The sequence below is a fragment of the Candidatus Pseudoscillospira sp. SGI.172 genome (genome assembly GCF_050313575.1).
Classification (GTDB): domain Bacteria; phylum Bacillota; class Clostridia; order Oscillospirales; family Oscillospiraceae; genus Vermiculatibacterium.
Genome location: NZ_JBNPLQ010000014.1, coordinates 1 through 57,671 on the forward strand (window position 1 = coordinate 1; position 57,671 = coordinate 57,671).

Sequence of the window (57,671 nt, forward strand, 5' to 3'; positions counted from 1 at the left end):
TCAGAGTTTCACCGTCCGCAGTGGCGGTGATGTGGGTGACAGGTTCCAGATAGCTGTCAATGATCTGGGTGGCGATGGGGTCCTCCAGATCCTTCTGGATCTGGCGGCGCAGGTTCCGGGCCCCGTAGGTCTGAGAGAAGGACTTCTTCACCAGGTAGTCCAGAAGCCCTTCGTTGTAGGTAAACACAATCCCCTTATCTCTGAGATTGTCGGTAAGCTCCTGAAGCATGATCCTGGCAATGTGCTTGAAGTTGTCCTCGGTGAGCTTGTTGAAGTAGACGATCTCGTCCACGCGGTTGATGAACTCGGGGCGGAGGAAGCCCTCCAGCGCCTTCATGGCCTTGGCCTTGCCCTGCTCGTCTCCGGTGCGGCCGAAGCCCACGGCTCCTGTGGAGCCGGTGGTGGAGCCTGCGTTGGAGGTCATGACGATGACCGTGTTCTCGAAGTTCACGTTCCGGCCCTGGGCGTCGGTGATGTGGCCGTCGTCCAGAATTTGCAGAAGGATGTTCAGCACGTCGGGGTGGGCCTTCTCGATCTCGTCAAAGAGAATGACGCGGTAGGGCTTCCGGCGTACCTTCTCGGTGAGCTGTCCGGCCTCGTCATAGCCTACATAGCCCGGGGGGGAGCCGATGATCCGGGAGACCGAGAACTTCTCCATGAACTCCGACATGTCCAGACGAATCAGGGACTCGGGGGAGTTGAACATGTCCTGGGCCAGACGTTTGACAAGCTCTGTCTTGCCCACGCCGGTGGAGCCAACAAAGATGAAGGACACGGGCTTGCGCTTGGAGGCGATGCCCACTCTTCCCCGGCGGACGGCGGCAGCCACTTCCCTCACCGCCTGATCCTGGCCCACGATGTGCTCCTTGAGCCGGTCCTCCAGATGGGCCAGACGCTCGTATTCCTGCTCCTGGATCTGGCTGGCCGGGATCTTGGTCCAAAGCTCGATGACCCGGGCCAGATGCTCCATGGTGAGGGGCGGGGCGGACTGGGCTTCCAGCTTTTGCAGCTCGTCCTGGAGCTGAAGCTCCCGGCTCTTGATCTGGGCCAGACGCTCGTAGCCCTGATCCTCCTGCCCGGCGGAGAGGAGGCGGGTGCGCTCGGTCCCCAGCCGCTCCAGTTCGGCGTTCAAATTGCTCTGCTCCCGCTCGTTGTCCTTCAGACCAGGGGCCTGGGCGGGATCAATGGACAGGGCGGCGTGCTGTCCGGCCAGGGAGGAGAGCTTCCGGCGGATCTCGGCCTGCCGGGCCTCGTTGGCCTTGAGATCGGTCTGCCGTTTGTAGTCCCGGTTGTTGTTTTCATTGACCAGGCTCTCCCGCTGGGCCGCCAGGTCCTCCAGCTGCTTCTTCACCTGGCTTTCCCGGGCCAGGGACTTGTTGTGGAGGTTGACGTCGGAGCAGGCCTCGTCGATGAGGTCGATGGCCTTGTCGGGGAGGTAGCGGTCGCTGATATACCGCTCCGACATGGTGACCGCCGCCCGACACATGGCGGGGGAGATGGAGACGAAGTGGTACTTCTCATAGTAGGGCGCGATGCCGGTGAGGATCTTCACGCTGTCCTCAATGGACGGCTCATCCACCATCACCGGCTGGAAGCGGCGCTCCAGGGCGGAGTCCTTCTCAATGTGCTTGCGGTATTCGGTGAGCGTGGTGGCGCCGATGACCTGGATCTCGCCCCGGGAAAGAGCGGGCTTGAGGATGTTGGCGGCATTCATGCTGCCCTCGGCGTCGCCGGCGCCCACAATGTTGTGGACCTCGTCGATCATGAGGATGATATTGCCCAGCTTCTTGACCTCGTCAATGAGGCCCTTCATCCGGCTTTCAAACTGGCCGCGGAACTGGGTCCCGGCCACCAGGGCGGTGAGATCCAGCAGATAGACCTCCTTGTCCTGGAGCTTATAGGGCACCTCTCCGCTCTGGATGCGCAGGGCCAGCCCCTCGGCAATGGCGGTCTTGCCCACGCCGGGTTCACCAATGAGGCAGGGATTGTTTTTCTGCCGGCGGTTCAGGATCTGAATGGTCCGGGCGATCTCCTCATCCCGGCCCACGATCTTGTCCAGCTTGCCTTCGGCAGCCTTTTGGGTCAGGGAGATGCAGTAGCTCTCCAAAAATTTCCGCTTGCCCTCTTTGGCCTTGCCGCCCTTCTCTTCCCGGGTGCCGCGGCCGGAGGATTCGCCGCCCCGCTCGGAGGCCGGATCCTGACCGGGGGCGGCGGAGCCGCCGAAGAGCTTGTTGAGGAAGGGGAAGGTGGCGGTTTTGCCCTCGTCTTCCTCCCCGTCATCATCGTTGTTCTGCTCCTGTCCGGAGAGGCCTTCGATGCCCTCGGCACCGCCGAAGGCGGACATCATCTCATTGGTGAGGTTGGCCACGTCGTCGTCGGAGAGGCCCATCTTTTGGATCATATCGTCCACAGGCTTGATGCCCAGTTCTCTGGCACAGTTGAGGCAGAGACCCTCGGTCTTGGTCTCGCTGTTCTCAATGCGCTGGATGAACACCACCGCCACGTTTTTATGACATCTGGAACAAAGGGTAGGCTGCATTTTGGTCAACTCCTTTTCGGCCCGGGCCGTCTGCCCGGCCGTCATCGGGGCATGCGGTACCCCTCTGAGGCATTTATTCTAATTCGAAATTATGAACTGCGTATGAAAAATATAAAATTATTTTTTGGAATCTGAGGGATTCTCAGACTTTATCGCTGTGCGGAAGACCGCGGCATAGCGGAAGAGAGCGGCGAAGGACAGGAGCAGGGCAAAGGTGATCAGCCCAACCGCCCAGGGGTAGGGAATGGGGAAAAGGACCATCGCCGCCAGCACCACAAAAAAGACGCCGGTAGAGGCCTTGCCCAGCCGGTTGGAAGGGATGACGTCCCGGGTGCGCCGGAGCAGGAACAGCCCGCCCAGGCCCATCAACAGTTCTTTGCAGAAGAAAGCGGCCACTGCCCAGAGGGGCAGCATGCCGTCGACGGCGACGCACAGGATGACGGTAAAAGTCATCAGCTTGTCCGCCAGCGGATCAAGGACCCGCCCCAGCCGGGTCACCATGTGGAACCGACGGGCAATGTAGCCGTCGGCGATGTCGGTGACGAAGGCCACGGCATAGAGGAAGCCGGCCCACTGGTGGGCGGAGGGGAGGGGCAGGAAAAAGACCCGGGCAAATACCGGCACCAGAAGGAGACGGATCAGAGAGAGAAAATTGGGAAGATTCACAGGATCACCATTCTTTCGTCAGGCGCCTACACCAGCATCAGCAGTTCCATGGGGCTGTGCTCGGTGAGGAAGCGGAGCAGCTGGGTCTGGGATACCGTTTCGGAGGGAAGAAGACCGGTGAGATCGCACAGGACCCAGGCGGCCAGGTAGACCACCAAAAGGCCCTTGAGCAAGCCCAGCAATCCGCCGGCCATACGGTTGAGACCGCTGAGACCGGGGAGGCGGGCCACCAGATCCAGCGCATGGCTGAGCAGCGTCCAGACCAGCAGAACCACCAGAAAGCCGATCACAAACAACAGTCCGTGGGCGATCTGCTCCGCCACGGCCGAAGCCGCAGAAGCGGCCGCTTCCGCAGCGGTATGGGTGATCCCGGCCTCCAGTGTGTCTTCCAGCTTTTCGGCGGCCCATTCGTAGAGCCCCCCTTTGTCCCGGAGGGCGGCCAGCACCTCGTTGATTCCGGTCTTGGAACCGGCGTCGCCCCCGGCGGCCAGCGCACGTTTCTCCAGGTCGGACTGGATGGACTGGGCCAGGCGTGGCTCCAGCGCGTCCGCCAGCTTGGGGGCCAGGGCGTCGGCGGCCAGGTTGGCGCCCACCAGGGCCACCAGGACAGCCGCCAGGGAGCACAGCGTCAGGATAAAGCCCTGGCGGGCACCCAGAACAAGAAAAATCACCAGAACGGCCACAATCAGAAGGTCAATGAGGATGGGGATGGACATGGTTTCCTCCTTATCAGTCGGGAAGGTAGAGCCGGGCCGTCTCACTGTCGATCAGGAGCACAGAGCCGTCCGGTTTTTGAAGGACCCTCCGGGCTCCCTGTGGCTCGGAAAGAGTATGGTACACCTCCAGATCCTGGGTGTAGATCGTGAGGGAGTCGGCGGTGAGCACGGAAAAATAGTGGCCGGCAGCGGAGAGAGAGAAAAGCTGACGGTCCAGGGTCAGGGCCCTGTGCTCCTGGCCGGCAGCGTCCACCAAAACGAACTCGGCTGTGGATCCGGCCCGGTATTTGCCCAGCAGCAGGGCGGAGAAATCGTCTCCGTCCAGAGAATAGCCCTTGAGGTAGCGGCCGCCATAGCTGTATTCCCCGGCCAGAGAGCCGTCGGAATTCACCAGATAGAGGGCGGATTCGCCCAGCACCCGGAGAGGCTCGGTGTTCCAGTTCAGCTTCAGCGCCGTGACGCTCCCCAGGGGACACACGGCGTCCGGCTCGCTGCTGTCGCCGGAACGGTCGGTGGAGTAGAAGGCGATCTGGCTGTCATAGACACCTCCGGTCAGACCGGTGGTGGCCAGGGCCAGCGTGCGGCCGTTTGGGGAGAGGACTGCGTCGGTGACAAAGCGGGAGGACAGGTTGACACCCAGCACCGGCTGATAGTCGGTGTCGTAAACGGTCACCGAACCCTTGAGGCCGCTGGCCTGGGTGACCACGGTGAGAAGGCCCTGGGCGTTCAGACTGGCGGAGAGGATGGTCTTGTCCCCGGTCAGTGAGAAGGCCAGGCTCCGGCCGGCACAGACAAAGAGGCTGGTCCCCCCGGCGTCATAGACCAGCCCCGCGTTCCCGCCGGCCTGGACCACCGGGTGCTCCATGGGGCAGGTCTGCTCAAAGTAGACGGTCCCGCTGGGAGAATAGAGCCGAACTCCGGTGTTGGAGCAAACGAGAAGATCCTCTCCCAGACGGGCGAAGGCGCTGTTCACGCCGCCGTCATAAGAGAAGGATTCCGCCTGTCCGCTTTCATTTTTCGCCAAGGCGCGGTAGGCAAAATACCGCTTGACGGCGTCAAAATTTAGCTTTTGCCAGTTGGCGACCAGAAAGACCGCTCCCAGGACCAGCGCCGCAGTGACCAGAAAGGCAAGCACCCGCAGTACCGGATTTCGTTTCTTCTCCTCGCTCATCCTATGTCAGTGCCCCCTGATTCAGACCGGGCTCATCATACCACAGACGGGTCATGTATAATCCGCCCGGCGGTGCGGTGGGGCCCGCATCGGTGCGGCAGCGGCCCTCCAGAATGTCGGTGACAGCCTCCGGAGGGAACTTGCCCTCGGCGGCGTAGACCACGGTGCCCACCATGGCCCGGACCATATTGTAGAGGAAGCCGTTGGCGCACACCCGGCAGTCGATGATCCGGTCCGTGCGTTCGATCTCAAAGTGATAGACGGTGCGCACCGTGGAGCGCACGTCGGTGCCCACGCTCTTCACCGCAGCGAAGTCGTGGGTGCCCACAAAGCGATCTGCGGCGGCCTGCATGACGGTCTCGTCCAGATGCTTGGGATAGAACCACACCCGATCCACATAGAAGGCGTTGCGGATGTGGGAGTTATAGATGCGGTAGGTGTATTCCTTTTTGACGCAGGCGCTGATGGCGTTGAAGCCCTCGGAGACCTCCACGGCCCCGGTGACCACGATGTCGCCGGGCAGACGGGTGTTCACCGCCAGCGGCAGCCGGTCGCAGGGAATGCGGGAGTCGGTGCGGAAGTTGGCCAGGTAGACCCTGGCGTGGACGCCCGCGTCCGTGCGGCCCGCGCCGGTACACTTTACCGGGTGGCCCACCACCTTTTCCAGGGACTTCTCCAGCACCTCCTCCACGGTGACGGCATTTTTTTGGATCTGCCAGCCGTGGTAGGCGCTGCCCACATACATCAATTTTAGCGCGATATTTCTCATAAATAATAAACCTTATTTTAAGTTTTCCTAAATATACAGGCAGACGGTCAGAATACGCCCAGCAGATTGAGGGCTGCCACGCCTCCGCACAAGGTGAAGCCGATCACCAAAGCGGTGTAGTCCGCCCCGGCGTACTTCAGCTGGCGCATCCGGGTCCGGCCCTCGCCGCCGTGGTAGCAGCGGCACTCCATCGCCACTGCCAGCTCGTCGGCCCGACGGAAGGCGGAGATGAAGAGGGGCACGAGCAGGGGCACCAGAGCCCTGGCCCGCTGGATGAGGTTGCCGGAGTCGAAGCTGGCTCCCCGGGCTTTCTGGGCGGACATGATCTTGTCGGTTTCCTCGATAAGGGTGGGGATGAACCGGAGAGCGATGGACATCATCATGGCCAGCTCGTGGACGGGGACCTTGATCTTCCTGAGCGGCCCCATCAGATTCTCCAGTGCGTCGGTGAGAAGAATGGGGGAGGTGGTGTAGGTCAGCAGGAAGGTGCAGGAGATGAGGAGCATGATGCGCAGCACCATAAAGATGGCCGAGCGCACGCCCTCCCAATAGATGCGGAAAATCCCGAAGGAGAGGAGCGGCTCCCCCGCGCCGGCGGTGTAGAGCAGATTTAGGATGGCGGTGAAGATCACGATGAAAAAGACCGGCTTCATACCCCGAAAGACCGCCTTGAATCCTACTTTGGAGATGAGGATGGCGGCCACCAGCGCGGCGGCCAGCAGAGCGTAGCCCAGGGCGTTTTTCGCCAGGAAGAGGGCCACGATATACAGCACGGTCAGCAGCAGCTTGGCCCGGGGGTCCAGCCGGTGGAGAATGGTGGTACCGGGAAAATACTGACCCAGGGTGATGTCCTTGAGCGCCATTTACACCGCCCCCTTTTCGTCAGAAGAAGTCTGCTCTATTCCATTTTCAGTCCATGGGGCTGAAAATTCCATATCCGCAGACTCCTTCTTCCGCTCCCCGCAAAGTCGCGGGCTGGCTTTGCGGGGGCCCCGGCCCAGGGCCGCCAGGAGGGCCTCCTTCGCTTGAGGGATGGTGTAGACAGTGGGGTCCACATCGGCTCCCATCGCCCGCAGACGCTGGAACACTCGGGTGACCTGAGGGACCCCAAGGCCCATAGCCTCCAACTCCTCCCCGTGGGCAAAGACCTCCCGGGGCGTGCCCTGGAAGGGGATGCGGCCGTCGTTGATCACCACCAGCCGGTCCACCGTCCGGGCCATCTCCTCCATGGAGTGGGAGACGATGAGGATGGTGGCGTTTTTGGCCTTGTGATAGTCCCGGATGTTGCCCAGGATCTGCTCCACACCCACCGGGTCCAGGCCGGCGGTGGGCTCGTCCAGAATGAGGGCGGCGGGCTCCATGGCGATGACGCCCGCGATGGCTACCCGGCGCTTCTGGCCGCCGGAGAGCTCGAAGGGGGACTGGTCCAGCATGGCGTCGGACAGCCCTACAAAGGCGGCGGCCTCCCGTACCCGGTGGTCGATCTCCGTTTCATCCAGTCCCATGTTTTTGGGGCCGAACGCGATGTCCTTGTAGACGGTCTCCTCAAAGAGCTGGTATTCCGGGTACTGGAACACCAGCCCCACCCGGAACCGGGCCGCGCGGGTAGCCTCCTTGCTGGCCCAGATGTCCTGGCCCTCCACCAGCACCCGGCCGGAGGTGGGCTTTAAAAGGCCGTTGAGGTGCTGGATGAGGGTGGACTTGCCGGAGCCGGTATGGCCGATGATCCCCAGGTATTCCCCCCGGTAGGCGGTGAAGTCCACATCGATCAGCGCCCCGTGTTCAAAGGGGGTCCCGGCGGAGTAGATATGAGAGAGTTTTTCCGTTTGAATCATGGATTCCAAATGGTATCAGTCCTAACATGAAGTGGTACACGCCCCGGCTGGGGTCGCGTCCGAAGTGGGATCGGCGCGGGGGAGGAACCGCCTTACGACAGGAGCCGGAAGAGCGCCTGGGCGCACTCTTCGTCGGAGAGGGCGTCCAGAGGGACGTCCAGCCCCTCCTGCCTGAGCTCCCACAGAAGGGAGACGGTCTCGGGGACGGTGAGGCCCACCGCCCGAAGCGCCTCCACCTGCTGAAAGACCTCCCGGGGCGCACCGTCGGCGATGACTTTTCCGTGGGCCATCACCACCAGCCGCCCGGCCTGGGCGGCCTCGTCCATATGGTGGGTGATGAGGACGACGGTGACGCCGCCGGCCTCGTTGAGCTGCTTGATGGTCCCCAGCACCTCGCGGCGGCCGATGGGGTCGAGCATGGCGGTGGGCTCGTCCAGCACCACACACCGGGGCCGCATGGCCAGGATGCCGGCGATGGCTACCCGCTGCTTCTGGCCGCCGGAGAGGAGGTGGGGGGCGTGTTCCCGGTAGTCGTACATGCCCACGGCCTTCAAGGCCTCGTCCACCCGCGCCCGGATCTCGGCGGGGGGCACGCCCAGGTTTTCCGGGCCGAAGGCGCAGTCTTCCTCCACCACGTTGGCCACGATCTGGTTGTCCGGGTTTTGAAAGACCATCCCCACCGTGCGGCGGATGTCCAGGAGCTTGGACTCGTCGGCGGTGTCCATTCCGCTGACGTACACTTTGCCGCCGGAGGGGAGCAGGATGGCGTTCAGGTGCTTGGCCAGGGTAGATTTGCCTGAACCGTTGTGACCCAGGACCGCCACGAAGGAGCCCGCTTGGATCTCCAGATCCACCCCGTCCAAAACCACCTTGGGGGTGCCCTCGGCGGGGTAGGAGAAGTGGAGATTTTCCGTTTTGATGATGGCGTTAGTCATGTTCATTGCCTCTCTTGCGCAGAATAGCCGCCGCGGATCCGGCGGCGAAGAGCAGATGGGGAAGAAGGGCGGAGCACCATAGCCCGGGAACAGTGATGTCCCAGGCGTATTGGTAGTCCCCTAGGAGAAGGGCAGCGCCCGCAGCCATGAGAAACAGGAGGGATCCGATCACTTCCATTGTGTGCGTCCCCTTTCTGTCAAAGGGTCAGTCGGCCATCCACCGCCCGGTGGCGCCGCAGGGAAGGGACAGGCCGTTGGAGGATACCGCCAGCCCCAGCTCCTGGCTCTCGGTATGGCCGCCGTAGCGCCTGGTGACCAGGGTCTCCAAAATATAGGTCAGCACCGACGGGGCCAGGCCTGTGGTGTAGGAGTTGATAAGAAAGAAAAGAGGCTCGTCGGAGAGGAGCCGGGAGACCATCTCCACGAAGGGCCAGAGGTTTTCCTCCAGCTTCCAGATCTCCCCGGAGGGGCCCCGGCCGTAGGAGGGGGGGTCCATGATGATGCCGTCGTACTTTTTTCCCCGGCGGATCTCCCGCTCGGCAAACTTGCCGCAGTCGTCCACGATCCAGCGGATGGGCTTGTCCTCCACGCCGGAGGATCTGGCGTTTTCCTTGGCCCAGGCCACCATCCCCCTGGCGGCGTCCACGTGGCAGACGCTGGCCCCGGCGGCGGCGCAGGCCACGGTGGCTCCGCCGGTATAGGCAAAGAGATTGAGCACGTTTACCGGCCGCCCGGCAGAGCGGATGGCCTCCCGGCAGAAGTCCCAGTTGGCTGCCTGCTCGGGGAAGAGACCGGTGTGTTTGAAGTTCATGGGCTTGATATTGAAGGTAAGGTCTCCGTAGCCGACACACCAGCGCTGGGGGACGTCCTTCTTGGCCCAATGTCCGCCGCCGGAGGCCGAGCGGGCATACCGCGCGTCCGGCCGCTTCCAGCGGGGATCGGTCCGGGGCGTCTGCCAGATGGCTTGGGGATCGGGGCGGACCAGAATATAGTCTCCCCACCGCTCCAGCTTTTCCCCGCCGCCGCAGTCGATGAGCTCATAGTCTTTCCAGCGCTTGGAAATCCACATAGTGCACCTCTTCCAATGGAATCTGTCGAAATACGCCGCACTTCCCACATTTCAAGAGGGAAAAAGGGCGCAAAAACACAGCGAATATAATTCAAACTATTATATCACCGGCCCCCAACACAGTCAACGGAAAGAAGGGCAGATTGCAAAACGGGAAAACAGATGGTATACTAACAATAACCGAAACAGAGAGAAGTGGGTCCCGATGAGGAAGTTCAGCGATCCCGGCGAGAAATTTGAGTGGCTGACCACGGCCCCCATACCCGGCCTGGTGGGGCGTCTGGCAGTCCCCACCATCATCAGCATGCTCATCACCTCGATCTACAACATGGCCGATACCTATTTTGTCGGCGGGCTGGGCACCAGCGCCCAGGGGGCCGTGGGGGTGGTCTTTTCCCTGATGGCCATCATTCAGGCCATCGGCTTCACCTTTGGAAACGGCGCGGGCAACTATGTCTCCCGCCTGCTGGGGCAGCGGCGCGTGGAGGAGGCGGAAGAGGTGGCCGCCACCGGCTTTTTTGCCGGAGTATTTGCCGGACTGACTCTGACGGTACTGGGCCTTGTATTTCTGGATCCTCTGGTGGGAGCGCTGGGGGCCACAGACACCATCCTGCCCTACGCCAGGGACTACGCCCGGCTCATCCTTCTGGGGGCCCCATACATGGTGGGGGCGCTGGTGCTCAATAACCTTTTTCGCTTTCAGGGCAGTGCCGCCTACGCCATGCTGGGGATCACCACGGGCGGAATTCTGAATATGATTCTGGACCCCATTTTCATTTTTGAACTGGGCCTGGGGACGGGCGGAGCCGCCCTGGCGACCATCCTGAGCCAGCTGGTGAGCTTTCTCATCCTGCTGCTGAATTCCGGGCGGAGAGGGAATCTCCCCATCCGGTGGAAACGGTTCACCCTGCACGGTGGTTCCATGGGAACGATCATCCGGGGGGGCCTGCCGTCTTTCTACCGCCAGGGGCTGGCCTCGGCGGCCTCCATTTTGCTTAACTGGACCGCCAAGCCCTTTGGAGACGCCGCCATTGCCGCCATGACCATCGTCAACCGTTTTTCCATGTTCTCCGGCTCTGCGCTCATCGGCTTCGGCCAGGGGTTCCAGCCGGTGTGTGGATTCAACTACGGCGCGGGACGCTACGACCGGGTGCGAAAAGCCTTTTGGTTCTGCGTCAAGGTGGGCGCGGCGGTCCTGGCGGGGATCGCCGCTCTGGGGATCCTTTTCGCGCCTCGGATCGTGCTCCTCTTTCAGAAGAACGACCCCCAGGTGGTGGCGCTGGGGACCCTGGCCCTGCGGTGCCAGCTGGCCACCCTGCCCGCCATGGCCTATGTCATCATGAACAACATGATGCTCCAGACAGTGGGAGAGAATGGGCGGGCGTCGGTGCTGGCCATGGCGCGGCAGGGGCTGTTCTTCATTCCGGCCATCTTGATTTTGCCTCTGGCATTGAAATTCCCCGGTGTGGCGCTGGCCCAGCCGGCGGCTGACGTCTGCTCCTTCCTGCTGGCGATCCCTCTTTCCACGGGCTTTTTGGAAAAGATGCGGGGGAAGGAAGAGGCACAAAAAGCTTGAAAAAACGTACATGACGTGGTATCCTTGAAAAAGTGGCGGAAAAACCGTCTACAATAGAGTTTAAAGGAGGAACAGTCAGTGGACATCTGCGGCCGAAGTACCAAACTGGACAGCGATGTTCCCTTATGGGCTGAAACGAGCCCTCTGTGCCTCCTGAACGAAGAGGCGTGGAGGTAGTTCTGCCGCGCCCATGAAAGGAATGTCGCCGTGCCGGGGAAGCGCTGCTTTTCCGGCACGGTTTTTGTCCGTTCGTACTTCCTCGCTGTTACGACCAAAGACAGGAGGAAAGAACATGGAAGAACTGGAGCGCAAGGATCTGCTTTCCGGCTGGATGAAGCTGCTGGAGAGCAGGAACTACCGGGCCCTGAAGGCCCAACTGGCCGACGCCAACGAGGTGGATGTGGCCGAATTCATGGAGGATCTGAACGCGGAAAAGACCGTGCTGGTCTTTCGGATGCTGCCCAAAGGGGTGGCCTCCGACGTCTTTGCCAACCTGGAGCCGGAGGATCAGCAGCTCATCATCTCCTCCGCCACCGATACCGAGCTGGCCGAGATCGTGGAGGATCTGAACGTGGACGACGCGGTGGACATGCTGGAAGAGCTGCCTGCCAACGTGGTCAAACGGGTGCTCAAGACCGCCAGGCCGGACACCCGCAAGCTGATCAATCAATTTTTGAACTACCCCGAAAATTCGGTGGGCAGCATCATGACCGCCGAATTCATCGACCTGCGAAAAACCATGAAGGTCAGCGAGGCCATCGCCCGTATCCGGGCCACCGGAGAGGAGAGCGAGTCTATCTACACCTGCTATGTCATCGACGCCAGGCGTGTGCTGGAGGGGGTCGTCACCCTCCGGGAGCTGCTTCTGGCCGAGGACGACACAGTGGTGGAGAAGCTGATGGAAACCGATCTCATCGCCGCCCGCACCACCGAGGATCAGGAGGAAGCCGTCCAGCGGATGATGAAGTACGACTTCATCTCTCTGCCGGTGGTGGATCAGGAGGACCGCCTGGTGGGGATCGTCACCGTGGACGACGTGATGGACGTCATGGAGGAGGAGGCCACCGAGGACTTTGAGAAGATGGCCGCCATGGCCCCCTCGGAAAAGCCTTACCTCAAGACCAGCGTGTTTACTCTGGCGAAGAACCGTATCGTGTGGCTGCTGGTTCTGATGGTCTCCAGCATGATCACCGGCGGGATTTTGGGAAAATATGAGGCGGCCTTTGCCGCTGTACCTCTGCTGGTGACCTTTATCCCCATGCTCACCGATACCGGCGGAAACGCCGGCAGCCAGAGCTCCACCATGATCATCCGCGGCATGGCGGTGGGAGAGATCGAGCTGGGGGACTTTTTGAAGGTGCTGTGGAAGGAACTGCGGGTGAGCCTGCTGGTGGGCCTGATCCTGAGCGCGGTGAACTTTGTCCGGCTCGAGATCCAGTACCCGGGCAACACCATGGTTTCCCTCACTGTGGCGGGGGCTATGCTGGTGACGGTGGTGCTGGCCAAATCCATCGGCTCCATGCTGCCCATCCTGGCCAAGCGCTGCCATGTGGACCCCACCATTATGGCCGCGCCCCTCATTACCACCATCGTGGATGCCGTATCTCTTATCGTGTATTTCAATCTGGCGCAGCGGCTGCTTGGTCTTTGACAGAATCTGAACAGGGATCAGAGATTGCGCCGTGGAGAAAGATATGGTATAATTTTTAACGAAGTTTGAAAAAAGGGAGCGAAGGACATGGGCAAACGGCAGGCGTTGGCGGAATATCATCGAGGTTCCATCCTGGCGGCGGCGGAGCGGCTGTTTTCGGAGAAGGGGACAGAGCGCACCACCATGGACGATATTGCCCGGGAGGCCGAGTACAGCAAAGCCACTCTCTATGTCTACTTTCAGAGCAAAGAGGAAATTGTGGGGGCGATTCTGCTCAACGGTCTGGCCATGCTGAAAAAGCGGGTGCATCAGGCGATTCAGGACGGTGGGGACTGGTACGGTGCCTACGATGCCGTCTGCACGTCCATTGCCGGCTTCTATGAGGAGAATCCCACCGCTTACGAGGCGGTGATGGGCGGCGGCCACACCGGCGCGGAGGGGAGCAAGTGCGACCAGGATATCCGTCGGATGGCCAACGAATTCTGCACCGAACTGGCCAACTTTCTGGAGCAGGGCATGACGGCGGGGACCATTTGTACCACCATGAGTCCCATGGAGACCGTGATGCTTTTCTGGGCCAGCGTCTCTGGAATGATCCACATGGCTGACCGCAATGCGGACACCCTTTCGGGCCAGGTGGGGCGGAGCCGGGAGGAGTTTCTGGAGGACGGCTTCCATATGATCCTTCGGGCCATTACCCAGTGCGAATAAGAAAAAAGAGACAGAGAAAGCACACTTTGCGGCCCCGGTTTCATAAGGATGGCTTCAGAAGCGGTAACCACGTTTGTTTTGTGGTTGCCGCTTTTCGTTTCGGGAGGGCTAACGGCCAGATTGCCGCCTCATGACATGCTGCGTTGGAAATAGGGGATAGCGGAATATCCCTTGCCGTTTATATCGGGGTTTGAAACAGATGAAGTTCGATTGCCTGGAAGGGGATGGATGATGCCTTATTTATTGATGTGTACTGTGGTCATTCTTCTCTGCGTACTGATTAGTGGGTTGACACATCGGCTGGGAGTGCCGGTGCTGCTCGCATTTATTGCGTTGGGGATGCTCTTTGGGGAAAACGGCGTTTTTCGGATCCCGTTTGATAATTATACCTTAGTTGAGCAGATTTGCACGGTTGCACTGGTTTTTATTATGTTTTATGGCGGATTTGGAACAAATTGGGATCAGGCGAAGCCGGTGGCGGTCCAGGCTGCTGTTCTGGCTTCGGGCGGTGTTGTTTTGACGGCGGGACTGACGGGCGCGGTGTGTATCTTGTTTTTAAAGATGCCGGCGCTGGATGCGCTGCTTCTCGGCGCGATACTCAGTTCCACCGATGCGGCATCCGTGTTTTCAGTGCTTCGGTCCAAAAAACTGGGACTGCGGGAAAACACAGCGTCTTTGCTGGAGGTGGAGAGCGGCAGCAACGACCCCTTTGCCTATATGCTGACCATCATCCTGCTCTCTGTAATGAGCGGGCAGGCAAGCGGCGGTGAGTTGGCCTGGATGGCGGTGAAGCAACTGCTGCTGGGTATCCTGGGCGGTGTTGGGATTGCACTGCTGGTCCGGGCGTTTTTAAGGCGTTATCGATTCCCTGTGTCAGGCTTTGATATGGCTTTTTTCATTGGAATCGCACTTCTTTCCTATGCGCTTCCGGCAGACCTCGGCGGAAATGGGTATCTGAGCGCTTATATTGTAGGCATTGTGCTGGGCAACAGCCGTATCCGAAAGAAGAAGTCGCTGGTGCATTTTTTTGACGGTTTTACCAGCCTGATGCAGATGCTGATATTCTTCCTCCTGGGACTCTTGGCGACCCCTGCCCGGATCCCTGCGATCTTTCTTCCTGCTGTTGTGATTGCGCTGCTGCTTACCTTTGTGGTGCGCCCGCTGGTGGTGGCTGTCTGCCTGACACCGCTGAAATGCAGCTTTCGGCAGCAGATGCTGGTTTCCTTTGCCGGACTGCGCGGCGCGGCATCGATCGTATTTGCCATAATGGCAACCGTTCACCAAGCGCAAACTTCTGGAGATCTCTTTCATATGATCTTTTGCGTTGTCCTTTTATCCATTGCCTTTCAGGGCTCGCTTTTGGCGCCGGTTGCTCGCAGGCTTGGAATGTGCGACCAGAATATTGATGATGCAAAAAGCTTCAGCGACTATACCGATGAGGTGAAGCTTTACTTCATCAACCTGGAAATTTACGAGGGCCATCCCTGGCAGGGGAAGGCTCTGTGCGAGGTGAGCCTGCCTCCGGATATGCTGGTGGTGATGTTGCTGCGGGATGGAAAAAATGTTTTGCAGGGGGGCAGTACGGTGTTTTCTGCACATGATTCAGTCATTTTAAGTGCGCCGGCTTATCAAGATGAGGTCGGGCTCGCCCTTCATGAACAGCACATCGATGCGAACAGCCCGTGGGTTGGAAAGTCCATTGCCGCGTTTTCTCCAAGCAAGGAAGAGCTGATCGTTATGATTTTGCGCGGGGAAGAGATGGTTATCCCAAAGGGAGATACGCAGATTGAAGCGGATGACATATTGGTGATCAGCGAACAGAAGTAGTCAGCCCGTCCTTCCCTTTCCAGAGTGCCGGATACACAGTTGACAAAGGAGGAGGCAATCTAAAAGAGCCCTGCCGAGACGGCGGCGGGAGGGCTCCCTGCACGGTCCCCAAAAGAATAAAAAAAGAGGACGCCCGCAGGCGTCCTCTTTTTTTATTTGCAGAAGGGGAGAGCTTACTTCAGCTCGACCTTGCCGCCGGCCTCTTCCAGAGTCTTCTTCAGAGCCTCGGCGTCGTCCTTGGAGACGGCCTCCTTGATGGTCTTGGGAGCGCCCTCGACGACGGCCTTGGCCTCGCCCAGGCCCAGGCCGGTAATCTCGCGGACAGCCTTGATGACCTTGATCTTGGCGGCGGCGTCAAAGCCGGCCAGGACCACGTCAAACTCGGTCTTCTCCTCCACGGGAGCGGCAGTGCCGCCAGCGGCAGGAGCAGCCATAGCGGCGGCAGAAACGCCGAATTCCTCTTCCAGAGCCTTCACGAGCTCGTTGAGCTCCAGAACGGTCAGGGCCTTCACTTCTTCGATCATAGCAGTGATCTTCTCGCTAGCCATAATAATATACCTCCTAAATTTGGTTTGAACCTTTGGTGTTTGTGTTATTCAGCAGCGGCTTCGACAGGGGCGGCCTCCTCGGCGGGGGCACCGTCCTTCTCGGCGATGGCCTTGACCACGATGGCCAGGCTGGTGAGCGGGGCAAGCATCATGCCGAGCAGCTGAGACAGCAGAACTTCCTTGGAAGGCAGCTCGGCCAGAGCGGCGATATCCTCCAGGGGGAGGACCTTGCCGTCCATGAAGCCGGCCTTGATGGCGAACCGGTCGCCGTTGAGACTCTTGGAGAACTTGTGGATGACGCGCATAGGAGCAATGGGATCCTCCTTGCTGACCGCCAGAGAAGTGGTGCCGTGCAGCACGCTGTCCAGCTCGCCCAGACCGGCGCCGTCCAGCGCACGGCGGACCAGAGTGTTCTTCACAACGGAATACTCCACTCCGGCTTTGCGCAGTTCGTTACGGAGCTCCGTGTCCTCAGACACTGTGATGCCCTCGTAATTCACCAGAACGCCGCTGGCGGAGTTCTTCAGGGTGTCGACCAGCCCGGCCACGATGGCCTGCTTCTCACTCAGAACCTTTGCGTTAGGCATATTGGGAATTCACCTCCAGAGATTTTTATGGCCCGACGGCAAAACCGCGTGGGCCGCTTTGCCCTTCCGGGCAAACAAAAATGCCGCTTTCGTGTTCAAGTCACGAAAACAGCATAGGAAAGCGTACCTATTGGCTGCATTCTGGGCAGGGGACAAAAGTCGTTAGAGCCGGATGGCTCCCTGCTGTCTTTGAACACAAAAATTATTATATCGTTCCCGCCGGGCTTTGTCAAGCAAAACCCGACGGGAAACGATATCATTGGGAAAAGAATCGAAAGGCCTGAGCCTTCGATTACACGAACTTGGCGGCGTTGAGCTTCACGCCGGGGCCCATGGTGGAGGCGGCGACGCAGCTCTTGACGTAGGTGCCCTTGGCGGCGGAAGGCTTGGCCTTGATGATGGCGCCCATGAGGGCGTTCAGGTTTTCAGCCAGCTTCTCGGGGCCGAAGGAGACCTTGCCGATGGGGCAGTGGATGATGTTGGTCTTGTCCAGACGGTACTCCACCTTACCGGCCTTGACCTCGGTGACGGCCTTGGCCACATCGGGGGTGACGGTTCCGGCCTTGGGGGAGGGCATCAGGCCCTTGGGGCCCAAGACTTTACCCAGACGGCCGACCACGCCCATCATGTCGGGGCTGGCCACGACAACGTCGAAGTCAAACCAGTTTTCCTTCTGGATCTTTTCCACCAGGTCCATCTCGCCCACGTAGTCGGCGCCGGCAGCCTTGGCGGCCTCGGCCTTGTCGCCCTTGGCGAAGACCAGCACCCGCAGGGTGCGGCCGGTGCCGTGGGGGAGGACGATGGCGCCGCGGACCTGCTGGTCGGCGTGGCGGGAGTCGACGCCCAGCTTCACATGGAGCTCGACGGTCTCGTCAAACTTGGCGGGAGCGGCCTTGACCACCAGATCCATGGCTTCGTTGACGTCGTAAGCGGCTGCCTTGTCGATGAGCTTGGCGCCGTTCTGATATTTCTTTCCTCTAAACATATCTGATTCCTCCTTGCCTTACTCGCCCACGACCACGCCCATGGAACGGGCGGTGCCGGCGATCATGCTCATGGCGGCCTCGATGCTGGAAGCGTTGAGGTCAGGCATCTTGGTCTCAGCGATCTTGCGGACATCTTCCTTGCTGATGGTGGCCACCTTGGTCTTGTTGGGCACACCGGAAGCGCTCTCGAGACCGCAGGCCTTCTTGATGAGGACGGCGGCGGGAGGAGTCTTGGTAATGAAGGTGAAGGAGCGGTCGGAGTAGACGGTGATGACCACGGGGATCAGCAGGCCGCCCTCGTTCTTGGTCCGCTCGTTGAACTCCTTGGTAAAAGCGGCAATGTTGACGCCGTGCTGGCCGAGGGCCGGGCCTACGGGGGGAGCCGGAGTCGCCTTGCCGGCGGGGATCTGCAGTTTCACGTAACCGGTAATTTTCTGTGCCATTTGAAACAGCACCTCCTACATAAATGTGGTATGGACGGGACCGCAAGCCGGGTCCCTCCCACGTTGCGGGGATCGGCCGTCCGGAGACGGCCCAGTGTCAGTCGCTGATGGGTTCCACCTGATCCAGATCCAGTTCCACCGGGGTCTCCCGGCCGAACATGGAAACCACGACCCGGACCTTCCCGTGGTCCACGTCGATCTCATCCACCGTACCGATGAAGGATTCCAGCGCGCCGTCGGTGATCTTCACGCTGTCGCCCACGGCATAGTTGACCACGACCTCGTGCTTCTCCACGCCCAGCGCGGCGATCTCCGCGTCGCTGAGGGGGATGGCCTTGTTGCCGGAGCCCACGAAGCCGGTGGAGCCGCGGATATTGCGCACCAGATGCCAGGTGTCGTCGGTGAGCACCATCTTTACCAGCACATAGCCGGGAAAGACCTTGCGCTCCACCGTCTTGGGACCGTTGTCCGTGATCTCGGTAACGGTCTCGAGGGGAATGTTCACTTCTTGAATGAGGTCACGCATGCCCCGGTTTTCTACGGCCTTCTCAATACTGGCCGCCACGGTGTTCTCGTAGCCGGAGTAAGTGTGGACCACATACCATTTTGCGTCTTCCATGCCGCGCCCCTTAGAACTGCCGGAAGAAGCTGATGAGAGCGCCGAAGAGCTGAGTGGCGACCACATCGAACAGCCAGATGCACACACCCACCACCACGCAGAAGGCGAGGACGATGAGGGTGTTGTTCAAGGTCTGCTTCCAGGTGGGCCACTGAACCTTTTTCAGTTCGGACTTCGTCTCTTTCCACCACTGGCCAATCCGTGAGAAAAGGCCGGGCTTAGACTTCTTCGCGGGCTTCTTTTCGGCTTTTTCCTTTTTTGCGGGAGCCGCGGGCGTTTCGGCGGCGGAGCTTACCTCCGCCTTTTCCACGTTCTCGTTTTCAGCCATTCAGTGATACCCTTCTTTCTTGTGAGCCGTTATAGTAGGAGGGGCTCATTACTTGGTCTCGGTGTGGACCGTGTGCTTTCTGCAGAAGGGGCAGTACTTGTTCATCTCCAGACGGTCGGGATCGTTCTTCTTGTTCTTCTTGGTGTTGTAGTTGCGCTGCTTGCACTCGTTGCACCGCAGGGTGATCTTCACCCGGTTGCCAGCCTTTGCCATAACGTCGGCACCTCCTTATTTCTTGGCCGTTCCCGGCAAATAAAAAAGCCGGGTCCGGTCGTGTTGCCGGATCCAGCCAAAAAGGGCCTGAAAACCCTATGACTTGGCGGTGTGGATCCGGCATGACCTGCCTCCCTATGACCTTGGATGAGGAGAAGGGTTTCATGTCTCGTCACACCGTAAAAACGGACATGAAAAAAGAGCCCTTTTCATAGGTGATAGCATTCTATCATGGAAAGAGGGGCAAGTCAAGAGATATTTTACAACTAAAAAGCGGGTTGGAATATTGTGGGCCGTTCCGCGCTTAGACCTTTTTTGAACCCCGCTCCTTTTATAATGGTTGGGTGCGGAAGGGGGGACGGGCGTGACGGTCGTCTATGTGGATAAAGTGTTTTTGCTCAACGGCATCGTGGACTATCTCCTGCTTCTCTCCGCGGCCCGGCTGGCGGGGGAGCCGCTGCACCGGCTGCGGATGGCACTGGCTGCGGCACTGGGCGGCATATATGCCGCAGCGGTCTTTTTTCCGGAGCTTGGGTTTCTGACCTCGCCCCTTTGCAAGCTGGCCGCCGCCGCCGCGATGACGCTGGTCGCCTTTGGCGGTTCCCGGCGGCTGCTGCGGGTGAGCCTGGTGTTTTTGGGGGTGAGCGCCGCCTTTGGCGGCGGGGTGCTGGCCCTTCAGCTCTTTTTCGGCGCGTCCGCGGTGTTGGATCTGAAAACAGTCCTGCTGTCGGCGGCTGGGTGTTACGCCTTCCTGTCACTGCTGTTCCGAGGGGCGGCCAGACACACGGGACGGGAGCTGGCACCGGCCGAACTGACACTGGGTGAGCACCGATGCCGCCTTACGGCCCTGATCGACACCGGGAATACTCTTTCCGATCCCGCCACGGGGCGCCCTGTGATGGTGGCGGAGGGGGAAAAGACGGCGTCTCTCTTTCCGGCGGGCCAGGCGCCGGATCCGGCGGAGCTGTCTGACCCGGTGGGGGCCATGGAACGGCGGCGGGAGGACGGAAGGCGCTGGCGGCTCATCCCTTATCAGGCTGTGGGCGTGCCCTGCGGCCTGCTGCTGGCGGTGCGGGTGGACCGGGCCAGGGTGGCAGGAGAGGATTACGGCCCCATTCTGGTGGCGCTGGCTCCCGGACGGCTGTCGGACGGAGGGGGATACAATGCGCTGATCGGGGCCTGAAGCCGCGGTGAGAACGGACTGTCCCGGAAGGGAACAGTGAAAATGAGGAGGAGAAAACATGGGGGAGACGCTGCGGCGGGCGTGGTGGGCGTTTCGGGGCCTTTTGGCCCGATGGGGGCTGGCCCTGCCGGGAAAGATCATGTACATCGGAGGGAGCGACACGCTGCCGCCCCCCCTCAAGCGGGAGGAGGAGGCGGAACTCATCACCCGGCTGGATGGGGGAGACGAGTCCGCCAAAAGCACCCTCATCGAGCGGAATCTCCGGCTGGTGGTCTACATCGCCAAGCGCTTTGAAAACACCGGGGTGGGGATCGAAGATCTCATCTCCATCGGGACCATCGGACTCATCAAGGCCGTGAGCACCTATAAGCCGGAAAAGAACATCAAGCTGGCCACCTATGCCTCCCGGTGCATTGAAAATGAGATTTTGATGCACCTGCGAAAGACTGTCAACCAGCGGGGAGAGGTTTCCTTTGACGAGCCGCTGAATACCGACTGGGACGGGAACGAGCTGCTCCTTTCCGACATCCTGGGCACCGAGGGAGATACTGTGATGCAGCCGCTGGAGGATGACGTGGACCGGCAGCTCCTCTCCCAGGCCATGGACCGGCTGGAGGAGCGGGAGAAGTCCATCATCACCCTCCGGTTTGGGCTGGACGGAAAGCGGGAGCGGACGCAAAAAGAGGTGGCCGACATGATGGGAATTTCTCAGTCCTATATCTCAAGATTGGAAAAAAGGATCATCCAGAGGCTCAAGCGGGAGATCCTAAAAATGATGTGACCGGCGGCGGGCCGGCAGAGCGATACGCCTCTGCCGGCCCGCTATCTTTCGCCGAAAGGAAACAAATAAAAGATTTCCTTACACAAAGAGGGAAAAGTGTGCTATAATAAAATAAACGAGGTGATTTTATGTATGAAGTTGGGGATTTGGTGGTCTACGGGCGGACAGGGGTCTGCCGGGTGGAGCGGATCGACCGCCAGGGCAAGCAGGATTTTTATGCGCTCAAGCCTCTCTATCAGAACTGCGACATCTATACTCCGGTGAATGGAAAGGTGTTTATTCGCCCTGTGATCTCCAAGGAGGAGGCGCACCGGCTCATTGATCTCATTCCCACGGTGGAGGTGGAAGTCTGTGAGAGCAAGGCCCTTCGGGAACTGGCGGAGCACTATCAAAGCGCCATCGACAGCCACGACTGTCAGGATCTGATCGAGATGACCATGTCGCTGTATGCTAAGAAAAAGGCGGTGGAAGGCCGGAAACGAAAATTCGGCGCGGTGGACGAGCGCTTCATGAAAGAGGGCGAGGAGTTGCTGTTCGGCGAACTGGCAGCCGCACTGGAGATCCCGGTGGAGGAAGTGCAGCAGTATATCGCGGAGCGGCTGCACCAATAAAAGAGCAAAGGATCCAAACAGAGCGCCGGGGGAAAGCCCAGGCGCTCTGTTTTATATCGTATGATACGGGGAACATCAGGCCAGGAGGTCCTGTGTGACCACGATGTCCTCCCGGGGTACGGCGGTCCATGTAAAGCGCCCTGCCAGTTCGGCGGCACTCACCGGGGCGGCGGTCTCCTGCTGGCCGGACAACTTTGCCAGCAGGCCCAGGAGGGCTTCCGGCGTATACCGGCGGCGGAGAACGCCCATATCCAGGTCGGCGTCCCGCTTGGCCAGCCGGCGCCCGTCGGGCGCCAGCAGAAGGGGTACGTGGTAGAATTCCGGAGGCGTCAGTCCCAGTGCCTCATAGAGCCAGAGCTGCCGGGGGGTGGAGGAGAGCAGATCCCGTCCCCGGACGACTTGGGTGATCCCCATGGCCCCGTCGTCCACCACGACAGCCAGCTGATAGGCCCAGGCTCCATCCCAGCGCCGGATGGGGAAATCACCGCAGTCCCGGGCCAAGTCCTGGGTATAGGCGCCCTGACAGCCATCGAAAAAAGAGATGCTCCGGCTGGGGACCCGTACCCGCCAGCCAGGCGGGCGGCGGGCAGCGTGTTCGGCTACCTCCTGATCGGTCAGTGCGGCGCAGGGACAAGCGGAGGAGATCTCGTGGCCGTGGGGGGCCTCGTTCAGCCGCTGGAGCCGGGTGCAGAAGCAGGGATAGACCAGCCCTTTGGCCCGGAGCGTCTCAAAGGCGGCGGCGTACCGGGCCCCCCGGTTGCTCTGCCAGTAGGAGGGCACACCGCCCCCTCGTCCCAAGTAAGACCCAGCCACTCCAGATCCTCCATGAGCTGCCAGGCATGGGCAGGCTGACAGCGCACCGGGTCCAGATCCTCCACCCGGAGCACCAGAGTGCCCCCGACGGCTCGGACGGAAAGCCAGGCCAGAAGGGCGGAGAAAAGATTGCCCAGGTGCATCCGCCCGCTGGGACTGGGGGCAAAACGGCCCCTTGTAAAATCCATATCGCAATGACTGCCCCTTTCGACAAAATTCGGCATCCTTTTCAAAAAGAATTCCATATACTGGGAATGATGCGGGGTGAGAGAATTGGAAAATGGCGTTCCGGAAGAGAAGTGGCCTATGGACCTGGGAGAACTGCTCAACCTGTCAAAAGAATACCTCTTTTCCTGGGAACCGGGAAATGTCTGGATGACCGGCCCCAAAGGAACTGTGCAGGCCGGGGAGCTCGGTCCGTTCCAGGAGGCGCTGGAGCGCATTCTCTCCACTGGGGGCAGGGATCCGGTGCCCATGGAGCTGAAGTGTCCGCTCTGTGGGGGCAGTCATTTCCGCGGCTCGGCCCGCTGTCTGAGTCCCAGGCGCTGGGTGGGAGTTTTACGGGACGTGACGGCGGAGTGCGACGAGCGGGAACGGCTGATCCGGCAGGCGCATCAGGACTGGCTGACGGGGATCTGGAACCGGAGGGGGCTGGCGCTTCAGGTGGAGGAATTTTTGCGGCAGCAGGAAAGGCCCTGTGCGCTTTTGATGATCGATCTGGACAACTTCAAGGGAGTAAACGACCGCTGCGGCCACCCGGCCGGAGACCGGCTCCTCGTGCGGACGGCAGAGCTTCTGGAAGAGCTCTTCCCGCGTCCGGCCCAGGCAGGGCGGGCGGGGGGCGATGAGTTTCTGCTGTTCCTTCCGTGTGCGGACAGGGCGGCGGCCTGCGGGGCGGGAGAGCGTTTCTGCAAAGCATTTCGGGAGCAGGCTGCGGAACTCTCATGCAGTGTGGGTATTGCCCTCTCGCCCGGTGACGGGACCGATTTTGAGACGCTGTTTTGCGCTGCCGATCAGGCGATGTATCGGGCCAAGGCCCAGGGGAAAGATACCTGGAGCCGGTGAGGCGGCCCATTTTGAGCAGTGCACACAAAAAACGGATCTTCCGCCGAGGGCGGGAGATCCGTTTTTCTGCGCCTCAGTCGAAGAGCATGGTGGAGAAGTAATCCTCCGGGGTCTCGGCCCGGCGGATGAGCTTGGTGGAGCCGTCCTCCCGGAGCAGTACCTCTGCGGAGCGGAGTTTTCCATTATAATTGTACCCCATGGAGAAGCCGTGGGCCCCGGTGTCGTGGAGCACCAGCAGATCTCCCCGTTCGATCTCGGGGAGCATCCGGTCCACGGCAAATTTGTCGTTGTTTTCGCACAGGGAGCCCACCACGTCGTACTTGTGGTCGCAGGGGGCGTTTTCCTTGCCCATGACGGTGATGTGGTGGTAGGCCCCGTACATGGCCGGACGCATCAGATTGGCCGCGCAGGCGTCCACGCCCACATATTCCTTGTAGGTGTGCTTGAAGTGGAGTACCCTGGTCACAAGGCAGCCGTTGGGACCCAGCATATACCGCCCCAGCTCGGTGTAGATGGCCACATCTCCCATTCCCGCGGGGACCAGGATCTCCTCAAACTGCCTGCGCACTCCCTCGCCGATGGCGGCGATGTCGTTGGCAGGCTGGTCGGGGCGGTAGGGGATCCCTACGCCGCCGGAGAGGTTGATAAAGCACACGTCGCAGCCGGTCTCACGCTCCAGATCCGCCGCCAGGCGGAAGAGAATGCCGGCCAGGGCCGGGTAGTAGTCATTGGAAATGGTGTTTGAGGCCAGAAAGGCGTGGATGCCGAAACGCTTGGCTCCCAGCGCCTTCAGCTTGCGAAAGCCCTCAAAGAGCTGCTCCCGGGTGAAGCCGTATTTGGAGTCCCCCGGGGTGTCCATCACCTGGAAGCCCTCCTCGCTCTCACCCAGCTGGAACACGCCGCCGGGGTTGAAGCGGCAGGAGATGGTCTCGGGGATACGGCCCAGAGTCTCCTGCAGGAAGTCGATGTGGGTGAAGTCGTCCAGGTTGATGATGGCCCCCAGCTGGTCGGCCAGCACGTATTCCTCCGCCGGAGTCTCGTTGGAGGAGAACATGATCTCCTCGCCGGAGAAGCCGCATTTATCAGAGAGCATCAGCTCGGTGAGGGAGGAGCAGTCTGCTCCGCAGCCCTCCTGACGCAGAATCTTCAAAATGGCGGGAGTGGGGGTGGCCTTGACGGCAAAATATTCCCGGAAGCCGGGGTTCCAGGAAAAGGCGTCCCGGAGCTGCCGGGCGGTCCGGCGGATGCCCGCTTCGTCATAGAGATGGAAGGGGGTAGGATAGGTCTGGGTCATCTCCTGAAGCTGGGGGAGGGTCACAAAGGTTTTTTTCATGGGAACACCTGATTTCTCTTTGGATGATCAAGAAAGGATTTGTCAAATTATAGCCTATTTCAAGGGAGATTGTCAACCTTTTGCACCCGCTCCAGCAGCAGGCGGGGGATGAGCCGCAGAAACAGCACGGAGGAAAGGCAGGCGGCGATTCCATCGCAGAGCGGCTCGGCCCAGAAGGCCGCCGCCGCGGTGAAAAGGGCCGGAAGGACCAGTGTGGCGGCCAGGAAGAGGCTTTTCCGGAACATGGAGCAGAAAAGAGCCAGACGGACTTGGCCCAGTGCGGTGGACTGATCCACAATGACATACTGTACGGCCAGGGGAATGACGGCGGCAGTGTAGATCTTGATATAGGAGACGCTCCGGTCTGTAAGGGAGGCATTTTGGGTGAACAGCCGGACGAAGGCGGGGGAGAAAAGGTGAGTGACGGCCAGCATCACCGCCGCAAAGACCACACACACAGTGAGAATGGACTGCAGGGCCTTTTTGACCCGGAGGGCGTTCCCGGCACCGTAATTGAAGCTCACCACGCTCTGACAGCCCAGGGTGATGCCGCCCATGGGCATGGTAATGAGGAGCATATAGCTCTGCACGATGGCGGTGCAGGTGAGGAGGGTGTCTCCCTCGCCGGGGCCGCCGAAGCGCTGGAGGACCGTATTGAGGATGATGAGCAGAACGCTGTCTGAGGCAATGGTGAGGAAGGGGGCGGAGCCGAAGGCGAGCACCTTCCGGCAGATCTCCCAGTCCAACCGCCCCCAGCGCAGCGGCACCGGCATGGACCGCCGCCGCAGGCAGGCCAGGGCAAAGAAGCAGGAGGCCGCCTGGGAGAGCAGGGTGGCCCAGGCCGCTCCAGCCACCCCCAGATTCAGAGTGAAGATGAACAGGGGGTCCAATCCGATGTTGAGCAGCGCGCCCAGCACCACTGTCCCCATGCCCAGCCCCGACCGGCCCTGGCAGATGAGGAAGCTGTTGAGCCCGGTGGCCATGAGGGCGAAAGCGGTGCCCGCGATATAGATGGTGAGGTAGGTCAGGGCGTAGGGGAAGGTATCCGTGCTGGCGCCGAACCACCAGAGAAGCTGGCGCCGCAGGAGAAAGAAGAGGACACTGAGCCCCAGCGCCAGGATCAGAAGCAGGCGCAGGCAGTTGGAGAGGATGCCGGAGGCCCCCTCCGGATCACCCTCGCCCATCTTCATGGACATGAGCGGAGCGCCCCCTTGGCAGACCAGAAAGGCAAAGGAAGACAGGAGGGTGACGATGGGGCCGCACACGCCCACGCCCGCCAGCGCCAGGTCCCCGATCCCCGCGATATGGCCGATGAACATCCGGTCCACGATGCTGTACAGAACGTTGATAAACTGGGCCAGCATGGTGGGGATGGCAAGCCGCAGGATGAGCGCGGGCACCGGGTCCCGGCCCAGGTCGTTTCTTCGCCGCATGGGGTATCCTCTCCCTTGAAGTCAATGATGCGCACACAGTGCCATATTATACCCGATTTTGGGGAAACGGTAAAGATGGGAAATCCCGCGGCGTTTTTCTCCGCAAAAGGCAGGTTTCATGCGGAATTGAATTAGCACTCTTTTAAATCGAGTGCTAACGTTTACAATTTGGACATAAGTTGCGCTATATTTGTTCACAGCCCTTGATTATACTAAGAATCAGAAAACAGGAAAAGAGGCGGCAGCCCCAAAAGCCGTTCGCCCCAGAAAGAGGATGTGCCCATGAAAGACCGAAATAATTAGCAATATAAAAACGTGAGTGCTAACAATTCCAACCAGAAACAAGTTTGCAAAGGAGAGATTCTTTATGTTTGGTATGCTTCCTTTTGAGCGCAGCGACAACAATCTGTTTGACAGCTTCGACAACTTTGCCCGGGACTTTTTCCGGAAGAGCAACACCGATCTGCCCGCCTTCCGCACCGACATCCGGGACGACGGCGACCACTTCACCCTGGAGGCCGACCTGCCCGGCTTCAACAAGGAGGACATCTCCCTGGATCTGAAGGACAGCATCCTCACCATCAGCGCCATCCATCAGGAGAGCGACGAGCAGAAGGACGACAAGGGCAACTACATCCGCCGGGAGCGCCGGTACGGCTCCTTCCAGCGCAGCTTCGACGTCACCGGCATCGACCAGTCCGGCATTTCCGCCGCCTATCAGAACGGCGTGCTGACCCTGAGCCTGCCCAAGGAGAGGCCCGTGGAGCCGGAGAGCTACAAGATCGCCATCCAGTAAGGGAACGGCGGGAGCCGGTCAGCCCAGGCTGACCGGCTCCTCCTGCTTTCCAGCCCAGTGGGGGCAGGTCTCGTTGGGCTCCCGGTTTTTTACGCCGGGAACGCCGCAGTGTCTGTACCAGAGGGGGAGGAATTTTCCCTCCCGCAGCATCACATAATGCTGGTGGTACTGGAGGCAGGTTCCGCAGAGTTCCTGTTCCACCACATATTTTTTGGACGTATGCATTGAATCACCCTGCGCCAGGATAACACGATCACCCGCGAAGTGTTGATTCTACCATCGATTGATTGTAAAATACCGGATAGATATCATTCGATTTGCGCTTTTTTGCAAATCAAAACAATAAACGCATTGAGAGGATGTGAACATCCATGAACACCCAAAACTTCACTCAGAAAACGCTGGAGGCCGTCCAGGCCGCCCAGAGCCTCGCCACCCGGCATGGCAACCAGCAGATCGAGCAGAGCCATCTCCTGCTGGCACTCCTCACCGCGGAAAACGGGCTGGTGCCCCAGCTGCTGGCCAACATGGGCCTCACCGTGCCCAGCTTCACCGCCGCCGTGCAGGCCGAGGTGGAAAAGCTCCCCAAGGTCTCCGGCCCGGGCCGGGAGATGGGGAAGATCTACGTCTCCCAGGGGGTGGACAGGGCCCTGAACGCCGCCGAGGAGACCGCCCGGCAGATGAAGGACGAGTACGTCTCGGTGGAGCACCTGCTCCTGGCCCTGGTCCAGACCGCCGACCGGGATCTGGCGGAGCTTTACAAAACCTATCAGATCACCCGGGAGGGCATTTTGCAGGCCCTCGCCGCCGTCCGGGGCAACCAGCGGGTGACCTCCGACAATCCGGAGGAGACCTACGACGCCTTGAAAAAGTACGGCACCGATCTGGTGGCCCAGGCCCGGCAGAACAAGCTCGACCCGGTGATCGGGCGGGACGAGGAGATCCGCAACGTGGTGCGCATCCTCTCCCGGAAGAGCAAGAACAACCCCGTGCTCATCGGTGAGCCGGGCGTGGGCAAGACCGCCATCGCCGAGGGGCTGGCCCAGCGCATCGTCAAGGGGGACGTTCCCGGCTCTTTAAAGGACAAGACCATCTTCAACCTGGATATGGGCGCCCTCATCGCCGGCGCCAAGTACCGGGGCGAGTTTGAAGAGCGGCTGAAGGCCGTACTCAACGAGGTCAAGAAGTCCGAGGGTCGGATCATCCTCTTTATCGATGAGCTCCACACCATCGTAGGCGCGGGCAAGACCGAGGGGAGCATGGACGCGGGCAACCTGCTCAAGCCCATGCTGGCCCGGGGCGAGCTCCACTGCATCGGCGCCACCACCCTCAACGAGTACCGCCAGTATATCGAAAAAGACGCCGCGCTGGAGCGCCGCTTTCAGCCCGTGCTGGTGCGGGAGCCCTCTGTGGAGGACACTGTGGCCATCCTCCGGGGCCTCAAGGAGCGCTATCAGGTGTTCCACGGGGTGAAGATCACCGACGGGGCCATCATCGCCGCGGCCACCCTCTCCAACCGCTATATCACCGACCGCTTCCTCCCCGACAAGGCCATCGACCTGGTGGATGAGGCCTGCGCCACCGTGCGCACCGAGATCGACTCCATGCCCACCGAGCTGGACGTGCTCCAGGGCAAGATGACCCAGCTGGAGATCGAGGAGGCCGCCTTGGTCAAGGAGACCGACAAGCTCTCTCAGGAGCATCTGGCCGACATCCGCAAGGAGCTGAGCGACCTCCGGGAGGACTTCAACGCCAAAAAGGCCCAGTGGGAGAACGAGAAAAACGCCATTGGCAAGGTCCAGAAGCTCCGTCAGGCGCTGGAGGCCGCCAGCGGCGAGCTGGAGAAGGCCCAGCGGGAGTACGACCTCAACAAGGCCGCTGAGCTCCAATACGGGAAGATTCCCGAGCTCCAGAAGCAGCTGGAGATCGAAGAGGGGATCGCCCAGCAGGGCCGGGAGGGCAGTCTCCTCCGGGACAAGGTCACCGAGGAAGAGGTGGCTAAGATCGTGGAGCGCTGGACCGGCATTCCCGTGGCCCGGCTCATGGAGGGAGAGCGGGAGAAGCTCCTCCACCTGGAGGATATCCTCCACCAGCGGGTGGTGGGTCAGGACGAGGCCGTGCGGCTGGTGAGCGAGTCCATCCTGAGAAGCCGCGCCGGCATCGCCGATCCGGGCCGTCCCATCGGCTCCTTCCTCTTCCTCGGTCCCACCGGCGTGGGCAAGACCGAGCTCGCCAAGACCCTGGCCGCTACCCTCTTCGACTCGGAGAAGAATCTCGTGCGCATCGACATGTCGGAGTACATGGAGAAATACTCCGTCTCCCGGCTCATCGGTGCGCCTCCCGGATACGTGGGCTATGAGGAGGGCGGCCAGCTCACCGAGGCGGTCCGCCGCCAGCCCTACTCGGTCATCCTCTTCGACGAGGTGGAGAAGGCTCATCCCGATGTGTTCAACGTCCTCCTCCAGGTGCTGGACGACGGGCGCATCACCGACGGCCAGGGCCGGACGGTGGACTTCAAGAACACCGTCATCATCCTCACCTCCAACCTGGGCAGCCAGTATCTGCTGGAAGGGATCGGCCCCGACGGCGACATCACCCCGGAGGCCCGGGAACAGGTGGAGACCCTGTTGAAGCGCTCCTTCCGCCCGGAATTCCTGAACCGGCTGGACGAGATCGTGTTCTACAAGCCCCTGACCCGGGACAACGTGGGCCACATCGTGGATCTAATGGTGGACGGCCTCAATGCCCGCCTGGCGGCCAAGGAGCTGACATGCGTCCTCACCCCGGCGGCCAAGGAGTTTGTCATCGACAACGCCTATGATCCCCTGTATGGCGCCCGGCCTCTGCGCCGGTACCTCCAGCACACAGTGGAGACCCTCATCAGCAAGGCCATCATCGCGGGAAATGTATCCTCCGGCCAGACCCTGACTCTGGATGTGCAGGGTGGAGAGCTGACCCTCTCCGGCAAAGAGGTGCTTCGCGGCGACGTGGTGAACTGAGTTTAGAAACAAAAGCTGAGGCACGGCCCCGGCGGAATTCTCCGCCGGGGCCGTGCTTTTTTGGACGGGCGAGAGGTGAAAAAAGGGAGTTCCAAATTCCTAGTAAATATGTTAGAATTCAAATGGTAAAAAGACGGTTTCCTTTGCTCCAGGGAAAACCGGGAAGGGAGAACCATAATAGATGAATGATTTTTGGAAAGTGGCCGTGGGCCTCGCCATCCCCTTGCTGGGGACGACGCTGGGCTCTGCCATGGTATTTTTCCTCCGGGGCGAGATGCGCCCGGGGCTTCAAAAGGCCATGCTGGGGTTTGCCTCCGGCGTGATGATCGCGGCCTCGGTCTGGTCCCTGCTGATCCCGGCCATCGAGATGGCGGAGGCGGCGGGCGGCGTGGCCTGGGTGCCGGCGGTGACGGGCTTCCTCCTGGGGATCGGGTTCCTGCTGCTGCTGGACACCCTGATCCCCCACCTGCACATGGATTCCGCCCAGCCCGAGGGCAGGCCCTGCGGGTTGGGGAAGTCTCTGATGCTGGTGCTGGCGGTGACCCTCCACAACATCCCTGAGGGGATGGCGGTGGGCGTGGTGCTGGCGGGGATGCTCTCCGGCGGCTCGGTCATCACCACGGCGGGGGCCCTCGCCTTAGCCGTGGGCATCGCCATTCAGAACTTCCCCGAGGGGGCCATCATCTCCATGCCGCTGGTGAGCTCGGGCCTGAGCAAGGGCAGGGCATTCCGCTACGGCTTCCTCTCCGGTGTGGTGGAGCCTGTGGGCGCGGCGATCACGATCCTGCTCACTTCACTGGTGACCCCCGTGCTGCCGTACATCCTGTCCTTTGCCGCCGGAGCCATGATCTATGTGGTGGTGGAGGAGCTGATCCCCGAGGCTCAGGCAGGGGAGCACTCCAACATCGGCACCGTGGGTGCGGCGCTGGGCTTCGCCCTCATGATGGTGCTGGACGTGGCACTGGGCTGATGCCCACAGGGTAAAACACCGCACGATTCTTGGCGTGAGCCCTGAATCGTGCGGTGTTGTTTTAAAAGGCGGAGACCGGAGTGCCGCCCGAGAGCTCCATGGCGATGAGCTTGCTCCGCTGAAGCCCCTCCCGCACCACGGAGTCGTAGACCTCTTTCATATGCCAGTAATCCGATGTGGCGCTGAGGATGGCCACCAGGTGCCGGTCCGGGGTGAGGATGGGGAAAGACAGACAGGTGGTGTCGTCCAGATACTCCCGTTCATCCTGGGCATAGCCCCGGCGGCAGACCTCGGCCACGTCCAGAGCCAGGGCCTCGCGGTCGGTGATGGTATAAAGCGTATAGCGCTCCATGCGGCACTGCTCCATCCGCCTGCGGGATTCCTCGGGGGGCAGGTAGGCCAGCAGCACCTTGCCGGTACTGGTGGCGTGGACGGCCAGCTCGCCTCCCTGAGGGGCCACATTGGAGACATGGAAGGTGGGCTCTGAGGAGGCTACCGTCACCACATGTCCCGCCTCCGTGCAGATAGACAGCCGCACCGCCACCCGGTATCGGAGGGCCATCTCGGTGATGTGCCGGTTGCCCCGCTGAACAATGGGCAGGCGGGAGGGATACATGGAACTCATCTCATAAAGCTTGCTGGAGATGGACAGTTTTCCGTCCGCTCCGCGGAGGACATAGTTTCCCGCTACCAGGGTGTTGATCAGCGCGTAGAGGGTCGTGCGCTGAATGCCTGTGATCTCGCCGATCTCGATGACGCTGAGAGGGCGGGTGGCCCGGGCCAGGATCTCCAGGATCGCCAGTGCCCGCTCTACCGACTGAATGGTGAGTGGCCCGTTCTTTTCCTCTTTCAATCTCAACCCCCCTCTCGAAGCAGTGAATTCTCTCCCTATTATAGCCATTGAACAGGAAGGAAGCAAGCAAAATGTTGAAATCGTGGAAAGAATGTTGACATGGTAAACGCTTTTTGAGAAAGGAGAAAAGAAAATGCCCTTCCGGTTCTGATAGTGTTCATAGGTACATTTTGTGACCTATCCATTATTAGACGCATAGGCGGGCGGCGGAAGCCGTCCGCCTATGTGCTTTTTTCATTAGGCCAACATTTTTACAAGTTCATCAATGTCTCGAGGGGGAGCAACCAGATGCACTGGCTGCTCTTCTTTTTCCATGTTGCTGTCCACCATGCCGATGTCACGGTACACGATGCGGATGTCCTGTGCCGCAGAGTGGGAATACTTCTTGGCTCGTTCTCCGATCTCGATGCGTTCAATGAACAGGCGCAGGAGCTCGGGAGTCAGTTTGTCGATAGTTTTGAAGCGCTTTGCTTTCTCGATGAAGGCTTCCACATTTGCCGCCGATGCCTTCAGTTTATTCAGGCGTTCCTGCTTTGCAGGGATGGCCTCCTCCAGTGTTTTCTGTTCGGCATTATAGTCAGCGGACAGCCTGCGGAACTGCTCATTGGTGATACGGCCCAGAACATTGTCCTCATAGATCCGTTTGAACAGAGCAGTCAGCTCATCGTTTCTTCGCTGCATGGTATCCAATTCTTTTTGAAGGGCATTGATCTCCTGCCGGAGCTCGGCGCTGTTCTTCGCGTTAATGTAGGCCGCAAATTGGTGTTCCTTCATTCTGGCAAAATGCGTTATTCTGCGAAGGTCATCCAGAACGACCTGTTCCAAGTCAGTCTCCCGGATCTGATGAGGCGTGCAGAAGTTTTTACCTTTCTTGCCATAGGTGTAGCACTTCAGGTGGAACTGAGAACGCTTGATGGACTCCGTCCGGTACAGCACCATGGGCTTGCCGCAGTCAGCACAGAAGACAAGACCAGCGAACATATTGGGTTCGTCCATATGCTTGGGCGGTCTGCGCTTGTGGGCGTGTACATCCCGCACGATATCCCAGAGTTCCTGCGTGATGAGCGGCTCATGGGTGTTCTTGACGATGACCTGCTCATTTTCAGGAATGTCCACTCTAGTCTTGTTCTTGTAGGAGATGGTGGAACTCTTTTGCAGATGGGTATGACTGAGGTAGGTCTGGTTTGCAAGGATATGTCCTACCGAAGTGCTGCTCCAACCATAAGGCCGCTGCATATCCATTCCCGCCTGTCCCTTACCATACTTCCGGTAGTAGTAATGGGCGGGTGTCAGTACCTGTTCGTTCGACAGAATGCGGGCGATCTGACTGGGCCCTTTGCCACCGGCACACAGTTCGAAGATATACTTCACGATGGGAGCGGTTTCTTCATCGGGAACGATCTCCTTGCTGTCGGCGGTACGCTTTTTGTAGCCATATGGCGCCTTGCCGCCGTATCGTTCACCACGTTCGGCCTGCATCCGCTTGATGGCGCGCACCTTCTTGCTGGTGTCCTTGGCGTGAAGCTCGTTTGCCCAGTTGCGGATGGGATTGAAATCGGTGCTGCTTGCCACCAGAGAGTCAACCGCATCGTTGACCGCAATGAAGCGAACACCTTTCTGCGGGAAGTAGATCTCCGTGTAATATCCCACCTGCAGGTACTCACGACCCAGGCGGCTGAGATCCTTGACGATGAGGGTCTCCACCTCGCCGTTCTCGATCATGTCAATGACCTTCTTCCAGGAAGGGCGGTCGAAGTTCGTACCGGAGTAACCATCGTCTGCGAGGAACAAGGCATTCTCGAATCCATTATCCCGAGCGTACTTTTCCAACAGGCTGCGCTGATTCAGTATGCTGTTCGAGTCGCCCATACGGGCATCTTCCTGACTGAGTCTGCCGTAGAGAATTGTGTATTTATCGATTTGGCTTGCCATTATTTTTTACCTCCTTAAATGGGGCAAGCCGGTACGGTAACACGAAGTATACCGCACCGGCTCGCACAAGTCTATTGAATTATTCAGGCGCTGTGAGATTCTTTGGTCAGCTCGCTGTCGATGTAGGACAGGAACTTCTGAGTAGCTGTGGAGGATGCATTGGCCGGGAATACAGAGGTGACGCGGAATCTTCTGTCCCCCACATCCATGAATCGTTTTCCGCTCATGCCTTCCTCGCATAACTCATACACCGTATCCCGGTACACCGGGTGTACGCCATCATTGACTTTCTTGAGCACAGCCATCTCAGGCTGGTAGGCACCGATCATTCCAGTTTCCATATACAGTTCAAATTCACTTTTCATAAAAGTCCTTTCTCCCGGCGCATCGACCGGGCAATAAAAATAGCAGACCGTCACATGGTCTGCTGCCAGGTGTGGATCTGCTCCTCCTCATGGTCATCTGCTTTGTGACCATGAGCGATTTTCTTTTCCATTTCTTTGCGCAAAGTTTTGCTGTCAGCATGGTGGCGCACGGTGGTGCTATCCATCACTGGGCCAGCGTACTGATCACGTTCCAGAGAGCGTCCCAGCTGTACCACATCGTCCATAAGACAAACAGCACCACAGGGATCAGCAGTAGAGCCGGAGACAGGCGTGGAAACTCCAGACTGGGCAGGCTGATGCTGGGCAGAAAAAAACGCTTCTCTTTCTGCTTCCCAGCCTGTTCTGCCATCTGTTCCAGATGCTTCACCGCTTTCAGCAGTTCGTCCACCTGCGTCTGTGTGGGAAGCTGTGCCAGCAGTTCGCTGACCTTCTTCAGATACACGCTCTGTCTCTCCGTATGGCGAGTCAGTGTGCAGATGGCCTCCATCATCTCCGCCCACTCCTCTTTCGTGGGATGTACTTCGGGAGGAGGTGTCTGCTCCTGCACTGTCGGCTGCGGTGTGGGCGTAGGCCGGTTCCGCTCCATGAGCTCGTCCATTGATAATTTCTTCTCTGATCCTGAATTCATGTTCCATGTTCTCCTTCAAGTATTTGTCACCGAACAGCAGGCGGTCACGACACTGCCAGCCGCTGGGCGTGGTGTAGGTGATGTTCCGCCGGGAGTCCTCCCAGCGTACCTTGTAGCCCTCGCTCTCCATCAGGGTAATGAACTCCTCGCGGTTGGAGGCGTGGCGCATACAGTCGTTAATGACATTCATGAGCTGCAGCTTCTTGCTCTGACCACGGGCCGCCGTGTGATACTCCCCAATGGTCATGGTCTTGGTTTTCTGTTTGTGCTCCCTGGGTTGGAACACAGGGAGAGAAAATCCTGCGCAGACCTGGTCGTTACACTGCCGCAGTTCCTGTAACTGTTCTTTGGCGATGTGCAGTTTCTTTCCGGTATCGAAGTTGACCGAGTTGATGAGGAAGTGGGAATGGATGTGCTCCCGGTCTGTGTGGGTGCAGACCAGAACTTCATAGCCCTCATAGTACTCGGCCAGCTTCAGCGCCGCCGCATGAGCGGTGACCGGATCGACCGCTTCACCTTTTGGGAAGCTCTGCACCATGTGGTAGAACAGCACGCCATCCGTTTTGTGGTAGAGCCGCTTGGTGGTCATGAAGTCCGCGTAGACAGATTCCGGCTGGCAGTTGATGCCTGTGACCAACCGCTGACCATCGTACTCGGTTTTCTTATCCTGCATGGTGTACCGCATCACGGCGCCCATGCATCCGGTGGTCTGGCCCCGCTTGTAGTTGGTGAAGCTGATGATCGCCATGTTCACCACCGCTTTCGTTCCAAAATCAAACGGACTGCTGCGCAGAGTTCAGAGAACGCCTGAAGCACATTTTCCAGATCGACCACAGTCACTCGTCCCATGTGCGCCAGGGTGACGAGCTGATTGAGATTTCTGCCGATGGACTTCAGCTCCTTCAGCACATCTTTCAGGCCGTCGATAACCACCACCTGCTTACCCAGACAGCAGGCTGTCACATAATCGCTCATAGACATACCGGACTGTTTCGCCAGTTCCTTGATGGCCTCCCGGTCTTGGGAAGCCATGCGGGTGCTGAATTTTATATCCTTTTTCATTTTCATTCCTCCAAATCGTAGATGAAGTGGGTCCGGGCTTCTGCCCGGAAATCGTGCTGGAGGCGGGGGCGCGGCGTTGCCGCAGACCAGACAAACGCGATGCTGGCTCTCTGCTGAAGCAGAGACCCGCCGTTCCCTCGGCCCCGTACTTCTGCATGGTCACGATCCGTCATTCGCGGCTCACCGCCCCTCGGCCATAAGGGGCTCAAAACGGCGGTTTTTTTCGCCTGCGTGCGTTCAGTCCACCTCGCCGGGAAAGCCCCGCAAACCGCCGCCTGTGGCCCAAACAGCGGCAGCATGGTCGCTTTCGCAAAAAGCGTGATTTCAGATACAGAGGGTGAAAATGCAGCGGTTCCAAGGCTTTCGGGACGAGCCTTCCGTCCTCTATCAGATACAGTTCAGAGACACAGTAGCTACACTTCGCCGTCCGGAGAAGCCCATGGTATAAGGCTTTTCTGAAAGTTGCGCTGGTTCTGCCACGCCTGCCACATATCTTTTTCATAAGGCCGTGTCCATGATCTGCTGCACTCTGGATTTGTACAGACAGGCCAGCCGTTTGCTCTTGCCGCCGATGCGAACGGACTTTGTGTTCTGACCGGATGCCGTTTCGATGAGCCCCTCTTCCGCCATCTGTTTCAGCAGACTCTTATGGGAAATGGTGAAGGACTCGCCCTGTTCTTCACACAGCTTTCTGACTGCTTTGTGGGCGATCTCACTGTGCAGATAGAAGAATCCGTCATCCTCATATCCAATACAGTTTTGCGGGACAAAGGCGTGATGCTGATTTTTGCTCAGTACGCAGACCTGCCCACTCTCCAGCAGAGCATACAGCTTGCGGATGAACTTATGAGTAGGCTTGTCCTGGGTGATGCTCTCGGCCTGACGCGCGGCCAGCTGATACAGGATCATTCGGAACCGATCTTCTGTCTCTGCCTTCTCCTCATGGGTCAGCATCTGCTTTGCTTTCAGAAAGGACAGGAACAGTTCCATGCCCAACCGGAGCCAGGAAACAGTTTCCGGCACACGGCCATGACAGAGAATGCCGGACTTCTGGAACTCAGCGCGGTACCGTTCAAACCGCTCACGCAGAGAGGAAAGAAATCTCCGCTCTGTTTCCAGGTCACGCAGGCAGCTCTCTCGCAGCCATTCCACATATCCGTACATACATCTCTGCAGCACACCCTTCGCCGCCTGCTGCTGGAACAGGGACAGACTGTACAGGTCAACATCACGCTCCCGCAGTTCCAGGGAAAAATATCTTGCGGTACCACTCTCGCCAAGGTCGGGCGGGAACTCCGCGGTGATGATGGCGTTGCCCTGGGGTGGCCGAGCTTCCATGGGAGAGGCATCCGGGCGCAGACGTCCCTTGCCGACACGGTCACCGTAGGCGCGCATGATGCTTTGAGCAATCGCCGTCAGCTTCGTTTCATCCATACGGCCTGCGGGATGGAAGTCATCCACACAGGTGAGCACATCTTTCAGTGAGAACGCGTGGTGCAGGATGCTGTTGTGGGTATCCTGAAACGACAAAGGCAGCTCTGCGCCTGTGAACCTTCCGAAGAAGGACAGGAACAAAGCTGCCAGTGTGCTTTTGCGGCTTCCGGTCTTACCGACCAGAAAGAGAACGAACTTGGGTTCACAGCCCACGCGCTTCAGAAAAGAATTCAGAGGCGAGAGGAATGTGAACGCTGTCAGCGGATAGAGGATCTCAGGTGGAGCTACCTCTGACCGGAGCAGGGCCAGTGCGGTGGCGATGTCCACATCCTCACACCGGCGCTCCATGGAGTAGCTCCCGATCTTACCGGGCAGGCAGACGGCCTGCGCATCATCTCCCGGCATCAGGAACTGCCACCGGTCATTGACTCTGCGCCAGCCGGTGACGGTATAGACGGTCTGCCGTTTTGCGTAAGGAGCTGTGGTCTGAATGGCATAGCGGATGCTGTCCCGGACGCTGACGCCCTGTTCCAGAATGCAGTCGATGCCCCAGTGCTTGTAGAGCCAGTTGAAGCTGCCCAGCTCGTCTGTTGGAATCTCGATTTCAGGAAGAGTGCGTCCGGTTTCGTGAATGCCGCCGAGCCGGATGCGGCTGGTGGTCTCCACGCCGTCATCCACAGTGATCTCACTGACCAGCCACGGCGTGAAGTTGCACAGCTTCTTGTCGTAGGGACCCTGTTTGCTGTTCTTGATCTCATACAAACAGTTTCCTATGACTTTGTAGTTGGGTGCGTACAGGGGTTCATGTAGTTGCTTCATGTTGTTCCTCCTTAAAAAATTTGCTCCCACGGAATGGTGGGAGCAGTATTCATATTGCAGGGAGGTGCCAGCCACGGGACGGCGCGTGTCTTTGCCCCTCTGCTTGTATTGTGGAGGAAAACATGATATGCTGATAAAAAGCGTGGACAGATTAATAGTCAAGTAGGACAATTTTTGCGGGGAGGGTGCTTATGGACGGTAATATTATATTCTATACTTACGGCAGCACCCTGGAACTGAACGGTCAACAGTTTGACGCGGGAAAGCTGACGGAGGATCTGCTGAATCTGTCACCCGATGATTACCGTCCCTTGCATGAACGGATGAAGCGAATCCGCACTTTTACAGCAGACTATGAGCGCAGTAAGGATACTGAGCTCTGGTGGAAGCTGAATGACGAGATGGATGCGCTCTGTCAGGATCTACGCCGATACACGGTGTTCCGATTACTGCTGGACGAGAGCGATGACGCTTTCTTTTCCGTGATTCGGGAGATGACCGGGCAATTCAGTTTATTTCCTCCGGAGAAACATGAGCCGTCGGAAGATGAACAGATAGAATGGCTCAGAGATGCCGCTGAGAAATTTTTTCAGCTCAACGAAGCAGACCATGCACTGGAAGAGGACACCCCATGGAAGCCGTTGGACCTGTTCCACCCCAGTGAGTCCGACGCAGAGCTGGGCGATGCGTTTTATTACGAGATGTTCCGCATTTTAGGTGAGACAGAGGGGACCTGGGATACATACAAAAAGCATATTGACCGCTATGAGATGTACCTCCACGACATCCGGGCGTTCAACGGTACGATCCGGAATTTCATCAAGTTCGCCATCTCCAAATTGAAAACCAACGGGCCGGAAAGCTATGCGGAAGCTCTTTACGGATTCTATAACGATGACCGCATTGCGGAGAAGCTGATCATCAATCCCATCACCAGCCGGGGAGACTGCTATACGAGACATGATCAATATATGCTTTCCTATGTGCCGCGGGAGCTGCCGGACGGCACCGCCGCCATCTGTCAGGAGCATGTGACGGACAGCTTGCAGGCGCTGATGAAAGCGGATTATATGCTGGCCCTGAACAGCGGACATAATATTCGCCGCTGCATCATCTGCGGAAAATATTTCATGCTGAAGAGCGGCGTTCATGCGTTGTACTGCGAAGGGGCCTGCCCCCACGCTCCCGGCTACACCTGCCGGCAGTTTGGTACGGTGGAAGTTCAGAAGGAACTCTCCAGAGATATCCCGAAGGTGAAAGCCAAGCTGACCGCCTTTTCCCGCATCACGAAGGATATGCAGAGAGGTGCCATCTCCCAAGAGGATGCCAGACAGGCTAAGGACTATGTGCGCGACCTGCTCTACGATGCCCTGCGTGATCCCAAGGTTTCTGTTGAAGATTTTACAGAGAAAATAACTACGGAACGCATATATAAGCGCTGCCAGATCACCAGAGTCTCCAAACCCAGGGGCCGTCCACCGAAGCCAAAGGCGGGTGAGGTTCCATGACCAACGAGGAACTGATCCGTCAGTATTGTGACGGGGATGAGGCTGCTCTGGACAAGCTGTACCGCAGGAACCTTGGTCTGATTCGGAGCATCGCCAAGGAAGCGGCCAGTGAGTTCAACTGCCTGCACATGGACAGCGACCTTCCAGAGGAGTTCTCTGCTTACACGAAGACGATCCTGGATGATCTTTGCGGCGAGGGTGCGCTGGAATTTCTGACCCGCATCCAGAGCAGAGAGTACGATGAGAGCCGGGCCATGCTGACCACTTATCTGTATCCGTACCTGAAAGGGCGCATGACGCGCTGGTTAGAGCAGAATATTGGCAATTTGGTTCTCAGCAAAGATGAGATGACCGCCGTCCGGCAGGCGCAAAAGTTGTATCATGCCGATTGGAAAGACATCAATGAAATAGCAGAAGAAATGGACATTCCTGAATTGCGGGTCAGCCGGTATGTTCGCTACAACACCCATTTTTTCGGTGTGTATGACCTTATACCGGAGGACTATGACGGCGATCCCTTTGAGCGGCTGATGCCTGGGAAACTCTCTGCTCCCGCAGAGCGGATCGTATACCGGAAGGTCTGCGTCGAGCTGCTCCGGGAACTGTTTGACGCTCTGCCGAAGAAGGACAGGGACATCCTCGGCAAGTGCTACGGCATATTCGGATTTGAAAAGACGCCGCTGAAAGAGATTGGTATGTACCACATGATGAAGGAGTCTGCCGTGATAAAGGCAAAGGACCGTGCCATCAAAAAACTCGAGAAGGCATATCCGGGCAGCAAACTTCAGCTTTGGATGACCGTCTACCGCATAATGCGGCGACCGATCTTGCCGCCCGAAGACGATACCGAGCTGCGAAGCAGTTTCCCAAGTATGTCCATGCGCTGGCAGAGGTCTATGGCGTGCTGAGCGGAACCGCTAAAGATAAGAAACAGCCGTAAAGAATAAGTTGGGTAGCACGATAAATCTGCACCGCCTGGTATCATTTATCCCATATGCACTCCTTTTCAATTTCTTGCAATTCAAGATAGTTTCCAGTATGATAATAACGAACTTGCAATAAGCGAGGTGCCTCGCAATGACTGTCAGGCTGAATACAACCTATATCTCCGGTGCTCTGGCTGATCAACTGTCCCATATTACCGAATATCCCATCACGGCCATCGTTGCTCCCATGGGCTATGGTAAGACCCGGGCGGTGGACTGGTGGGCGGAGCGCTGCCGGAAGGAAATGCCGGACGCTGTCATTCTGCGTCAGGTCATCGTCACAGACTCCCTGACGGACCTCTGGCAAGGCTTTTGCCGTAATCTCCGCTCGTGGCCGGAACTGAAAACGGAAATGAAAGAACTGGGCTTTCCAACAGCCCCTCAGTCCCGGGAAGTGATGCTGGAACTTCTGTGCGACGCCCTTGAAGCAGGCAAGCAGGAGGTTTTTTACATACTGGACGATCTGCATTTTCTGCCGAATCCGGACTTTACGGCGCTGCTGCTGTTTCTCGGACAGCGCTTACCGGATGGCATCCATCTGGTGCTGTTGAGCCGGAACATGATTTTTGATCAAGCGGACCGGCTGCGCCTGGGGGCGCGGCTGTGGGAAATGAATACGGATGATCTGCGGCTGAGTGAAACCGGAATTCGTGCCTACGCCCGCGGCAGCGGCCTGCATCTGGGACAGGACGCGGCAGCGCACCTGGCGAAAACCACCGAGGGGTGGTTTTCCATGGTGTATCTGAATCTGAAAACCTATCAGCAGCAGGGACGCTGGCCGGAAGACTCTGCCGGCATCTATCCACTCATCGACGAAACGCTGTTGCGCCCCCTGCCGCAGCGTCAGCAGGTGTTTTTGATACGGCTGGGCGTGCCGGACGATTTCACTGTGGAGGCGGCGGCATATCTCTGGCCGGACGGAGATGCGGCTGCGCTTCTTCACAGCCTGACGGCGCAAAACGCCTTCATCACCTGTACCGACGGTGTGTATCGCTATCACAATATGCTGCGCTCCTGCGCCCGGAAGAAGTACGCACTGCTGCCGGAGGCGGAGCAAAACGCCACGCTTGCCCGCCTGGGAGCGTGGTATGAGCGGACGGGAGAGTGCTGTCTTGCCGCAGAGTGTTATGAAAAGGCCGGTAGGTGGGATGATCTCCTGCGGACAGTGGGACAGGACCGGGGCCTGAGTCTCGGCCCCGAGCGGCTGCCGCTGATGCGCCGCTGGATGGCCAATTGCCCGGAGGAATGTCAGCTGCGCCATCCGCGGGCGCTTCTGGTATTCATGCTGCTGCTCTTTTACGGCCGGGACATCCCGGAAATGCGGCGGTATCACGCACTGTTTCAGCGCAGCATGGCCCTTTGCACCGACCTTTCCCGGCGGGAGCGGGATCAGCTGGAGGGAGAGGCCCTGCTGCGCCTGTCTTTCCTGTGCTTCAACGACATTTCCGCCATGAGCGCCTATCACCGGCAGATCCGCGCCCTGATCCCTGCGGACCGCAACCCATGGACGCAGGGCTCACCTTCCGTTTTGATGCTCTATCACAGCAAGAGCGGCGGCCTTGACCGGGAGAATGCCGAGATGCGGGAATGCATGCCTATTTACAGCCGCGTTGCCAGCGGACATGGCAGCGGCGCGGCGACCATCATGCAGGCCGAAACGGAATTTATGCGGGGGAACCTGACCGACGCCGACATTCTCTGCCGCCAGGCGGAGGAGCAGGCGCTGGAGGTAGGGGAATACAGCATTTATACCGCTGCCGCCTTTCTCTCCGCCAGGCTGGCGCTGTATGAGCAGCCGCTCCGGAGCGGCTTTCCCCTCCTGGACCGTGCGGCGGACACCCTGCGCCGTGCCCATCAGTACCGTTTGCTGACCACCGTGGAGCTGGGCCGGGGATGGCTGAGCGCCCTGCTGGGGCAGCCAGAGCAGCTTCCCGCGTGGCTGACGGCGGAAGGCGCCAGCATGGCACAGGTGTTCCCGCTGATCGAGCCGGTCTTCCAGGTGATCGTGGGCCGCGCGCTGCTGGCGCAGGGCCAGTGGGCACAGGCAGCGGCCCGGATGCCCCGGCTACTCCGGGCCTGCACCGCTGCCCGGTTTGCCCTGTGCGGCGTCTATGCCCACCTGCAAAACGCCGTGGCGCTGATGCATCTCGGAAAGGAAACGGCCGCACGGCAAGCGCTTTGTGAGGCGTGGTCCCTGGCGCAGCCGGACGGCATCCTGCTGCCCTTCGCCGAGAGCGACCCCTGTCTGGACCGGCTTCTGGACGAGCTGGCAGAGGGGGAAGTCCAGGAGCATCTGCATACCCTCGCTGCCAGGTTCCGCGCCGGACGGGAGGCCACCCAGCAGGAGGATAACCTTTTGGCACGGTACGGTCTGACGGAGCGGGAACTGGAGATCGCCGGTCTGGCGGCTCAGCGCAAGAGCAGCAGGGAGATCGCCGAGATTCTGAACATTTCTGTAAAGTCTGTAAACAACCGCCTGAACGCCGTCTATGAGAAGATGGGGCTGGGCGGCGAAGGGCGGAACAAGCGTCAGGCACTCGCCAAGCTCATAAAAAACTCATAATGGAATCCGGTAAATTGGGGTAATCATTACCCTGCCCAATTTCAAAACGCCACTGTATACTTTGACTATACAGTGGCGTTTTTTTGCGGAAAGGAGGGCGAAGACCGATGACTGGGCCTCCCATCAAGTCAGTGGCGGCACAAAGGGATTATATTCTTCGGGTGGAATGGCGCAGCGGCAGTACCACGCTGCTGAATATGCGTCCCAAACTGCAAAGCCCGCGCTTCGGCGCGTTACGCGATGAAGCAGTCTGGAAGTCGGTGACTACGGATGGGCGGACCATCCGCTGGATCGATGCTATGGGCTTTCCCTACGAGATGGCGGAGTACGAGGTCAATCAATTCGCCAGCGGGCTGTGAACCCCGCAGAAGGATCCAACTACCAAGGAGGGAACAAAATGGAACATAAATGGATGAGAAAATTCACAGCGTTGATCCTGACGCTGGCACTCTCTATTCAGTTTGTATCGCCGGCACTTGCCGCCGTTGTTCAGGACCAAAACGGTAATTTTGCCATCCTGGATTCAGACGGCAATGTGATCGAAAGCAAATCCCAGAAAGAGTGGGAAGAAGAGTATCCTTACGGCATTTTTGCCTTTAAGGAAACGCAGGTCAATTTGAAAGAAGGTGCCGACAACGGCGAGGAAAAAGGTACTCTGACCCTGTACCGCCTGGGCGGCACGGAGGGCCGCGCGGAAGCGCTGGTCGTCCTGGTCCCCGCTGCGGCACAGATCGAGGAAGACCGGATGTCCTACGCCAACGCGGCCGGCACACAGGACTATAAGGTGACTGTGGAAGACCCGTGGCCCATTGCCCAGTATCAGCCGTTGGGCGGTGCGGGGGAAATCATCCGTCCCGGCGGGGTCATTACCACAGTGACCAAGACGACAGAACTTCCTGAGGAAGACCCCGTCGTCAAGGATGAGACTCCCGTTGAGGATGTAACTCCCGCCGGGGATGATACGTCCACTGAGGATCAGACTCCCGCCGGGGATGATACGTCCGCTGGGGATGATACGTCCGCTGGGGATCAGACTCCTGCTGAGGATGAAGAGTCCACTGAGGACGTGGAGCAGTTGGCAGCGTCTTTGCTGCTGAACGATTCTCTGACTACCCAGACGCTGGTAGCCCCGGTAGAGGACGCCGACAGCTATCAGTGGCAGATGCAGATCAAGCTCTATAACTCCTATGTGCAGAGATGGTCTGACATCAAGGATGCAACGGACGCGGAGATGGTCATGTCTCCGGAGCTGCTGAAGGCTGTTATGGGCGAGGGCTACACCTATGACTTCCGCTGCTTCTATGAGGTCGATGGGGTCAAGTACTGCTCCGAGAGCTGGCGGGGTGAGGCTTACGAGCCCGAAGTGGATGACATCCCGCCCGTCATGCCCGAGGACTTTGTGGATGACCACACCCGCACCGACTCCCTCATCGAGTTCGACGGCGATGAATATGACAGCTATCCCTTCCAGGTGGTCTTTGCCGACGGCGAGTGGGAAAAGGAGATCACCTTTGAGGCTCTGGATGACGGCCTGCACGAGTGCGGCGAAGTGGTCAACGCCGTTGTCATGGAATCCCGGGGAGCGGAGGTCTATTCCAACGCCTGTACGGCCTCCATCGCCATTGAGGACGATGAGCCGGAGATCCCCAGCGCCATGGGGTTTGCTGAGACGGAGATCTGGGCGGACAAGTCCGCCGGAATCGTCCGCATCCCTCTGGTCCGGGAAAGTGATGGCCTGCAGTATGTGACCGGCGTGGACTACGAAACGGAAAACGGCACCGCTGTGGCCGGGACCGACTATGCTGCCGCCAATGGGACAGCGCTCTTTCCGTCCGGCCTGGATTATACCTATATTGAAATTGATCTGGTGAATGACGGCATCACGCTGACACAGGAGGATAGCGAGCTGTCCTTCACCGTGAAGCTGACCGCCGCCAAGGGCGGCGGCGGGAGCACGCTGCTGGAAGGCCAGGATATTGTTACCATTCATCTTTACAATTCCGCCGAGGGCACCGGCGAGACAAATCTTGCTACCGCGCTGTACTCCCCGGACGAAGAAGATCTGACCGGCGCTGTGGAGGATACCTCTGCCATTGTTCCGGCGGGCGGCAGTGTTGCGGCCGCTGCCGTGACGCCCGGTGAAAATGCGCAGGGCGAATATATCGCGGACGGCGCGGCGGACAGCGGGATCTCCACCTATTCCTACACCTATCCCGGCGCGCTGACCTTCAGCAACGGCCACGGCGGCAGCTTCTGGACCAACAACGCGGCGCTGGCCAGTGAAGATGTCAGCGGGCGGAGCGGGGCAAAGATTCCCGGGGAGTCGGACGATCTGGAGGGCTTCGTAGCCAACGCCGCATCTCTCTGGAGCACCGGCAGCCGTGTCGGCTCCACCGGCTGGCAGTACGCCACGGACAGGGGCGGCGATATGAAGATGACCGTTCAGGACATGTATGACCGGTACAGCTCCGTGACCGTCAACACCTACACCCGCTCGGAGCGGAGTGCCAAGGGCTGGTACGGTGCCAACGACTGGTCCAACGCGCTGTTCTCCACCAGCGGGGAAAACGGCTTTATCGAGATCCATTCCGACCCCGGCGCGAACACCTGGGAGTTCCATGCCAATACCCTTTCCTCCAGCAGCGCCGACCAGTTGTGGTTCCGGCAGCATTACACCGGCAGTTCGCCCAAGGGCGACGCTACTTGCCGGATCCAGTTGCTGAACGGCTACATGACCCGCCGCACCATCAAAGCGCCCATCGTGCGCATCCACACGGCGGACGACGACTACCTACAGGCCAACGCTGCCAGTCTCCACGAGGCCATCAAGCCGGAGATCTCCCTGATCGCCGGCAAGGGCGGCACCACGGCGGACGGCTCCAGGCTCTACAACAACTCCCAGGTGAAGGTCACCCGGGGAGACAACGCCAGCGCCTACACCTTTGCCACCCAGGCCAACGGCGAACTCAGCAGCAAATCCCTGTTCTTTGGCCCGGAGGACGCGGCCAGCAGCTATCCCAAGGCAACCGCAAATGTTCCCACCAGCGGAAGCGGCACACTGACCTTGATGATGCCCGGCTCCAGCGCAGCCAGCAAGCAAGGCTACATCAACGTGGTCATGGATCGTGAGCAGACACTCTCTCTGGAAATCGCACCCTCCGTACCCCGGCTCAGCGAGGAGGACAGCACCGCCATCGATCCCGAACAGATCGAAGGCACCTGGAACAACCTGTGGGAGAAGTCTGCGCGCAACGGCGGCGTGACTTATACCTACCGCGAGGTCAACTGGGACTTCTCAGACGGGAAAGACGGCTTCAGCGACGAGGTGACCGGCACACTGACGAAGGATGTTTTTAGTGGAAACAGCAGCCTTTATCAGACCGGCACGAAGCTGAAAAATGTCCGCTCCATCAATTTCCATCTGGACGCGGACGACGTGATCCTGGTCAACGGCATCGCCTACGCGGGCAATGAGGACATCCCCATCCCTGCTAACCAGTATCTCAACAACAATATCACCTTCTATTACTACGACGCGGATTACGTCACCAGCGAGAACACCATGCTGGCCACCATTTCCCGCATTGAGCGCTACATCGACCTGAACGATGACGGCGTGGTAAACGGCACCATTGATCCAGTTAGCGGCGAGTTCGTCCCAGCGGACAATGAGTACGCCTGGTCCGAAAGCACCAACACCGGCACCTATTACATGCTGCCCTCTCTGACGGACAGCGCCTACTCCATCTCCCAGCTGGCCCCCCGGCTGGGTGCGGACGGCCAGTATCACCAGATTGTGCTGAAGGTCTATTACTCCATGCTGCCCCGGAGCCTTGTAGTCCCCGCCGGTGCCAGCAGCAGTGATACTGCCGAGGTCATTCCCGCTGTGGTCACGGCGGTCACCTCCGCCTCTGTACGAAATTCCATGAGCGATGAGCAGCTGGGTTACCGCTATATTGACCATGGCGATACCGGAAGCGGCAAGCCCATGTACGAGGCAGCGGCCTCCGCCATTTCCACCGTGGACATCCCGCTGGGCGGAGACTTCAGCCCTGCCAAAATCTCCGGGGATACCATCACATGGGATCCCGACTGGCGGGGTAATCCTTATCCCGGCACGGAGTTCACGGATCCCCAGCCCATCTATCTGGACGGCACTGTGCTGGGCGACCGCTATGCCGTGGGCGAAGTGGATGCCAGCGGCGTACTGACCGCCGAGGGCAAAACCAAGGTGGCGGGCTACCTCAGTTCTATGCAGGAAAACGACACCTTTACGCTCTGCGTGCGGGAGACACCCAAGTCCTCCGGCGGCACCACCTATGGCCTGCGGTCGGAGCCTGTGCAGTATCTTGCCGGTGTGGAATCCTCCCGCCTGGCCAGTACCGCCACCTATCCCTCCTCCATTAGCGCCCGGAATCTGACCGACCCCGATTCGGGCAAGGAAGCGGGCTTTGACTCCTCCAACGCGGGCAGCCCCATGAGTGAGTACGACATGACCGGCGACATCAACCTGCCGGAGCTGGAACTGGGCATTACGGACTTCGTTTCCGTCTCCACCAACGGTCAGGAACTGGCCATTTCCGTGGGAGCCAACATCTTTGGCGTAGGCATGGAGAGTGACTTTGAAAACCAGCAGAATAAGTCCTTCGGAGACGCGGAGACCAACGCCCTCAGCGACGCCAACGGCGACGCCATCGAAAATATCAAGCAGGCCTATCACTCTCTGTTCGGCCAGCGTGACGCGACTACCGGCCGGTCTGAGGGCTATCGGAACGCCATGGAGGACTATGCCGACAAGCTGGACAAGGCGATGGGCAGCAAGGGCAACGGCAGCATCTCTTCCAAGGGCGTTGAGGCGGGCCTGGCGGTGAACATCACGCTGCTGCTGAAATGGGACCCCATCGAAAACCGCTTTTTCTTCAACCAGTTGATGGTAGTCTTTGCGGCGGAGCTGGAATTTTCCTACACCGTTTATCTGACGCCCTGCCCCATTTTCTATTGCAGTGTCACCATCGGCTTCGCCCTCGAAGTGGCCGCCGGTCTGGAGGCCAGCCGGGTCAAGGTCATGGCCGCCGCCTCAAACCTGACTGATTCTGATGTCAGCGGAGACGGATGGACGTATTACACAGGGCAGGAGCACATGGGCTACGACGAACTGGATGAGCCGGAGGAAGGCGACTTCCTGGCGGGCAGCCCGGGGTCCAGTTTTACCTATTCCACGAAAGAAAAGGCCATCGACATCTATTTCAGCGGCACCCTCTATGTAGAAGTGGTTGGCGACCAGCCCGAGGGATTCAGTCCCGGCACCATCCGCTCCGCCGGTGACGAGGCCGTCACCATCAAATTGGCGAAGAAGGTGGATGGCAAGGACAACAGCAAAGAATACAAGCTGAAATTCACTGTCGTGAACGATGACAAGACCCGGAACTATGATGGCGAGAGCGGTTACACGCAGCTGCATCCCGGCTGTGCCATCGTGGACCGGATCGTGGCCATCGACCGTCAGACCAGCGACGTCTATTTCTCCGGCATCAGCATTTCCCCCGAAGCCTCTTTGGAGGTGGCGGTGGGCATGGGCATCGAGATCGTCAAGGTGGAACTGTTCATCAACGTCAGCGTCGGCTGCTCCTTCGCCGTTCTTGCCCACGACTCGGCGGACTATGATGGTGAGGGCGCGGAAAACCACAATTTCGTATTCAACGAGTTTTCCATGGCGGCCGGCGTAGGCTTCCGGGTGGCGGCCCTGCTGTTCAGTTTTGAATTCAACGCCATCCAGTTCACCATCACCTATGACCGTGAGACGAAGTACGACGAGGATACCAACAAGAAGACTGGCTGGAACTTCGCGTGGTACGCCGCCAACCAGCAGGTCCAAAGCTACGGCCTCCGGGGCGATGACAACATTCTGAAGGTCAATATCATCCTGCCCGGTGAACTGCCCCGGGACGAGGCGATCTTCACCCCGGAGGAGAATATGGACTCCGGCATCTCCACCTTTGCCTTCACCCCCAGCGACAACACCGTTCCCTTCCAGTATTCCGGTTACGGCAGCACCGGCGACGCCTTTACCCTGGGCAGCGGCCTGGCCTCTGGCAGCACCTATGAGCTGGTGACGGCGGGCGGCGCCAACTACATCGTTTATACGATCACCGACCCCGACGAGGACAGCATCAACCAGAGCCGGGTGGTTCTCTCCAAGGTGCAGGAGACCGCGATCCCGGATGAGGAGGGCCAGCCCACTTCTGATACCGCCTACGGTCTGGTCCATCCCATTGACAGTGATGCAGAAACCCCGTATCTGAAGCTGGACAACGACAATTTCGGCGACCTGGACTTTGACGCCTGGGTGGATGATAACGACGCCATCCATGTTGCCTGGGTCGGCTACACCGATGAGGCAATGGACGCCTACGAGGAGGCGCTGGGCAATGGCGACGCCATCGACGCCATGGAGGCCGCAGGCAGAAACACCGAGGTCAAGACCGTTACGGTGGATGTCAGCGAGAACGGCAGCGGCAAGGGCAGTGTGCAGGTCGTTTCCGATAACGCCGCGGGCCACGGCATGTACTATATGCCCTCCGGCGCGGGCGATATGGTGTTCTACGCCGAAGCCTGCTATTACACCGATGAGGAACTGAATGACCTGTTGGATGCCTATAAGGCTTACTGCGGCACGACCGATTATCAGAAAGACAGTGGCAGCGGCCTTTACTACGGCGAGGACGATCCCACCGCCGACTACCAAATGACCATGAAGCGGATGCGCGCGCAGGTCTACGGCAAGAGCTTCTATCCCACCTTCGCGGTCCTGAATGATTCCAATGGGAACTACGAAGTTTCCAAGGTGGCGGCGCAGGATTGGATCGATCATGGCGTGCAGATCGAGAACGCCAGTCTGGCCCGGGTGGGCAGCGACTACTATGCCGCATACACCACCGCGCAGTCAAAGCTAATTGACGGCAAGGATGAACAGACCATCAAAAAGCTCTGCCTCCAGAAACTGACCATCGGTACGGAGGGAGAGAACGACGGCAAGGCCGTCCCCGGCAGCGCCATCGCCCTGCGGAAGCTGGTGGACAATGCCAAGGACAACAGTGGCGACGGCGTTTACGCCAGCGGCAGCTGTTCGGAAGCCTACCGGGACCCCTACTTCTCCAACATCCGGTTCCTGAACGGCAAGCTGGGCGGCTTGAGCGGTGAAGACGAGAACTTTGACGAACAAATCGCGATGCAGGCTTACAGCCTCCGTGCGGCTGCGGAGACCTTCCTCATCTTTGAGATGAACGGCAATACCTATGTGGTTCCCCAGGAGAGTTTGGCAGGTATCACTGGCGAGGGTAAATCCGGAAGCATTATCCCGTTCTTCACCCGTGAGACCGTCAATCAGTTGGGCGGTTCCGATGCGTCCACCGTGAAGGGTGCGCCCACTGTCACCAATGTGACCTTCGGCACGGACGGCAGCGGCAACATCACGGCCGTCTATACCAGGGGCGAAAACGGTGCTCCTGGCAACGCAGTCTATCTGACCAAGTATGACCCGCAGAGCCAGACCTGGGGCCTTGGCACCCGGCTTGCCATGCGGGATATGGATACCATTGAGGAGGCCGAGGCCAACAGCTGGAGCGCCAGTGAGACAGCCGCCGCCTGGTATGACACCAATGATGACGGCAAGGCGGACACCAAGGATGCCCCCTCCAGCTTTACCTTCAACCGCCTGCGCGTCGGCCTTGCGGGAGAGGATAAGCTGCTGATCGTCGCGGAAGGCACGCTGATGGCTTTGGAGGCCGTCCAGCAGATGCGGGCTGCTTATGACAGCAGCGGCGGCCTGACCGGTCTGACACCCGTGACCGATGAGGAGGGAGAATCTGTTTACTCCTTCCAGCCCAGGCAAACGAACGGTGCCTATGACACCACCAACGGCGTGTATGCCCTGAGTTTCGGTATGGGCAGTCAGGGTATCGGTTCCGCAGCCCTGTATTTGAGCAACTATGACCTGACGCCCGGCTCCACCACGAACGCCAGCGTCTCCTTTGTCAACAGCGGCGATGTGGCCATCCGGGCCGGCAAGAGCCAGCCCGCCTCCATCACTTTGTACGCGGGCGAGGAAAAGCTTGCTGAATGGCAGATCACGGAAAACGTCCGGGCAGGCCAGGAGGTCTATACCGCGTCCACATTCGTAACCCTGCCTGCCGGGCTGAAGGCCGGTGACAAGCTCTATTTCACCGTCAATGAAGATACATCCTACACCGGCAGCGACGCCTTCAGCCAGAGCACGAAAACGGCTGACGGCGCAGCGGATACTGCCGCCTGTATCACCGTGGCGGACCGTGTGGAGCTGGGCTACGAGGATTTCGGCATCACCATGGTAGGGGCGGATGAGAATACCGTGACGCTGGCCGCCGACATCCATGTGGGCAACCGCGGCAGTGCCACTTCGGATATGACCTATCTGCGCTTCCAGTATGAGAAGGTCAATTCCCAGGGGGAGACGGAGCTGTATCCCGTAGACCTGACCGGTCATAAGCTCAGTGTCAGCGATGAATCTCCCATCAGCCGGTTCTCCCGTGATGAGCGGACGCTGAAAAACGGCTATCTGCTGCTGCGTACCATGCAGGACGGCGTGGAGATGACCGACGCCACCAAGGCGGGCCAGATCCGGTCCATGTACGGCCGTACCGTCACCGGCACCTTTGCAGTTCCCAAGGACTGGTATGACACCAACTATGGCACCGGCAGTCTGAATCTACGGGTGACCATTGAGAGCTATAACGCCAGCGACGATGAAAACATTGAATACAACGCCGCCAACAACGTGAAGCTCCACAGCGTGGAGCCGGAGACCCTCTTTACCACGGTCAACAGCGTCAATATGCAGGTCGGTTCCACCCTGCGGCTGCCGCTGACCATGCAGACCAGCACGAAAACAGCACCCACGGTCACCGTCGCCGAGCTCACAGACGATGGCAGCCGGAACCTCAGCGTTCTCTACTACGATGTGAACCAGGGAGCCGTGGTGGTCATGCCCGCCCAGGCTGGTGAGGGCAAGATCCGCGTGGCCGATACGGCGACCAACTCCTTCCACGACATCTGCTACAAGGTGGAGGGCGAGGGTGTGGCCCTGAACATCTACGATGACAACGGCATCTTCACCTGGTACAACGCCTCCGGCAACGCCGGGGATGTCGGTCATAACGCATGGGACTTCGTGAAAGCCCTTGTGTGGTCCGAAGACTTGCAGACTCCTCCTCTGAGAAGCGACCTGGCAGTGGCCTATGAAGGCGATTCCTTCTCCTTCCAGACTCTGGCGGATTCCATCAACCTGTATTTTATGGGAACGAATACCAGGACGCCCGTGGAGATTGAGGTGAGCAGCAATCTTTCCGGTTTCGGTACAAAAACCTATTCCTCCGCAAACGGCGAGGCACCTGTGACCATCAGCTTCGGCAACAGCGAATCCATTGCGCACACCGTCACCATCACAGCAAAGAGCGGCGAGGTTCGATTTGACCGGTTGGAGGAGACCTTCTCCGAGTCCCTGAATATCCAGACTGATCCCACCGCACCCGGTGTCTACTGGAGCCGTACTCTGCCTAAGGCGGCGTCCGTTAAGCAGGGGGAGGCCGTAAGTCTGACTGCGTACTTTGCCGATCTGGGCGGACTGGTGTCTGTCACGATGAATGGCGCGGACGTTTCCAGGCAGCTGGAAAAGGATGGCGACGAGCTGTGGTCCCTGCCTATGACGATCACGGAGAATGGCAGCTGCCGCTTTGTCGTTACCGACACAGCGGGCAATACCACCACCCGCGATCTGTCTGTGGACTGGTTCAGCGCCACAGAGCCTGGGAACCCGGACCCCGGAGCGCCAGAGATCACCGCCCAGCTGACCAAAGAAGACGGAACGCCCATTCCGGCTACCGTTCCCGGCGATATGCAGGTCATGCTGAAGGTGACAGACGGCAGCGGAAATGCTGTGGAAGCCACCATCAGTCAGTATCAGTATAACGATCCCGAATCCCCCACCAGCCAGTACTTTGCGCCTTGCGAGGATATGGAACCCAACGAAGATACCCTATATCCCGTCCTTCGCGGCATCTATCGCGCCGCGGTCAGGGACGAAAGCACCGGCGTGACCAGCTACCGCTTTGTGAACCTGGGCGAACGGGATTCCAATGCGCCCGTGGCCTCTCTCAGCAAAAACGCTGACGGTACCGCGCTGATCTATGCAGCTGAAAAATTTGCAAGTAACAGCGACGAGATGACCGAGATCACCAGCATCAAGCTCAATGACCTGGAACTGCTCAAGACCGATGAGCGCGGTTACCGCTTCTCCGGCAGCTATGTCCTGACCCACGGCGGCAGTTATGTTCTGACCGCAACGGATAAGGCCGGAAACAAGGGCATCAGCGGAGAAGTGGCGGTCGATCCCTTCCCCATTGTCCTGCCGGAGAGCGCCATCTCCATCACCAAGGTGACAGAAACCAGCTCCACGGATGAGAAGGGGCAGACGGTCTATACCTCTAACAGCGATGGCAAGGTCACGATCGACCTGAACCGGATCACTGGCGGCGTCTATGACAGCGAAGCGTCTAAGAATGCTGGAAAGGCAGCCGGCAGCTACGAGTTTGCCCTGCTGCCTGTGACCGGAAACGATACTCCGGCTCCGGACGAGAACACTGCATGGACAGCGGACGATCAGCTTTCCGGGCTGGATGAAGGCGTCTATGTTCTGTATGTCCGCGATGCGAATGAAACCTCCGTAGTCACTGGTCCCATTACCATTACCGTGGAGTTCCTGCGGGTCATCATCCATGACGTGGCGACCACTTATGCACCCAACGGCTCCATTACCGTTACCGCCACCGGCGGAACCGGCGCTCTGGAGTACGCGATCTACAGCCTGGATCTGGAGGCTTCCGGCAAGCTGACCATCAACGACCGGGGTACTCCGAACGATGACAGTGATGACACCGTGGATACCGTTCAGTCGGATGGCACTATCGTTTCCAGAGCCTTGTGGCAGGAGACCAACACCCTTACGGAGCTTCCCTCCGGTAAGTATATCGTTCAGGTGCGGGATTCCAACGACCATACCAACTGCGCGGAACGGGAGGTTCGTATCAATATGAGATCCTCCGGGGGCGCCGTCAATTCGGTGACGGTACCGGAGCAGCCGGAATATGGTACGATTTCTGTCAGTCCCTCCAGCGCATCCGAAGGCAAGACCGTTACGTTCACCATCACCCCGGTTGAGGGCTATGGCGTGCAATCTGTCACAGTAACAGGCAAAAACGGCAAAAACATCTCTGTGACTGCTCTTGGCAGCGGTAAATACAGCTTCATCATGCCCGGCACCGCAGTCACCATCGAGGCCGAGCTCGTGCCTCTGCGTGATATCGTAACCTTTACCGATGTTCCCGCCAATGCCTACTATACGGACGCGATAAGTTGGGCGGTGCTCAATGGTGTCACAAAGGGCACATCCGAAACCACCTTCTCTCCCAATGCAAGCTGCACCCGTGCACAGGCCGTCACCTTCCTGTGGCGTGCTGCCGGGTCCCCATCCCCCAGGTCCAGTACCATGCCCTTCACCGACGTGGCTGCTGACGCTTACTACTGCGACGCCGTGCTGTGGGCTGTGGAACAGGACATCACCAAGGGTACCAGCGATACCGCGTTCAGTCCCAACGCAACTTGCACGCGGGCGCAGATCGTCACCTTCCTGTGGCGTTCTCAGACATCCCCTGCAGCCGGTGCGGTGAATCCTTTCACCGACGTGGCAGGCAATGCTTACTACGCAGAGGCTGTGAAGTGGGCTGTGATGGAGGGCGTTACTTCCGGTACTACCGCTACCACATTTAGTCCAAACGATCACTGTACCCGCGCGCAGATCGTTACCTTCCTGTGGCGCTGGATGAAAAAGCGCTAACGATTTCCAGTTAAACCTCAATCGATCAAAGGGGCGGCATCACGCCGCCCCTTTCTCACAAAATGGAACTGAGTACCGGACCATTACCAAACGGAACAAATGCGGAAAAGGAAATGATCTTCGTTGCGGGATATCCAGTAAGATGGAAGAATCTTTCCGCATCATTCCAAAATGGAAACAGGCTCCTGATTTGTCATAAAAATATGAAAACATCCGCAAGCTATCTCAACGGATAACGTGCGGATGTTTTCTTGTTCCCGTACCAGCGTCATGCCCATGGTCCATAAATTGTACCTATGAGAAATAACACTTTCCGGAAGGGCATTCCTTTTACAATTTTGAAACGGAAGATCGGGGGGCGTTATGCGAAGAAAGCGTGGGCGCCGATGGTGGCCACATAGGGCCGGTTCCGGGAGGCCCAGCTGTTGGGCGAGGTATAGGGGTTGATGAAGTAGAGGGCGTTTCCGGCGGTATTGGCGCCGTCCAGGCAAAGTTTGGCGGCCGCAACGCTCTCGGCGTTGGGCTCCCGGCGGATCGCCCCGTTGGAGACAGGCGTAAACTGGCCGGGCTGGAAAATGACCTCATAGACCGTGTTGGGGAAGCGGCCGCTGTTGACGCGGTTCAAAACCACATTGCCCACGGCGATCTTGCCCGCCAGAGGCTGGTTGCCGCTTTCGGCGTTGATGATGTGGGAGAGCCAGTAGACCACATCCTGCTGGTAGGCTGCATCCCCGGAGGTGATGGGGCCGCTGCCGGAGGTGATGACCACATCTCTGCCGGCGGGGTCCCAGGACACGTTGGCGCCCAAGGCGGCGGACAGTGTGCGGGTGGGGACCAGGATCAGATTTCCGGACAGCTTGACACCCTGGGGCAGATAGAGATACCGGCCGTTGGCCACCAGGTAGTCCCGCCCGGGTTGGATGGTCATGGTCAGGCCGGGGGCGGTGACAACCGCCTGGCCGTCCTGCCAAACGGCCGACGCGTCGGGGTAGAGGGCCCGAACCACGGGCCAGTAGGAGACGTAGGTCACCTGGTCGTAGACCTGAACAGGGGTCTCCACATCGATGACGGTATCGTTGACAATGAGATCGATACGGTCGCTCTCGATGGCAGCGGCAGGCGTGCCCAGCCCGAAGACCAGGCTCAGCGCCATAGCCAGCGTGAGAAGACGTTTCTTCATAAAGCAAATCCTCCTGAGACAATTTGAGTGTTTCCGTTTCTTCACTAAATTGTAACCACATTGTAACCGATGCAACGGCGAAAATCAAGAAAAATTTTTGTCGAGGGAGATAAACGCCTGTTTTTGACCTTTTCTGCCTTTAAAAATTCATCGAAAAGGTTACAAAGAAAAAACGGGGAATGCCTTGGGCCCCAAACGTCCCGGGGACTGCTAAAAAATGGAGCTCCATCAGTTTGCCCGATTTTGAAAAAAATAAAAAAAGTTGCCCCACAGTGGACTGCGGAGCAACTTTTCAGATAAAATTCGGGGGCGGTTACAGGTAAAACCAGTGGGCGCCGATGGTAGTCACGTAGGTGCGTGTCTCCATGGTCCAGTGATTGTTGGTGAGAGCCGGAGCCAGGAAATAAAGGCTTCCGCCGGCGGTGCTGACGCCGGCCAGACAGAGGCGGGCGGCCAGAACACTCTCGGCGGTGGGGGTATCGTAGATCGTCCCGTTGCGCACGGGCTCAAACTGCCCGCCCCAGCGGCTGTCGAAAATGACGTCGTAAATGCTGTTGGGGAAGAGGGGACTGTTGACCCGGTTGAGGACCACGTTGCCTACGGCAATCTTCCCCTCCAGAGGCTCTCCCCGGCTTTCGGCGGAAATGATGCGTGACAGCCAGTAGAGCGCGTCACCGCCGCTGGTGGAGAGAGAGATCCCGCCGGTGGCAGCGTTCCAGCTTACCTCTGCCCCCAGAAGAGCAGCCAGGGGCCGAATAGGGACCAGAGTGCTCCAGTTCTCCATGCGGATAGGGGTGGAGAGGGGGATCTGGACGCCGTTGTAAGTCAAAATGCGTTCTCCCGGGCAGGCAGTCAGAGTAAATCCGCCGCCTTTCACCACGGCCCGCCCGCCGTTCCAGCTGACCTGGGCGCCGGGGAGCAGGGAGCCCACCGCCGTACGCAGGGGGACGTAGGTGGTGCAGTCATAGACAGCCGTGCTGCCCAGATCCACAGCCGCGCCGTTCAGGGAGATGGATGCGCCTCGCGTGGTTCCTGTGAGGAGAAGTGCTCCCAGAGCCAGGGCGGCGAGTTGTCGTTTCATGTTACATCGCTCCTTGCCTTTGTTACAGATTGTAACCAAATTGTAACCGATGGAAAGAGCTGTTTCAAGGAACAATGTTTTCCAGTGATGTACCGCCGCCGGAAGGCGGCGGGGGGAGCGGCTACATGATATGCTCCTGG

46 protein-coding genes (1 of these 46 running past the window's edge) are annotated in these 57,671 nt (G+C 59.1%); 15 read left to right on the forward strand and 31 right to left on the reverse strand.

The window, feature by feature from the left end:
* The 10 genes from ACQRD3_RS06955 to ACQRD3_RS07000 form a co-directional block, all read right to left on the reverse strand.
* Nucleotides 1-2,539 (reverse strand): AAA family ATPase (locus tag ACQRD3_RS06955; protein ID WP_427780615.1); only part of this gene is annotated, 2,539 nt, incomplete at its 3' end.
* A gap of 117 nt (nt 2,540-2,656) precedes the next feature.
* Complete coding sequence (locus ACQRD3_RS06960; RefSeq protein ID WP_427780617.1) at nt 2,657-3,205, reverse strand: CDP-alcohol phosphatidyltransferase family protein; 549 nt, start codon at nt 3,203-3,205, stop codon at nt 2,657-2,659.
* Nucleotides 3,206-3,231: 26 nt separating this feature from the next.
* A complete protein-coding gene (locus tag ACQRD3_RS06965; RefSeq protein WP_080907609.1) occupies nt 3,232-3,921 on the reverse strand; it encodes a CvpA family protein in 690 nt (229 codons plus the stop codon).
* Nucleotides 3,922-3,934: 13 nt separating this feature from the next.
* Entirely contained in the window at nt 3,935-5,092 is a 1,158-nt protein-coding gene (locus ACQRD3_RS06970) for a DUF5711 family protein (RefSeq protein ID WP_080907610.1), read from the reverse strand.
* A gap of 1 nt (nt 5,093) precedes the next feature.
* The gene (gene truA / locus ACQRD3_RS06975; protein ID WP_080907611.1) at nt 5,094-5,861 is read right to left on the reverse strand and encodes a tRNA pseudouridine(38-40) synthase TruA; all 768 of its coding nucleotides are present in this window, start codon (nt 5,859-5,861) and stop codon (nt 5,094-5,096) included.
* A gap of 47 nt (nt 5,862-5,908) precedes the next feature.
* On the reverse strand, nt 5,909-6,724 hold the full coding sequence (locus ACQRD3_RS06980) for an energy-coupling factor transporter transmembrane component T family protein (RefSeq protein ID WP_427780619.1): 816 nt from the start codon (nt 6,722-6,724) through the stop codon (nt 5,909-5,911).
* Nucleotides 6,725-7,705 carry an energy-coupling factor transporter ATPase gene (locus ACQRD3_RS06985; RefSeq protein ID WP_080907613.1) on the reverse strand — a complete coding sequence of 327 codons (981 nt, stop codon included), beginning with the start codon at nt 7,703-7,705 and terminating at the stop codon, nt 6,725-6,727.
* Between the two features lie 83 nt (nt 7,706-7,788).
* Nucleotides 7,789-8,631, reverse strand: coding sequence for an energy-coupling factor transporter ATPase (locus tag ACQRD3_RS06990; protein WP_080907614.1), 843 nt, complete (start codon nt 8,629-8,631; stop codon nt 7,789-7,791).
* The gene (locus ACQRD3_RS06995) at nt 8,624-8,809 is read right to left on the reverse strand and encodes a hypothetical protein (RefSeq protein WP_427780620.1); all 186 of its coding nucleotides are present in this window, start codon (nt 8,807-8,809) and stop codon (nt 8,624-8,626) included. The genes ACQRD3_RS06990 and ACQRD3_RS06995 overlap by 8 nt, the downstream gene beginning before the upstream one ends.
* A 27-nt stretch (nt 8,810-8,836) precedes the next feature.
* Nucleotides 8,837-9,700, reverse strand: a complete 864-nt coding sequence (locus ACQRD3_RS07000; RefSeq protein ID WP_427780621.1) for a class I SAM-dependent methyltransferase — start codon at nt 9,698-9,700, stop codon at nt 8,837-8,839.
* A gap of 205 nt (nt 9,701-9,905) precedes the next feature.
* Here ACQRD3_RS07000 and ACQRD3_RS07005 point away from each other — a divergent pair, with 205 nt between their 5' ends.
* From ACQRD3_RS07005 to ACQRD3_RS07020, 4 genes are all read left to right on the forward strand, one after another.
* Nucleotides 9,906-11,276 carry an MATE family efflux transporter gene (locus ACQRD3_RS07005; RefSeq protein ID WP_427780623.1) on the forward strand — a complete coding sequence of 457 codons (1,371 nt, stop codon included), beginning with the start codon at nt 9,906-9,908 and terminating at the stop codon, nt 11,274-11,276.
* 292 nt (nt 11,277-11,568) lie between these two features.
* A complete protein-coding gene (gene mgtE / locus ACQRD3_RS07010) occupies nt 11,569-12,927 on the forward strand; it encodes a magnesium transporter (RefSeq protein WP_427780625.1) in 1,359 nt (452 codons plus the stop codon).
* A gap of 87 nt (nt 12,928-13,014) precedes the next feature.
* Nucleotides 13,015-13,638, forward strand: a complete 624-nt coding sequence (locus ACQRD3_RS07015; protein WP_427780627.1) for a TetR/AcrR family transcriptional regulator — start codon at nt 13,015-13,017, stop codon at nt 13,636-13,638.
* Between the two features lie 228 nt (nt 13,639-13,866).
* Nucleotides 13,867-15,465, forward strand: a complete 1,599-nt coding sequence (locus tag ACQRD3_RS07020) for a potassium/proton antiporter (RefSeq protein WP_427780629.1) — start codon at nt 13,867-13,869, stop codon at nt 15,463-15,465.
* 173 nt (nt 15,466-15,638) lie between these two features.
* Here the strand turns inward: ACQRD3_RS07020 and rplL are convergent, their stop codons facing one another.
* From rplL to rpmG, 7 genes are all read right to left on the reverse strand, one after another.
* Complete coding sequence (gene rplL / locus ACQRD3_RS07025; protein ID WP_427780631.1) at nt 15,639-16,013, reverse strand: 50S ribosomal protein L7/L12; 375 nt, start codon at nt 16,011-16,013, stop codon at nt 15,639-15,641.
* 44 nt (nt 16,014-16,057) lie between these two features.
* Entirely contained in the window at nt 16,058-16,600 is a 543-nt protein-coding gene (rplJ, locus tag ACQRD3_RS07030) for a 50S ribosomal protein L10 (protein WP_080907623.1), read from the reverse strand.
* A gap of 292 nt (nt 16,601-16,892) precedes the next feature.
* Nucleotides 16,893-17,585, reverse strand: a complete 693-nt coding sequence (rplA, locus tag ACQRD3_RS07035; RefSeq protein WP_080907624.1) for a 50S ribosomal protein L1 — start codon at nt 17,583-17,585, stop codon at nt 16,893-16,895.
* 18 nt (nt 17,586-17,603) lie between these two features.
* On the reverse strand, nt 17,604-18,029 hold the full coding sequence (gene rplK / locus ACQRD3_RS07040; protein ID WP_080907625.1) for a 50S ribosomal protein L11: 426 nt from the start codon (nt 18,027-18,029) through the stop codon (nt 17,604-17,606).
* Between the two features lie 97 nt (nt 18,030-18,126).
* On the reverse strand, nt 18,127-18,648 hold the full coding sequence (gene nusG, locus ACQRD3_RS07045; RefSeq protein WP_427780633.1) for a transcription termination/antitermination protein NusG: 522 nt from the start codon (nt 18,646-18,648) through the stop codon (nt 18,127-18,129).
* Nucleotides 18,649-18,658: 10 nt separating this feature from the next.
* Nucleotides 18,659-18,976 (reverse strand): preprotein translocase subunit SecE, encoded by a 318-nt coding sequence (gene secE, locus ACQRD3_RS07050; protein ID WP_080907627.1) that lies wholly within the window; start codon nt 18,974-18,976, stop codon nt 18,659-18,661.
* Between the two features lie 48 nt (nt 18,977-19,024).
* On the reverse strand, nt 19,025-19,189 hold the full coding sequence (rpmG, locus tag ACQRD3_RS07055) for a 50S ribosomal protein L33 (protein WP_080907628.1): 165 nt from the start codon (nt 19,187-19,189) through the stop codon (nt 19,025-19,027).
* 364 nt (nt 19,190-19,553) lie between these two features.
* On the opposite strand from rpmG, the gene ACQRD3_RS07060 reads away from it, so the two are divergent.
* The 3 genes from ACQRD3_RS07060 (at nt 19,554) to ACQRD3_RS07070 (ending at nt 21,764) form a co-directional block, all read left to right on the forward strand.
* Nucleotides 19,554-20,372, forward strand: coding sequence for a sigma-E processing peptidase SpoIIGA (locus tag ACQRD3_RS07060; protein ID WP_080907629.1), 819 nt, complete (start codon nt 19,554-19,556; stop codon nt 20,370-20,372).
* Nucleotides 20,373-20,430: 58 nt separating this feature from the next.
* Nucleotides 20,431-21,153 carry an RNA polymerase sporulation sigma factor SigE gene (gene sigE / locus ACQRD3_RS07065; protein WP_427780635.1) on the forward strand — a complete coding sequence of 241 codons (723 nt, stop codon included), beginning with the start codon at nt 20,431-20,433 and terminating at the stop codon, nt 21,151-21,153.
* A gap of 128 nt (nt 21,154-21,281) precedes the next feature.
* The gene (locus ACQRD3_RS07070) at nt 21,282-21,764 is read left to right on the forward strand and encodes a CarD family transcriptional regulator (RefSeq protein ID WP_080907631.1); all 483 of its coding nucleotides are present in this window, start codon (nt 21,282-21,284) and stop codon (nt 21,762-21,764) included.
* A gap of 75 nt (nt 21,765-21,839) precedes the next feature.
* Here the strand turns inward: ACQRD3_RS07070 and ACQRD3_RS07075 are convergent, their stop codons facing one another.
* Together ACQRD3_RS07075 and ACQRD3_RS07080 are read right to left on the reverse strand one after the other, a co-directional pair.
* Nucleotides 21,840-22,544: a glutamate--tRNA ligase family protein gene (locus ACQRD3_RS07075; protein ID WP_427780637.1), complete on the reverse strand. Its 705-nt coding sequence runs from the start codon at nt 22,542-22,544 to the stop codon at nt 21,840-21,842.
* Complete coding sequence (locus tag ACQRD3_RS07080) at nt 22,433-22,765, reverse strand: glutamate--tRNA ligase family protein (RefSeq protein ID WP_427780639.1); 333 nt, start codon at nt 22,763-22,765, stop codon at nt 22,433-22,435. Before ACQRD3_RS07080 ends, ACQRD3_RS07075 begins: the two co-directional genes overlap by 112 nt.
* Nucleotides 22,766-22,883: 118 nt before the next feature.
* Here ACQRD3_RS07080 and ACQRD3_RS07085 point away from each other — a divergent pair, with 118 nt between their 5' ends.
* Complete coding sequence (locus ACQRD3_RS07085; protein ID WP_427780641.1) at nt 22,884-23,642, forward strand: GGDEF domain-containing protein; 759 nt, start codon at nt 22,884-22,886, stop codon at nt 23,640-23,642.
* Between the two features lie 73 nt (nt 23,643-23,715).
* On the opposite strand, the gene ACQRD3_RS07090 is transcribed toward ACQRD3_RS07085, so the two are convergent.
* Entirely contained in the window at nt 23,716-24,975 is a 1,260-nt protein-coding gene (locus ACQRD3_RS07090; RefSeq protein ID WP_080907634.1) for a diaminopimelate decarboxylase, read from the reverse strand.
* A 59-nt stretch (nt 24,976-25,034) separates the two neighbouring features.
* Nucleotides 25,035-26,408, reverse strand: coding sequence for an MATE family efflux transporter (locus ACQRD3_RS07095; RefSeq protein ID WP_427780643.1), 1,374 nt, complete (start codon nt 26,406-26,408; stop codon nt 25,035-25,037).
* Between the two features lie 367 nt (nt 26,409-26,775).
* On the opposite strand from ACQRD3_RS07095, the gene ACQRD3_RS07100 reads away from it, so the two are divergent.
* Entirely contained in the window at nt 26,776-27,204 is a 429-nt protein-coding gene (locus ACQRD3_RS07100; RefSeq protein ID WP_080907636.1) for an Hsp20/alpha crystallin family protein, read from the forward strand.
* Nucleotides 27,205-27,222: 18 nt separating this feature from the next.
* On the opposite strand, the gene ACQRD3_RS07105 is transcribed toward ACQRD3_RS07100, so the two are convergent.
* Nucleotides 27,223-27,429: a hypothetical protein gene (locus ACQRD3_RS07105; RefSeq protein ID WP_427780646.1), complete on the reverse strand. Its 207-nt coding sequence runs from the start codon at nt 27,427-27,429 to the stop codon at nt 27,223-27,225.
* A gap of 146 nt (nt 27,430-27,575) precedes the next feature.
* Here ACQRD3_RS07105 and clpB point away from each other — a divergent pair, with 146 nt between their 5' ends.
* Nucleotides 27,576-30,203, forward strand: coding sequence for an ATP-dependent chaperone ClpB (clpB, locus tag ACQRD3_RS07110; protein ID WP_080907638.1), 2,628 nt, complete (start codon nt 27,576-27,578; stop codon nt 30,201-30,203).
* Between the two features lie 181 nt (nt 30,204-30,384).
* Complete coding sequence (locus tag ACQRD3_RS07115; protein ID WP_427780648.1) at nt 30,385-31,173, forward strand: ZIP family metal transporter; 789 nt, start codon at nt 30,385-30,387, stop codon at nt 31,171-31,173.
* A 61-nt stretch (nt 31,174-31,234) separates the two neighbouring features.
* Here ACQRD3_RS07115 and ACQRD3_RS07120 read toward each other — a convergent pair whose 3' ends face one another.
* From ACQRD3_RS07120 to ACQRD3_RS07145, 6 genes are all read right to left on the reverse strand, one after another.
* Complete coding sequence (locus ACQRD3_RS07120) at nt 31,235-32,026, reverse strand: IclR family transcriptional regulator (RefSeq protein WP_427780650.1); 792 nt, start codon at nt 32,024-32,026, stop codon at nt 31,235-31,237.
* Nucleotides 32,027-32,263: 237 nt separating this feature from the next.
* Nucleotides 32,264-33,958: a DUF4368 domain-containing protein gene (locus ACQRD3_RS07125; RefSeq protein WP_427780651.1), complete on the reverse strand. Its 1,695-nt coding sequence runs from the start codon at nt 33,956-33,958 to the stop codon at nt 32,264-32,266.
* Nucleotides 33,959-34,041: 83 nt separating this feature from the next.
* A complete protein-coding gene (locus ACQRD3_RS07130) occupies nt 34,042-34,299 on the reverse strand; it encodes a hypothetical protein (protein ID WP_427780653.1) in 258 nt (85 codons plus the stop codon).
* Nucleotides 34,300-34,373: 74 nt separating this feature from the next.
* Nucleotides 34,374-35,720: a relaxase/mobilization nuclease domain-containing protein gene (locus ACQRD3_RS07135; RefSeq protein ID WP_427780655.1), complete on the reverse strand. Its 1,347-nt coding sequence runs from the start codon at nt 35,718-35,720 to the stop codon at nt 34,374-34,376.
* A 2-nt stretch (nt 35,721-35,722) separates the two neighbouring features.
* Nucleotides 35,723-36,040 carry a plasmid mobilization protein gene (locus ACQRD3_RS07140; RefSeq protein WP_427780657.1) on the reverse strand — a complete coding sequence of 106 codons (318 nt, stop codon included), beginning with the start codon at nt 36,038-36,040 and terminating at the stop codon, nt 35,723-35,725.
* Nucleotides 36,041-36,532: 492 nt separating this feature from the next.
* Nucleotides 36,533-38,287, reverse strand: a complete 1,755-nt coding sequence (locus ACQRD3_RS07145; protein ID WP_427780659.1) for a hypothetical protein — start codon at nt 38,285-38,287, stop codon at nt 36,533-36,535.
* 191 nt (nt 38,288-38,478) lie between these two features.
* Here ACQRD3_RS07145 and ACQRD3_RS07150 point away from each other — a divergent pair, with 191 nt between their 5' ends.
* The 4 genes from ACQRD3_RS07150 to ACQRD3_RS07165 all read left to right on the forward strand — a co-directional run bounded on the left by ACQRD3_RS07150 (nt 38,479) and on the right by ACQRD3_RS07165 (nt 55,270).
* On the forward strand, nt 38,479-39,795 hold the full coding sequence (locus ACQRD3_RS07150) for a DUF6076 domain-containing protein (RefSeq protein ID WP_427780661.1): 1,317 nt from the start codon (nt 38,479-38,481) through the stop codon (nt 39,793-39,795).
* Nucleotides 39,792-40,703, forward strand: a complete 912-nt coding sequence (locus tag ACQRD3_RS07155; RefSeq protein WP_427780663.1) for a sigma-70 family RNA polymerase sigma factor — start codon at nt 39,792-39,794, stop codon at nt 40,701-40,703. The genes ACQRD3_RS07150 and ACQRD3_RS07155 overlap by 4 nt, the downstream gene beginning before the upstream one ends.
* A gap of 169 nt (nt 40,704-40,872) precedes the next feature.
* The gene (locus ACQRD3_RS07160; protein ID WP_427780665.1) at nt 40,873-43,344 is read left to right on the forward strand and encodes a LuxR C-terminal-related transcriptional regulator; all 2,472 of its coding nucleotides are present in this window, start codon (nt 40,873-40,875) and stop codon (nt 43,342-43,344) included.
* 397 nt (nt 43,345-43,741) lie between these two features.
* Nucleotides 43,742-55,270, forward strand: coding sequence for an S-layer homology domain-containing protein (locus tag ACQRD3_RS07165; RefSeq protein ID WP_427780667.1), 11,529 nt, complete (start codon nt 43,742-43,744; stop codon nt 55,268-55,270).
* Nucleotides 55,271-55,631: 361 nt separating this feature from the next.
* Here ACQRD3_RS07165 and ACQRD3_RS07170 read toward each other — a convergent pair whose 3' ends face one another.
* The 3 genes from ACQRD3_RS07170 to ACQRD3_RS07180 all read right to left on the reverse strand — a co-directional run.
* Nucleotides 55,632-56,450, reverse strand: a complete 819-nt coding sequence (locus ACQRD3_RS07170; protein ID WP_427780669.1) for a cell wall hydrolase — start codon at nt 56,448-56,450, stop codon at nt 55,632-55,634.
* Between the two features lie 313 nt (nt 56,451-56,763).
* Nucleotides 56,764-57,531, reverse strand: coding sequence for a cell wall hydrolase (locus ACQRD3_RS07175; RefSeq protein WP_080907642.1), 768 nt, complete (start codon nt 57,529-57,531; stop codon nt 56,764-56,766).
* A 121-nt stretch (nt 57,532-57,652) separates the two neighbouring features.
* Nucleotides 57,653-57,671 carry the end of a hypothetical protein gene (locus ACQRD3_RS07180; RefSeq protein ID WP_080907643.1) on the reverse strand. The gene runs 167 nt beyond the window's last position, so only the last 19 of its 186 coding nucleotides appear in the window; its start codon lies off the right edge, out of view; the stop codon is at nt 57,653-57,655.

What these genes read in the sequence shown, in the direction of transcription:
- ACQRD3_RS06965 (WP_080907609.1), bottom strand. Translation starts at nt 3,921, where the DNA reads ATGTCCATCCCCATCCTCATTGACCTTCTGATTGTGGCCGTTCTGGTG.
- ACQRD3_RS06970 (WP_080907610.1), bottom strand. Translation starts at nt 5,092, where the DNA reads ATGAGCGAGGAGAAGAAACGAAATCCGGTACTGCGGGTGCTTGCCTTT.
- truA (WP_080907611.1), bottom strand. Translation starts at nt 5,861, where the DNA reads ATGAGAAATATCGCGCTAAAATTGATGTATGTGGGCAGCGCCTACCAC.
- ACQRD3_RS06980 (WP_427780619.1), bottom strand. Translation starts at nt 6,724, where the DNA reads ATGGCGCTCAAGGACATCACCCTGGGTCAGTATTTTCCCGGTACCACC.
- ACQRD3_RS06990 (WP_080907614.1), bottom strand. Translation starts at nt 8,631, where the DNA reads ATGACTAACGCCATCATCAAAACGGAAAATCTCCACTTCTCCTACCCC.
- ACQRD3_RS06995 (WP_427780620.1), bottom strand. Translation starts at nt 8,809, where the DNA reads ATGGAAGTGATCGGATCCCTCCTGTTTCTCATGGCTGCGGGCGCTGCC.
- ACQRD3_RS07000 (WP_427780621.1), bottom strand. Translation starts at nt 9,700, where the DNA reads ATGTGGATTTCCAAGCGCTGGAAAGACTATGAGCTCATCGACTGCGGC.
- ACQRD3_RS07005 (WP_427780623.1), top strand. Translation starts at nt 9,906, where the DNA reads ATGAGGAAGTTCAGCGATCCCGGCGAGAAATTTGAGTGGCTGACCACG.
- mgtE (WP_427780625.1), top strand. Translation starts at nt 11,569, where the DNA reads ATGGAAGAACTGGAGCGCAAGGATCTGCTTTCCGGCTGGATGAAGCTG.
- ACQRD3_RS07015 (WP_427780627.1), top strand. Translation starts at nt 13,015, where the DNA reads ATGGGCAAACGGCAGGCGTTGGCGGAATATCATCGAGGTTCCATCCTG.
- ACQRD3_RS07020 (WP_427780629.1), top strand. Translation starts at nt 13,867, where the DNA reads ATGATGCCTTATTTATTGATGTGTACTGTGGTCATTCTTCTCTGCGTA.
- rplL (WP_427780631.1), bottom strand. Translation starts at nt 16,013, where the DNA reads ATGGCTAGCGAGAAGATCACTGCTATGATCGAAGAAGTGAAGGCCCTG.
- rplJ (WP_080907623.1), bottom strand. Translation starts at nt 16,600, where the DNA reads ATGCCTAACGCAAAGGTTCTGAGTGAGAAGCAGGCCATCGTGGCCGGG.
- rplA (WP_080907624.1), bottom strand. Translation starts at nt 17,585, where the DNA reads ATGTTTAGAGGAAAGAAATATCAGAACGGCGCCAAGCTCATCGACAAG.
- rplK (WP_080907625.1), bottom strand. Translation starts at nt 18,029, where the DNA reads ATGGCACAGAAAATTACCGGTTACGTGAAACTGCAGATCCCCGCCGGC.
- nusG (WP_427780633.1), bottom strand. Translation starts at nt 18,648, where the DNA reads ATGGAAGACGCAAAATGGTATGTGGTCCACACTTACTCCGGCTACGAG.
- secE (WP_080907627.1), bottom strand. Translation starts at nt 18,976, where the DNA reads ATGGCTGAAAACGAGAACGTGGAAAAGGCGGAGGTAAGCTCCGCCGCC.
- rpmG (WP_080907628.1), bottom strand. Translation starts at nt 19,189, where the DNA reads ATGGCAAAGGCTGGCAACCGGGTGAAGATCACCCTGCGGTGCAACGAG.
- sigE (WP_427780635.1), top strand. Translation starts at nt 20,431, where the DNA reads ATGGGGGAGACGCTGCGGCGGGCGTGGTGGGCGTTTCGGGGCCTTTTG.
- ACQRD3_RS07070 (WP_080907631.1), top strand. Translation starts at nt 21,282, where the DNA reads ATGTATGAAGTTGGGGATTTGGTGGTCTACGGGCGGACAGGGGTCTGC.
- ACQRD3_RS07080 (WP_427780639.1), bottom strand. Translation starts at nt 22,765, where the DNA reads ATGGATTTTACAAGGGGCCGTTTTGCCCCCAGTCCCAGCGGGCGGATG.
- ACQRD3_RS07085 (WP_427780641.1), top strand. Translation starts at nt 22,884, where the DNA reads ATGGACCTGGGAGAACTGCTCAACCTGTCAAAAGAATACCTCTTTTCC.
- ACQRD3_RS07090 (WP_080907634.1), bottom strand. Translation starts at nt 24,975, where the DNA reads ATGAAAAAAACCTTTGTGACCCTCCCCCAGCTTCAGGAGATGACCCAG.
- ACQRD3_RS07095 (WP_427780643.1), bottom strand. Translation starts at nt 26,408, where the DNA reads ATGCGGCGAAGAAACGACCTGGGCCGGGACCCGGTGCCCGCGCTCATC.
- ACQRD3_RS07100 (WP_080907636.1), top strand. Translation starts at nt 26,776, where the DNA reads ATGTTTGGTATGCTTCCTTTTGAGCGCAGCGACAACAATCTGTTTGAC.
- ACQRD3_RS07105 (WP_427780646.1), bottom strand. Translation starts at nt 27,429, where the DNA reads ATGCATACGTCCAAAAAATATGTGGTGGAACAGGAACTCTGCGGAACC.
- clpB (WP_080907638.1), top strand. Translation starts at nt 27,576, where the DNA reads ATGAACACCCAAAACTTCACTCAGAAAACGCTGGAGGCCGTCCAGGCC.
- ACQRD3_RS07115 (WP_427780648.1), top strand. Translation starts at nt 30,385, where the DNA reads ATGAATGATTTTTGGAAAGTGGCCGTGGGCCTCGCCATCCCCTTGCTG.
- ACQRD3_RS07125 (WP_427780651.1), bottom strand. Translation starts at nt 33,958, where the DNA reads ATGGCAAGCCAAATCGATAAATACACAATTCTCTACGGCAGACTCAGT.
- ACQRD3_RS07130 (WP_427780653.1), bottom strand. Translation starts at nt 34,299, where the DNA reads ATGGAAACTGGAATGATCGGTGCCTACCAGCCTGAGATGGCTGTGCTC.
- ACQRD3_RS07135 (WP_427780655.1), bottom strand. Translation starts at nt 35,720, where the DNA reads ATGGCGATCATCAGCTTCACCAACTACAAGCGGGGCCAGACCACCGGA.
- ACQRD3_RS07140 (WP_427780657.1), bottom strand. Translation starts at nt 36,040, where the DNA reads ATGAAAATGAAAAAGGATATAAAATTCAGCACCCGCATGGCTTCCCAA.
- ACQRD3_RS07145 (WP_427780659.1), bottom strand. Translation starts at nt 38,287, where the DNA reads ATGAAGCAACTACATGAACCCCTGTACGCACCCAACTACAAAGTCATA.
- ACQRD3_RS07150 (WP_427780661.1), top strand. Translation starts at nt 38,479, where the DNA reads ATGGACGGTAATATTATATTCTATACTTACGGCAGCACCCTGGAACTG.
- ACQRD3_RS07155 (WP_427780663.1), top strand. Translation starts at nt 39,792, where the DNA reads ATGACCAACGAGGAACTGATCCGTCAGTATTGTGACGGGGATGAGGCT.
- ACQRD3_RS07160 (WP_427780665.1), top strand. Translation starts at nt 40,873, where the DNA reads ATGACTGTCAGGCTGAATACAACCTATATCTCCGGTGCTCTGGCTGAT.
- ACQRD3_RS07165 (WP_427780667.1), top strand. Translation starts at nt 43,742, where the DNA reads ATGGAACATAAATGGATGAGAAAATTCACAGCGTTGATCCTGACGCTG.
- ACQRD3_RS07170 (WP_427780669.1), bottom strand. Translation starts at nt 56,450, where the DNA reads ATGAAGAAACGTCTTCTCACGCTGGCTATGGCGCTGAGCCTGGTCTTC.
- ACQRD3_RS07175 (WP_080907642.1), bottom strand. Translation starts at nt 57,531, where the DNA reads ATGAAACGACAACTCGCCGCCCTGGCTCTGGGAGCACTTCTCCTCACA.